A 55975-nucleotide genomic window follows, 5' to 3' on the forward strand; every position below is an offset into this window, starting at 1 on the left:
GGTCACCACCGGAACGGAAGCCACCACCGGAGGGACGGTCACCACCCGAGCGGAAGCCACCACGGTCGCCGCCACCGCGGTTGTCGTCGCGACGGAAGCCGCCACGGTCACCGCCGCGGTCGCCACCACGGTCGTCGCGACGGTTGTCACGGCGCTCGTAGTTGCCACGCTCGTCACGGCTCTGGAACGCGGGGCGCTCCTCGACCGCCGGCACGGCCGCGACGGCAGCCGCGACCTCGGCCTCGGCCTCGGCCGCGACCTCGGCGACAGCGGCCGCCACGCCGTCGGCGTCCTCGCCGCGCTCACGCGCGGAGCGGGCGACCAGGCGGTCGGCCTCCTCGCGCAGCTCCACGGCACGGCGCGACAGGCGCTCCAGCTGCTTGGTGAGGTCGGCGACCTCGCGCTCGGCCTGCTTCGCCGCGTTGTTCGCGGAGTCGGCCTGAACCTGCGTCAGCGAACGGGCGCCGGTGATCTCGGCGACCTCGGGGTCGAACGCGCCGACGCCCTGGACGATGTGGCGCGAGGCGTCGACGCCCGCGTCCTCCATCAGACGGAAGATCTGGCGGCGCTGGTGCGGCAGGGCGAGGGAGACGACCACGCCCGACTTGCCGGCGCGGGCGGTGCGGCCCGAGCGGTGCAGGTAGTCCTTGTGGTCGCCGGCCGGGTCCACGTTCAGGACCAGGTCGATGCCGTCGACGTGGATGCCGCGGGCGGCGACGTCGGTCGCGACGAGCGCGTTGACGTAGCCGTCCTTGAAGTCGGCGAGGACGCGGGTACGGGCACCCTGCGTCATGCCGCCGTGCAGCGCGTCGGCCTTCACGCCGGACTCGATGAGCTGCTCGGCGATGCGGTCGGCGCCCAGCTGGGTGCGGACGAAGATGATCGTGCGGCCCTTGCGGGCGGCGATGGCGGCCGTGACCGGCGCCTTGTCCTTCGGCTTCACGACGAGGACGTGGTGCGTCATGGTCGTGACGTTGCCCTGCGCGCTGTCGACCTCGTGCGTGACGGGGTTGGTCAGGTAACGCTTGACCAGGGTGCCGATCTCGTTCTCCATGGTGGCGGAGAAGAGCATGCGCTGGCCGCCGCCGGGGATCTGGTCGAGCAGCTCGGTGACCTCGGGCAGGAAGCCCAGGTCCGCCATCTGGTCGGCCTCGTCGAGGACCGCGACCTCGACGTTCCCCAGGGAGCAGGCGCCGCGGTTGATGATGTCGCGCAGACGGCCGGGGGTGGCGACGAGGACGTCGACACCGCGCTCCAGGGCGAAGATCTGGTTGCTCATCGAGGTACCGCCGCAGACGACCTTCATCTTGAGGCCGAGCACGTCGCCGTAGGGCTGGAGAGCGTCCGCGACCTGCATCGCGAGCTCACGCGTCGGCGTCAGGATGATCGCGCGGGGCTTCTTCTTCTCGGTGTGGCCGCCGGCCAGCAGGGCCAGGGTCGGCAGACCGAAGGAGAGGGTCTTGCCGGAGCCGGTGCGGCCGCGGCCGAGGATGTCCTTGCCGGCCAGGGCGTCCGGGATGGTCGCGGCCTGGATCGGGAAGGGCGCGGTGACGCCGTTCTGGGCGAGCTTGCGCACGATGCCGTCCGGCAGACCGAGGTCGCCGAAGGTCAGGGTGGGCTCGGCGTCGGCGTCGTCGGCCGCGTCGTCGTCGAAGTCGGTGGTGGAGTCCTCGAAGGACCCGCCGGTCGTCACGTCGGCCTCGAGGGCCTCGATGATCTCGTCGGCGACTACGGCCTCGATGGCCTCGGTGACCGCGAGGGTCTCGGCGTCGACGATCTCGTTGGAGTCGTTCTCGGGCATGACGGAACGGTCAGAACTGGAAATGGACATGCGAAATGCGAAACCTTCCGGAGTCTCGGCACGCGCCCAAACTCCGTGAATCGCAAATCGACCGCCTCAATGCGGTCAGCCACGGCTAGGGAGAGTACGCGCCACGCGGCGCTCTTCGGATTCGGCGCCGGGCAATGGGATCAAACGATCTATAACCATACGCACCCTCCCCGGGGTCTGGCAAGTCGCCCCCCGAAGAAGGCTCTGACCAGCACAAACACCGGCCGAGGGGTCGGACCCTCCAGGGCCTTCACCCCGAAGCCGCCGCCACCGGAGGCCCCTATGGGGCGCCCGGAGCTCCACTCGGATCCGCCTGCGAGGGCACAGGACTCGGTGTGGGTTCCGTCACGGGCGGCGGCGAGACGGGCGGCTGCGGGGTCGGCGGCTGCGGGGTCGGGGAGGCCTGCTGTCCGCCGCCCGGGCCGCCCGCCCCGCCCGCGCCGCCGGAACCCGGACCGGAGTCGCCCGAGGGCTGCTGGCCGCCCTGACCGCCCGCGCCGCCGCCCGGCCCCGCCGAAGGCGAGGGAGCCCCCGGCACGCCGGCCGGCGCCCCCGGGCTGGGAGAGGCCCCGGTCGCGCCGGAGGCCTTCCCCGGCTCTCCCGTCTTGCCGTCCTGCCCTCCCGCACCGTCCTTCGCGCCGTGGGAGCCGGCGTGCGTCCCGGTGCCCTTGCCGGACGAGGAACCGCCGCCGGACTTGCCGCCCTGGAGGCCCGCCGGGGAGGAGGGCCCGGGCTGCGCGCCGTCCTCGCCGACGCTCATGCAGCCCGCCGTCGCCGTCACCGCCAGCGCGGCGAGGGCCAGCCCGAGGGGGCGCAGCGGGCGGTGGAGTCGGAGGGAAGCGGTCAACTGGCGCACGGGGCACCTCCGGAACACAGGCAAGAGTCCGCGGTGAGCGGGTCAATGTGCCCAACTCCCCCTACCCCGTAAGAGACACGCTCCAGCGGGGAGAAGGGCACGGGGGCCGCCCGGCGAACGGACGGCGCGCCGTGGCCGTCAGGCGAACAGCTGGCGCGCCACCTGGAAACCGAGCGTGACCCCGCCCAGCCCGACCAGCACCGACCCCGCCGCGTTCGCCACCGCGAGGAACCCCCAGCCCCGCTCGGCCAGTCGCAGCGTCTCGTAGGAGAACGTCGAGTACGTGCTCAGCGCCCCGCACAGGCCCGTTCCGAGCAGCAGGCTCAGCCGCGAGGAGGCAGCACCGTCCAGTACGGCACCCGTCAGCGCACCCAGCAGCAGGCAGGCGGCCGCGTTCACCACGAAGGTCCCCCACGGGAAGACCGAGTCGTGCCGGGCCTGCACCGCCCGGTCGCCCAGGTAGCGCAGCGGCGCCCCCACGGCCGCACCCAGGATCACCACCAGCCAGTTCACCGGCTCGCGCCCCGTACCCCGGGCCGGCCGTCGCCCACCGCGCGCCGGGTCACCGTGGCCGCCGCCCACACCGCGCCCAGCGCGCCGGCCACCGTGAGCCCGGCGTACGCCAGGGCGGTCCCGGCCTCGCCGGCGTCGAGCAAACGCGCGAAGTCCACGGCGTAGGTGGAGAAGGTGGTGAATCCGCCGAGCACCCCGACCCCCACGAAGGGCCGGACGAGGGGACGGGCGGAGCGGCCGCCCTCACTGATCAGCACCATGAGCACGCCGATGAGCGCGCAGCCCGACACGTTGACCCAGAAGGTCCCCCAGGGGAAGGCCCCGGGCGCGGCCGGCCACAGCAGGGCGACCCCGTACCGCGCCGACGCTCCCGCGGCGCCGCCGGCCGCCACGGCCGCGAGCACCCGGCGCCGCGGCTCGGCGCGCTGCGCCGGGACGTGGAGGTCGACGTCCGGATCGATGGCTTCGACGGCCTCGCCACCCTCCAACGGCCGGGTCATCCGCGCCATCCTGCACATGTCGCCACCCGGCCATTCTCGCGCGCCGTGTCCCGGCCCGCCGCGATCGGCCCGGCACACGGGAGAATGGCGGTGTGCTGGAGATGACGCGTGACGCGTTCGAAGAGCTGGTGGCCGAAGCCCTGGACTCGATCCCCGAGGACCTGACCCGGGTCATGGACAACGTGGCCGTGTTCGTGGAGGACGAGCCCGCCTCCGACGACCCGGATCTGCTCGGCCTCTACGAGGGGACCCCGCTCACGGAGCGGGGCGAGTGGTACGCCGGGGTGCTGCCCGACCGGATCTCGGTCTACATGGGTCCGACCCTGCGGATGTGCGGGAGCCCGGAGGAGGTGGTCCACGAGGTCGCCGTGACCGTGGTCCACGAGATCGCCCACCACTTCGGCATCGACGACGAGCGGCTGCACGCGCTCGGCTGGGGCTGACCCGCTGGGCCACAGCGGGCCACACCGGGCCGTGCCGTGCCGGGCCGTGCCGGGTCCGGGCGCCCCCTCCCGGACCTGCGGACCCGCCCGCGGAAACCGTTTTGGCGATCGCCGCCGCCATCCCATATGCTTCTCACGTCCCCGACGCGCTGGAAAGTGCCCGGCGGGCCTTTAGCCCTCATCGTCTAGTGGCCCAGGACGCCGCCCTTTCAAGGCGGTAGCACGGGTTCGAATCCCGTTGGGGGTACGCATTACCTTGTGCGAGACTTGTGCTCGCACATTGCAAGGACCTGTGGAGCAGTTGGTTAGCTCGCCACCCTGTCAAGGTGGAGGTCGCGGGTTCAAGTCCCGTCAGGTTCGCTGAAGCCGGAAACGGTTTCGTGGCTGGGTAGCTCAGTTGGTACGAGCGATCGCCTGAAAAGCGATAGGTCGCCGGTTCGACCCCGGCCCCAGCCACCAGAAAGAGAAGGCCCCGTCCCTTGGACGGGGCCTTCTCTCGTCACTCCCGTCCGCCGCCTGCCGCCCCTTCCTCGGCGCGCTCTTCCGAGGGCAGCCCGCAGGGCCCCTGCGCGGCGGCCGCGCGCGCCCTGCGGCGCCACTGCCCCAGGCCCGCGCCCGTCGCAGCCACGGCGACCAGCCCGAGCAGCACCCCGTCGGGGACCGCGTCGGCCACGGTCTGCACCCGCTGCTCCACGGCGAACGAGTCGTCCACGTCCAGCAGCCCGGGCAGCGCGCTCGCCCCGTCGTAGATCAGGAACAGCGCGCCGAGCACGATGAAGAACAGGCCCGAGGCGAGCGAGGTCGTGTGCAGTTCGAAGCGGCCGACCGAGAAGGCCCGGCCGCGCAGCCAGCGCCGGCGGCCCAGGTCGAAGCGCTCCCAGAGCAGGGCCAGCACGAACAGCGGCACCGCCATGCCCAGCGCGTACACCGCCAGCAGCAGGCCCCCGTAGACCGGGCTGCCGCTGACCGCCGCCACGGTCAGGACGCTGCCGAGGATGGGCCCGGCGCAGAAACCGGCAAGACCGTAGACCGCGCCCAGCGCGTACACCGACAGGGCCGTGGTCGGCCGGATCCGCCCCGACAGCTCCGAGATCCGCTGCGAGGCGAAGCCGAGGCCCAGGATCTGGGCCAGCCCGAGCGCGATGATCAGCCAGCCGCCGAAGAGCACGAGCCCGTCGCGGTTGCCGTGGAAGAACCGCCCGGCGTACGAACCGGCCGCGCCCAGCGGTACGAGGGTGCTCGCGAGGCCCGCGTAGAAGATCCCGGTGCGCGCCAGGAGGCGGGAGGAGGAGTCGATGGAGTAGGCGAAGAAGGCGGGGAGGAGCAGGGCGCTGCACGGGCTGAGCAGCGCGAGGAGGCCGCCCAGCAGGGCGGCCAGGTATCCGATGTCGGTCACTTCGCGGCCTGCGCCTGCGTCTTCGCCTTGGCGATGGCGGCGGAGAAGGCGTCGAGGGGCTGGGCACCGGCGATGGGCTGCCCGTTGACCAGGAAGGACGGGGTGGAGGTGACGCCGATGCGGTAGCCCTCCTCCTGGTCCTTGCGCAGGGCGGCTCCGGCCTGCTCCCCGGCCAGGTCCTTCTTGAAGCGCTCCAGGTCCGGGACCCCGGCCTGCTGCGCCAGCTCGACGAGGCGGTCCTCGCCGAACCCCTTCTCCTTGGAGCCCTCGGCGTAGGCGGCCGCGTGGAACTGCGCGAAGCGGTCCTGCTGCCCGGCGGCCCAGGCCGCCTTGGCGGCGGTCTCGGAGTCGGCGCCGAAGATCGGGAAGTTGCGCCACTCGATGCGCAGGGTGCCGTCCTCCACGTACTTCTTCACCAGCTCGGGCTCGGTGTCGCGGGCGAACTTGCCGCAGTAGCCGCACTTGAAGTCGGAGTACTCGATCAGGACGACGGGGGCGTCGGCGCGTCCGACGGCGAGCTTGTCGCCGGACTCGCGGCGGGCCAGCGCCCTGAGCTGTGCGGCGGGGCCGTCGGCGGACCCGGCCTCGGGCGCGGACGAGGCGGAGGACCGGGCGGGCGAGTCCTCGGGGGCGGTGGCCTGCCAGGAGACGATGCCGAGGGTGACGGCGGCGAGGGCGACACCGGCGCAGATCAGCAGGGGCTTGCGGGAGGTACGGGACGGGGAAGCGGGCATGGGGGTGCTCCAGAGCTGTGCGGGGCGGGACGGGCGGACCGGGCGGATGCGACCGGTCCTCCTAGACCCGCATCACCGACAGCTCCAGCGGGGAGGGCGCCGACTGGCCGGGCCCGTGCGTCAGGACCCGTACGGGTGCCTCGCGCGGCCGGCCCTGCACGGCGGGCGGCGACCCGGCGGGCGGGGCCTGCGCCTGGTCGGGCCCGGACCGCGCGGGCAGCGACGGCACGCCGTCGCGGTCCGGGGACCCGGGGGCGCAGGCGGGCCCGGGGGACCCGGCGGCCGACGCGAAAGCCGCGGGGTGCGGCTCCGCGGTGGCCGCGTCGTGTCCCGGACCGGCGACCGGGACGGGCGTCGCCGACGCGGGCATCGCCGACGCGGGGGACGCGGGCATCGCCGACGCGGAAGACCCGGGCGTCGCCGACGCGGAACCGGCCGCGAAGGTCCCGACCAGCAGGGCCCAGCCCAGCAGCACCGCGAACACGCACCGGAGGCGGCGGGGGCGGGGCATCGTGGGCAGCCTCTCACTCGTGGACGCGGGGGAGTCGGGGGGACTCAGGAGGAGTCGTCCCGAAATGGTACGGGTCCACCCCACAAATGCGTTCGCCACCCGGCGCCTACGGGTGAGATCCTCGACCAGGTATGTCTACTTCCTTCGCCGCCCTGCAGACGCTTCTCGGTGAGATCTCCCTCCGTGACGCGCACCGCCTCGGCCGCCGCCTCGAAGGCGCCCGCCGCATCCGCAAGCCCGAGGCCAAGCAGGCCGTGCTCGACGAGATCGCCGCGGAGGCCGAAAAGGCCGCCGCGCGACTGGCCGGGCGCGCCTCGCGGAGGCCGGAGGTCACGTATCCCGAGAACCTTCCCGTCAGCCAGAAGAAGGACGAGATCGCCGAGGCGATACGCGACCACCAGGTCGTGATCGTCGCGGGCGAGACCGGATCCGGCAAGACCACGCAGATCCCCAAGATCTGCATGGAGCTGGGCCGTGGCGTCCGGGGCATGATCGGGCACACCCAGCCCCGCCGGATCGCGGCCCGCACCGTCGCGGAGCGCATCGCGGAGGAGCTGAAGTCCGAGATCGGGCAGACCGTCGGCTGGAAGGTCCGGTTCACCGACCAGGTGGACCAGGACGCGACCTTCGTCAAACTGATGACGGACGGCATCCTGCTCGCCGAGATCCAGACGGACCGCGAACTGCGCGCGTACGACACGATCATCATCGACGAGGCCCACGAGCGGTCCCTGAACATCGACTTCCTGCTCGGGTACCTGGCCACGCTGCTGCCCAAGCGCCCCGACCTCAAGGTGATCATCACCTCGGCGACGATCGACCCCCAGCGCTTCTCCCGGCACTTCGGCGAGGCCCCGGTCGTCGAGGTCAGCGGCCGGACGTATCCGGTGGAGGTGCGTTACCGGCCGCTCCTCGAGGAGGATTCCGAGGACAGCGACCGCGACCAGATCACGGCGATCTGCGAGGCCGTGGACGAGCTGCAGTCGGAGGGGCCGGGCGACATCCTGGTCTTCCTCTCCGGCGAGCGCGAGATCCGTGACACGGCGGACGCGCTCATCAAGCGGAACCTGCGCTCCACCGAGGTGCTCCCCCTCTACGCCCGCCTCTCGCACGCCGAACAGCACCGCGTCTTCCAGCAGCACACCGGCCGCCGGATCGTCCTGGCCACGAACGTCGCCGAGACCTCGCTGACCGTGCCGGGCATCAAGTACGTGATCGATCCGGGCACGGCCCGCATCTCCCGCTACAGCCACCGCACCAAGGTCCAGCGGCTGCCCATCGAGCGGATCTCACAGGCCAGCGCCAACCAGCGCAAGGGCCGCTGCGGCCGTACCTCGGACGGCATCTGCATCCGGCTGTACTCGGAGGACGACTTCCTGACCCGTCCCGAGTTCACGGACGCCGAGATCCTGCGCACGAACCTCGCCTCCGTCATCCTCCAGATGACCGCGGCCGGCCTCGGCGAGATCGAGAAGTTCCCCTTCATCGACCCGCCGGACCACCGCAACATCCGCGACGGCGTGCAGCTGCTGCAGGAGCTCGGGGCCCTGGACCCGGCCGAGAAGGACCACAAGAAGCGGCTGACCCCGATGGGCCGCCAGCTCTCCCAGCTCCCCGTGGACCCGCGGCTGGCCCGCATGGTGGTGGAGGCGGACAAGAACAACTGTGTCCGCGAGGTCATGGTGATCGCGGCGGCCCTGTCCATCCAGGATCCGCGCGAGCGGCCCTCGGACAAGCAGACCCAGGCCGACCAGAACCACGCCCGGTTCAAGGACGAGACGAGCGACTTCCTCTCGTTCCTGAACATGTGGCGCTACGTCCGCGAGCAGCAGAAGGAGCGCGGCTCCTCGTCCTTCCGCCGGATGTGCAAGCAGGAGTACCTGAACTTCCTGCGGATCCGCGAGTGGCAGGACATCTATTCGCAATTGCGTACGGTCGCCAAGACCATGGGCATCCACGTCAACGAGGCCGACGCCCCGGAGACCAGCGTGCACATCTCGCTGCTGGCCGGTCTGCTGTCGCACATCGGGCTCAAGGACACGGACAAGAACGAGTACCTGGGGGCCCGGTCCGCCAAGTTCGCGATCTTCCCCGGTTCGGCGCTCTTCAAGAAGCAGCCGAAGTTCCTGATGTCCGCGGAGCTGGTGGAGACCTCGCGGCTGTGGGCCCGGGTCAACGCCAAGGTGGAGCCGGAGTGGGTGGAGCCGCTCGCCCAGCACCTGATCAAGCGCACGTACAGCGAGCCGCACTGGGAGAAGGACCAGGCGGCCGTCATGGCCTTCGAGAAGGTCACGCTCTACGGCGTGCCGATCGTCGCGCAGCGGAAGATCAACTACGGCCGGATCGACGCCGAGGTCTCTCGCGATCTGTTCATCCGCAACGCCCTCGTCGAGGGCGACTGGCGGACCCACCACAAGTTCTACGCCGACAACCGCAAGCTCCTCACCGAGGTGGAGGAGCTGGAGAACCGGGCCCGGCGCCGCGACATCGTGGTCGACGACGAGACGCTCTTCGACTTCTACGACCAGCGGATCCCCGAACACGTCGTGTCGGGGGCGCACTTCGACTCGTGGTGGAAGCACAAGAAGCGGGACGAGCCCGAGCTGCTCGACTTCGAGCGCGAGATGCTGCTGACGGAGAAGGCGGCCGGGGTCACCAAGGCCGACTATCCGGACTCCTGGCACCAGGGGCAGCTGAAGTTCCGGGTGACCTACCAGTTCGAGCCGGGCGCGGATGCGGACGGCGTGACCGTCCACATCCCGCTCCACGTGCTGAACCAGGTCACGGAGGAGGGCTTCGACTGGCAGATCCCGGGCCTGCGGGAGGAGGTCGTCACGGAGCTGATCCGCTCGCTGCCGAAGCCCATCCGCCGGCACTACGTGCCCGCGCCGAACTTCGCGACCCGCTTCCTGGCCACGGCGCACCCGCTGCGGGAGCCCCTGCACGTGACGCTGGCCCGCGAGCTGCACCGGATGGTCGGGGTGCCGGTCACGGCCGAGGACTTCGACCTCACCCGCATCCCCGATCATCTGAAGATCACCTTCCGGATCGTCGACGAGCGCCGCAGGAACCTCGCCGAGGCCAAGGACCTGGAGGCCCTGCGGCTGCAGCTCAAGCCCAAGGCCCGCCAGGCCCTCTCCCAGGCGGCCGCGGCCACGGCCGAGCGGGCGGGCGGGGAGTCGGTGGAGAAGACCGGCCTGACGGACTGGACGATCGGCACGCTGGCCAGGGTCTTCGAGACCCGGCGGGCCGGCCAGCCGGTGAAGGCGTACCCGGCGCTGGTGGACGAGGGCGCGAGCGTGTCCGTACGCCTCTTCGACACCGAGGCCGAGCAGCAGCAGGCGATGTGGCTGGGCACCCGTCGGCTGATCTCGCTCAACATCCCGGTGAACCCGGCGAAGTTCGCCTCGGACCACCTCAGCAACCAGCAGAAGCTGGCCCTGTCGCGCAATCCGCACGGCTCCATCCAGGCGCTGTTCGACGACTGCGCGACCGCGGCGACCGACAAGCTGATGGCGGACCACGGCGGCCCGGCCTGGGACGAGGCGGGCTTCCGCAAGCTCTACGAGGCCGTGCGGGCCGACCTGGTGGACACGACCGTACGGACGATCACGCAGGTGCAGCAGGTCCTGGCGGCCTGGCAGGCCTGCGAGCGCCGGCTGAAGGCCACGAACAGCCTGGCCGTCATGGCGAACGTCCAGGACGTGAAGACCCAGCTGGCGGCCCTCGTGCCGGCCGGCTTCGTCACCCTGGCCGGACTGCGCCGGCTGCCGGACCTGATGCGCTACCTGGTGGCGGCGGACCGGCGCCTCCAGCAGATGCCCACGGGCGTCCAGCGCGACACCACGCGCATGGAGAAGGTCCACGAGATGCGGGACGAGTACCTGTGGCTGCTGGAGCAGTTGCCGAAGGGCCGGCCCGTCCCGGAGGCCGTCACCGAGATCCGCTGGATGCTGGAGGAACTGCGGGTCAGCTACTTCGCCCACGCCCTCGGAACGGCGTATCCGGTCTCCGACAAACGCATCGTGAAGGCCGTGGACGCGGCGGCTCCGGGACCCGCCCGGTGACCGGGTTTTACTGCACCCCCTGAGCTGCGGTACAGTCTGATTCGTAGCCGCCCAGCGGCCGCAAATCAAGGACCTGTGGAGCAGTTGGTTAGCTCGCCACCCTGTCAAGGTGGAGGTCGCGGGTTCAAGTCCCGTCAGGTTCGCAACACCGGTAGGGCCCGCATCCCAGGGATGCGGGCCCTACCGCGTTTCCCGGGCCGCCGGAGATCCGGCTCCCGCCCCGCCGCGCCGGCTCCCCCCCGGCCCCGCCCCGCCGCGCCGGCTCCTCCCGGCCCCGCCCCGCCGCGCCGGCTCCTCCCGGCCCCGCCGCACCGGCTCCCCGCGCCCCCGGGGCCCCGCGAGCCCTCCCGGCCCGTCACGCGGCCCCCACGGCCCCTCCAGGGCCCCTGGGCGCCGCCACGGGGTCCGGACGGTGCGTCCGGGACCGGCTGCGGTCCTGTGGCACCCGGTGACGGCCCGCAGGCCCGCGCACCCCCCCGTTCGGCCGACGCGCTCCGCGCGGGACGTCCCTTTACGGGGTAGATGGCCGGATGTACAAGAGTGATCAACTGTGACGGGAGTCACCTGACGCGTTTTTGAGACGCACCCTTTTATCGCACCCCTACGCCTGCTCGATTTTATATGTGCAATTGCACCCTCCCCCCAGAGTCCCGCGCACCCGTTCGACAGGAACCCGCTCAGGGCATAAAAAAGATCGCGCTGGACCCGGCGGAGTCCAGCGCGATCGACGACCGGTGAACCTGTTGGGGCAGGTCCGGTCGCGTGAAGCTATGTGGGGCTCATCGGATTGGGGGACCCGATAAACGTCCGGCATTCAGTTGTGCTGCGGAACCTCAGGCCTCGCTGCGCTGCTGCGGAATTCCCGCAAGCAGTGCGCGAACCTCAGCCTCGCGGTAACGGCGGTGTCCACCCAGGGTGCGGATGGACGTGAGCTTGCCAGCCTTGGCCCAGCGGGTGACCGTCTTCGGGTCCACGCGGAACATCGTGGCAACCTCAGCCGGGGTCAGCAGCGGCTCGGCATCAGGGGTGCGAGCGGTCATGAGCGGCCTCCTCGGGAGAACCGAACCATCTCGGTTCTTTCCTCTAAATTCTGCACCTTGGCCCGCGTTGCCCGAAATGGACATACGCGGGCCGAGTCGGTTATAGGACGAACGGCTTGTCCTCGGCACTACAACTACACCATCCGTCCAGCCTCGACGGCCAAACCGATGGAATTGCCCTCCGAGGTGTTCATCAGCGGCGGAAGCCGATGGACCGTCCCATAACGGACAGTCACCCCACTGTGACGATCAGTCACAGAGCGATCAGGAGTCGTCAGACCCCCCGTAGAGCGCAATGCCGAGCAATCCGCCCTTAGTTGGACGGAAGGAACCCTCCCCGGACTCCTTGTCCTATTTTGGCACGAGGGTAGGGGAAGGGCGCAAGGGTGTAGATAGTGCGGTCCGTCACCCTTGGGCCAATGGCCCGTATCAGGACGTAGGTCCCGGAACAAAGACCCAAAAGAGGGCATCCCGACCCTGACCTGCCCGTACTCCTCCGGGGTCGGCCGATCGGCCGATGGACATCCGGGCCGCCGCCCGCCAACCCTCCGGATCCGCCGCTCGCGTCAATTCGCGAAGAGCCGCTCCCGGACGGCCCGCCACCGCTCCGCCAGGACCGCGTACGTCTGCGCCGCCCCGTCCATGTCCCCGGCCCGCAGGGCCGCGATCCCCGCCGCCAGGTCCCGGGCCGAGTGGTCGGCCGCCAGCCCGTCCGCCGGGAGCGCGTGCGGCAGCCCGCCGTAGTCCAGCTCCACCATCGAGCGCGGGTGGAACTCCTCCAGCCAGCTCCCGACCTCCACCAGGCCCTCGACGAGCATCCCGTACCCCTCCGCCTCGCGCAGGGTCCGCAGCCCCCGCGCGAGGCGGCGCCGGGCCTGCACCATCGGCGTCCGGTAGCGCAGCCGCTCACCGGGGACGTACTCCCGCTCCTCGTCGGCCACCAGTACGAACCAGCGCAGCGGCACCTGCCACACCCCGGTGCGGATCCACGGCCGCGCGTCGGGATTGCTCCTGCGCCACGCCTCGTACTCATCGGCCGCCCGCCGGCGCGTCACCGCGGGCAGGACGGCGTCGAGCACCGCCGGCGGGAACTCCGCCGACAGCTCCTGGAGCGCGAGCCAGCCGCGCAGCCGCGTCCGCCACGGGCAGACCAGCAGCATCCCGTCCACGTCGGCGGTGAACGCGTCCGCGCTCTCGCGCGCCGGCACCCCGACCACCGGCACCCTGACCAAGTCCACCAGCGACCGGCGCAGTTCGTCCTGGGCGGTCGCGCCGCCACCGCGCCGGGCGTAGTCGGCCCAGTGCGTCCGCTCGGGCTCGGGGAAGGCCGTCAGCGGCTCGTAGACGCGCAGGTACGAGGCGTAGGGGACGGCGGACGCCGAGCGGGCGGAGGGCAGCCGGGGATCGGGGAATTCGCTCACGCTCTCGTACTCCCCCGCGGCGCGCGCCGGTACTCCGGCGCGGGCGCGCGGACCGTGCGCCGGACCCGCCCGTACCCCGGAAGTGTTCCGATCCCCGGACCGGGAGGATGGCCGGGCCCCGCAGGTCTTACGCTGCTCCCAGCGCGCCCTCCCCCACCCGCAGGGCGGGCGTCTTTCCCGCCGCATCTCTTATGGGAGTCACCACCGTGACCGAAATGAACGACGGCGTCCTGCACACCCTGTTCCGCACGGAACAGGGCGGCCACGAGCAAGTCGTGCTGTGCCAGGACCGAGCCACCGGCCTCAAGGCCGTCATCGCGATCCACTCCACCGCTCTGGGCCCGGCCCTCGGCGGCACGCGCTTCCACGCGTACGCCTCGGACGGCGAGGCCGTCCTCGACGCGCTGAACCTCGCGCGCGGCATGTCGTACAAGAACGCGCTCGCCGGGCTCGACCTCGGCGGCGGCAAGGCCGTGATCATCGGCGACCCCGACGTCCTGAAGTCCGAGGAACTGCTGCTGGCCTACGGCCGGTTCGTGGAGTCCCTCGGCGGCCGCTACGTCACGGCCTGCGACGTCGGCACCTACGTGGCGGACATGGACGTCGTGGCCCGCGAGACCCGCTGGGCGACCGGCCGGTCCCCCGAGAACGGCGGCGCCGGCGACTCCTCGGTCCTCACCGCCTTCGGCGTCTTCCAGGGCATGCGCGCCAGCGCCCAGCACATGTGGGGCGACCCGACCCTGCGCGACCGCAAGGTCGCCGTCGCGGGCGTCGGCAAGGTGGGCCACCACCTGGTCCAGCACCTGCTGGAGGACGGCGCGGAGGTCGTGATCACGGACGTCCGCGAGGAGTCCGTACGGCTCGTGCTCGAGAAGTACAGCGAGGGCGCGTACGCGGGCCGGGTGACGGCCGTCGCCGACACCGAGGCGCTGATCCGCGTCACGGGCCTGGACATCTACGCCCCCTGCGCGCTGGGCGGGGCCCTGAACGACGCCTCGGTGCCGGCCCTGACCGCGAAGGTCGTCTGCGGCGCGGCGAACAACCAGCTCGCGCACCCGGGCGTCGAGAAGGACCTCGCGGACCGCGGGATCCTCTACGCGCCGGACTACGTGGTCAACGCGGGCGGGGTCATCCAGGTCGCCGACGAGCTGCGCGGCTTCGACTTCGACCGCTGCAAGGCGAAGGCCGCGAAGATCTTCGACACCACGCTGGAGATCTTCACACGTGCGAAGGCCGACGGCATTCCGCCGGCCGCCGCCGCCGACCGGATCGCCGAGCAGCGCATGGCCGACGCCCGCCCGGCCGGCACGGTCTGATCCGCCCGGGCCCCTCAGGGGGCCCGTGGGCGGCCCGCCGGGGCGCGGCGAGACGGAACTCACTGCGCTTCGGCGGGTCGCCCGCCAGGAAAGAGCTAAAATCGCAGCTGACCAGCGAGGACGGGGCGCTTCGCTGGTACTGCACCGGGGCGCGTCATGCGGGCGGCGTACCGTAGGGCCGCGGAAGCAGGTACCGTTAAACCCCTACGGACGGTCTCTCCACGGAGAGCCCGCTCCGAACCATGAACGCGTGTCAGACTCTGGGGCCGTCGAGCCCCGTCACCGAGGGGGTCGAGCCATGGGGCGCGGCCGGGCAAAGGCCAAGCAGACGAAGGTCGCCCGCCAGCTGAAGTACAGCAGCGGCGGGACTGACTTGTCGCGTCTGGCCAATGAGCTGGGCGCATCGCCGACTGATCCGCCGCTGCCTGTCAGCGTGCCGGTCGAAGTCGATGACGATGACGATCAAGATGACGACGACCCGTACGCCAAGTACGCGGCTCTCTACAACGACGATGACGACGAGGACGAGGACGAAGAGTCCGGTTCCTCTGCGCATCGTCGCGGCGCTTGACGCTTTCACGGTGTCTGCACGCCAGGTCTAAAACACCGGAACCCGGTCCAGGGCATCGCCCCGGGCCGGGTTTCCGTGCTGCTCGCAAGCGGCTCCGCTGATCAGCTCGCGTAGTCGCCGGTCAGGGTCGCGCCCTCGGCGTGGTCGCCGCGGTCGAGGATCTCTCCCGCGACCCAGGCGTCGACACCCCGGTCGGCCAGGGCGGTCAGGGCCACGTCCACCGACTCCTGCGGAACCACGGCCATCATGCCGACGCCCATGTTCAGGGTCTTCTCCAGCTCCAGGCGCTCCACCTGCCCGGCCTGTCCGACCAGGTCGAAGATGGCACCGGGGGCCCAGGTCGAGCGGTCGACCGTGGCGTGCAGGTGGTCCGGGATCACACGGGCGAGGTTGGCCGCGAGGCCGCCGCCGGTGATGTGGGAGTACGCGTGGACCTCGGCGGTGCGGGTGAGGGCCATGCAGTCCAGCGAGTAGATCTTGGTGGGCTCCAGCAGCTCCTCGCCGAGGGTCCGGCCGAGTTCCTCCACGTGGCCCTCGAGGGACATCCCGGCCCGGTCGAAGAGGACGTGGCGGACCAGCGAGTACCCGTTCGAGTGAAGACCGGAGGACGCCATGGCGATCACGGCGTCGCCCGTACGGATGCGATCGGCGCCCAGCAGCCGGTCGAACTCGACGACGCCGGTGCCGGCGCCCGCCACGTCGAAGTCGTCGGGGCCGAGCAGGCCCGGGTGCTCGGCGGTCTCGCCGCCCACCAGGGCGCAGCCGGCGAGGACACAGCCCTCGGCGATGCCCTTGACGATGGCCGCGACCCGCTCGGGGTGCACCTTGCCGACGCAGATGTAGTCGGTCATGAAGAGCGGTTCGGCGCCGCAGACGACGATGTCGTCCATGACCATCGCGACCAGGTCGTGGCCGATGGTGTCGTAGACGCCCATGCGGCGGGCGATGTCCACCTTGGTGCCGACGCCGTCGGTGGCGGAGGCGAGCAGGGGGCGCTCGTAGCGCTTGAGGGCGGAGGCGTCGAAGAGGCCGGCGAACCCGCCGAGGCCGCCGAGGACCTCGGGGCGCTGCGTCTTCTTCACCCACTCCTTCATCAGCTCTACGGCGCGGTCTCCGGCGTCGATGTCGACGCCCGCGGCTGCGTAGCTGGCACCGGTGGTCTTCTCTGTCATGACAGGAGAGAGCTTTCGTGTCGTTGCTGCGTGTGGTGCGGGGCCCTGGGAGAAGCTTCAAAGGCAGGACCCCGCGCAGGTGGAGCAGGGTGGTCGGGCTCGTCGGCCCTACGGGGCGTCGTGCCCCACGGGGCCGGGAGCCCCACGATGCCGCGGGCCCCCGCCGGGCCGCGCGCCCACGGGGTTGCGGTCCCCGGGGTCGCGGCTCTGCGGGAGTCGGCCTACGGGCGCCGGAGCGCGTCGGCGGCGTCGGTACCGCCGGCCAGCTCGGTTTCCAGAAGCTGCTTGCCCAGGAGCTGCGGGTCGGGCAGCTCCATGGGGTACTCGCCGTCGAAGCAGGCCCGGCAGAGGTTGGGCTTCTGGATGGTGGTCGCCTCGATCATCGCGTCGAGCGAGATGTAGGAGAGCGAGTCCGCACCCATGGAGGTGGCGATCTCGTCGACCGTCATGCCGTTGGCGATCAGCTCGGCCCGGGTGGCGAAGTCGATGCCGAAGAAGCACGGCCACTTCACCGGCGGCGAGGAGATCCGGATGTGGACCTCCGCCGCGCCGGCCTCGCGGAGCATCTTGACCAGGGCCCGCTGGGTGTTGCCGCGGACGATCGAGTCGTCGACGACCACCAGGCGCTTGCCCCGGATGACTTCCTTGAGGGGGTTGAGCTTGAGGCGGATGCCGAGCTGGCGGATCGTCTGCGAGGGCTGGATGAAGGTCCGGCCCACGTAGGCGTTCTTGACCAGGCCGACGCCGTACGGGATTCCGCTGGCCTCGGCGTAGCCGACGGCGGCGGGCGTGCCCGATTCCGGTGTCGATATCACCAGGTCGGCGTCCGCCGGGGCTTCCTTCGCCAGGCGACGGCCCATCTCGACGCGCGAGAGGTAGACGTTCCGGCCGGCGATGTCGGTGTCCGGGCGCGCCAGGTAGACGTACTCGAAGACACAGCCCTTGGGCTTCGCTTCCGCGAAGCGAGAGGTCCGCAGACCGTTCTCGTCGATCGCGATGAGCTCGCCCGGCTCGACCTCGCGGACGAAGCTGGCGCCGCAGATGTCGAGGGCCGCGGTCTCGCTCGCGACCACCCAGCCGCGCTCGAGGCGGCCGAGGACCAGCGGGCGGATGCCCTGCGGGTCCCGAGCGGTGTAGAGCGTTCCCTCGTCCATGAAGACGAGCGAGAAGGCGCCCTTCACCAGCGGGAGGACCTTGGTGGCCGACTCCTCGATGGTCAGGGGCTTGCCGTCGTCGTCCGTCTGGCCGGCGAGCAGGGCCGTGACCAGGTCGGTGTCGTTGGTGGCCGCCACCTGGGTGGCACGGCCGTCCTGACGCGGGAGGTCGGCGACCATCTCGGCGAGCTCGGCGGTGTTCACCAAGTTGCCGTTGTGGCCCAGGGCAATGGAGCCGTGGGCGGTCGCGCGGAAGGTGGGCTGAGCGTTCTCCCAGACGGAGGCTCCGGTGGTCGAATAGCGGGCGTGACCGACCGCGATATGACCCTGGAGCGAGCCGAGAGAGGTTTCGTCGAAGACTTGGGAAACGAGTCCCATGTCCTTGAAGACGAGGATCTGGGAACCGTTGCTCACAGCGATGCCCGCGGACTCTTGTCCGCGGTGCTGTAGTGCATACAGTCCGAAGTAGGTGAGCTTGGCGACCTCTTCACCCGGAGCCCAGACACCGAAGACGCCGCAAGCGTCCTGGGGGCCTTTTTCGCCGGGGAGCAGGTCGTGGTTGAGTCGTCCATCACCACGGGGCACGCCTCCGAGTGTAGGCGAGATCGACCACTGGTCCGAATTGGGGACGCCCGGGAAATGTCACAGCACGCAGGGTGACCGCGCGCTCCGGTCTCGGTATGCGAATGCCCTTCCCGACAGCGGGTTCCGCATCCCATTCCGGCGTGTGGTGATGACGGTGACCGCACGGAGCCCGCAGCTGGGGATGCGGCGGAAGGCCGAGCGGGGACCGCGCGTGCGCACCGCCCGGCGCGGGTCATTCCACCGCGGTGGCCGCGGCGGCGGTGAGGCCCTTGCCGCCGGCCGCCGTCAGGCCGAGCGCGTCGCCGTTGATCTTCCAGCGGAGCGGGCCGCTGCCGAACAGTCCGGTCAGCGTCCGCTCCAGGTCGCCCACCGCGCCCTCGCACGCCATCCGGGTGGTGGTGAGCGGTCCGAAGGTGAGCGAGTCCCCCTCGACGGTGGCCCGGGCGTTGAAGCGGTTGCAGCCGAGGCTGCCGCTGGCGGACCCGTCGGCCGCGACGGTGAAGCGCGCCTTGCCCCGCGCCGCGGCCGGAAGGGAGCTCGCGGTGCCCCCGTCGAGCAGGGAGTCCACGGTCCAGCTCGTGTCGACGAGCGGCGCGTCCGGGGTACGGGGCCTCGTGCTCATGCTGATCGTGTCCCCTCCGGCCGTCTTCAGCGTGACGTCCTGCGGCTCCTCCCGGACGGTCAGACGCCCCTGGAAGAGCTGGGCGAAGGCCGTCTCGAAGGGCAGGTCGGCGCAGGCCGTGTCGGTGACGTCCCCGGGCTTCACGGTCAGCGTGGAGCCGGTGTCGAAGACGACCGCGGCGGTGAAGCCGTTGCAGCCGTAGTTGCCGGTGGCCCGGCCCTCGTGGCCCGTGCGGGCAGGCGCGAAGGTCACCTGGGCGGCGGCGGGGGCGGCCAGCGTCTTCCCGTCCACGGTCAGGCTCCGGACCGACCAGGGTCCGGCGAGGGCGCGGCCGGGATCCGTGCCGCCGGCGCCGTCGCCGCAGGCGGTGGCGGTGGCGGACAGCGCGAGTACGGCGACCAGGGCGGCGGGGACGAGCGGCAGCGTACGCATGCCGGTGGGACGCGGCCCGCGCCGCGGCGGTTCCGCAGGGCCGGCACGTCGACCCGGTCGGCGCCGGTGGGCCAGGGTCGGCCCTGACCGGGCCCGTCAGCTCAGCAGCTCATCAGCTCATCAGCGGGAGCAGCGCCGAGAGGTCGGCGCGCTCGCCGCTGGCCCGGACGCGGGCCTCGTCCAGCGCGGCGGCCCAGCCCGTACGGCCCGTCGCGAGCCGGAGCCAGGTCACCGGGTCGGTCTCCACCACATTCGGCGGGGTGCCGCGGGTGTGCCGGGGACCCTCGATGCACTGGACCACGGCGAACGGCGGGACGCGCACCTCCACCGAACCGCCCGGAGCCTTGAGCGCGAGGGCGTCGGCGAGCAGCCGGGTGCAGGCCGCCAGGGCCTGGCGGTCGATCGGGATGTCCAGCCCGGTGGCGCGGCGCAGGTCCTCGGTGTGGACGACCAGTTCGACGGTCCGGGTGACCAGGAAGTCCGCCAGGGTCATGGCCCCGATCCACAGGTCCATCACCCGGCCGCCGGGGTGCGTCTCGAGCGCCTCGGCCATGCGGGCGCCGGCCCCGTCGTAGAGCTCGGGCAGCGGGGCGCCCCCGAGGGTCTCCTTGGCCGCCTCGGCGATCTTCCCGGCGAGGGAGGCGGTCGCGAAGGGCCACTCGGCGGCGGTCAGCTCGGCGACGGCGGCGGGCGGCCGGGCGAGGCCGCCGGCCAGCGAGTCGGCGATCCACGCGACGTGCGCGGCGAGTTCGGCGACGGACCACTCCCCGACCGCGCTCGGGCGGGCCAGCTGCTCGGCGTCCAACTCCCTCACGGCGTCCCGGACGTGCCCGAACTGGGTGAGGACGGCCGCACGCGTCCGGGCGTGGTCGTAGGTGCGCGGCTTCTTCTTGGCGGGCGGCATGGGCCGACCCTATCCCTGCCCGGGGAGCCGGACACCGGTGCAGCCGCGGCGGGCCGCCGTCTCCTGGACGTAGGCCGTGAACACCTCGTCGAGGCGGGCACCGCGTACCCGGTCGTACGGGTAGGGCACCGTCGTGCCGAGGGCGGCGAGGCGGCCCTGGGGCGCAGTTCGCCGGCGCTCCCGGGGTTCACGCCCGCGTCGAGGTGCTCCTTCTACTGCCGCGTCAGGCAACTTTTGCCCGTCGAGGAGCGGCGTCCGGTGCGTGCTCTCGGCGCGGGAAGCTTCGCGGGCAGCTCACGACGCTACCCGCAGGCACCGCGTACAACGGCCGAGCCCCCGCCCGGATCCGGACGGGGGCTCATGGCCGCAGACAGGGCGTCGATCAGGCGAGCAGCGCCGGGATCGTTCCCTCGTGGGCGGTGCGGAGTTCGGTCAGGGGGAGGGTGAACTCGCCCTGGACCTCGATGGCGTCGCCGTCCACCACGCCGATCCGGGTGGCCGGCAGGCCCCGGGCGCCGCACATGTCGGTGAAGCGGAGCTCCTCGCTGCGCGGGACGGCCACGACGGCCCGGCCCGCGGACTCGGAGAACAGGAAGGTGAAGGCGTCCAGCGCCTCGGGCACCACGATCCGCGCACCGTTGCCGCCGCGCAGGCAGGACTCGGTGAGCGCCTGGATCACGCCGCCGTCGGACAGGTCGTGCGCGGCGTCGATCATGCCGTCGCGCGAGGCCGAGATCAGGATCTCGCCGAGCAGCTTCTCGCGGCCCAGGTCCACCTTGGGCGGCATGCCGCCCAGGTGCTGGTGGACGACCTCGGACCAGGCGGAGCCGCCGAACTCCTCGGCGGTGTCGCCGAGCAGGTACAGCAGCTGGCCGGCCTCCGCGAACGCCATCGGCGTACGGCGGTTGACGTCGTCGATCACGCCGAGGACCGCCACGACCGGGGTCGGGTGGATCGCGGTGTCACCGGTCTGGTTGTAGAGGGAGACGTTGCCGCCGGTCACCGGGGTGCCCAGTTCGAAGCAGCCGTCGGCGAGACCACGGGTGGCCTCGGCGAACTGCCACATGACGTCCGGGTCCTCGGGGGAGCCGAAGTTCAGGCAGTCGGAGATGGCGAGGGGCTTCGCACCGGTCGCGGCGACGTTGCGGTAGGCCTCGGCCAGCGCCAGCTGCGCACCCGTGTAGGGGTCGAGCTTCGCGAAGCGGCCGTTGCCGTCGGTGGCCATGGCGACGCCGAGGTTGGTCTCCTCGTCGATGCGGACCATGCCGGCGTCCTCGGGCTGCGAGAGCACCGTGTTGCCCTGCACGAAGCGGTCGTACTGGTCGGTGATCCAGGACTTCGACGCCTGGTTCGGCGACGAGACCAGGGCCAGGACCTGCGCACGCAGTTCCTCGGAGGTCTGCGGGCGCGGCAGCTTGCCGGCGTCGTCGGCCTGGAGCGCGTCCTGCCAGGAGGGCCGCGCGAAGGGACGGTGGTAGGTCGGGCCCTCGTGGGCGACGGTGCCCGGGGGCACGTCCACGATCAGCTCGCCGTGCCAGTAGATCTCGAGCTGCTCGCCCTCGGTCACCTCACCGATGACGGTGGCGATGACGTCCCACTTCTCGCAGATCTCCATGAAGCGGTCGACGTGCTGCGGCTCGACGATCGCGCACATGCGCTCCTGCGACTCGCTCATGAGGATTTCCTCGGGCGAGAGGGTCGCGTCGCGCAGCGGGACGGTGTCCAGCTCGACGCGCATGCCGCCGGAACCGGCGGAGGCCAGCTCGCTCGTGGCGCAGGAGAGCCCGGCGCCGCCGAGGTCCTGGATGCCGGCGACCAGCTTCTCCTTGAAGATCTCCAGGGTGCACTCGATGAGGAGCTTCTCCTGGAAGGGGTCGCCGACCTGGACGGCGGGACGCTTGGTGGGCTTGGTGTCGTCGAAGGTCTCGGACGCGAGGACCGAGACGCCGCCGATGCCGTCGCCGCCGGTCCGGGCGCCGTAGAGGATGACCTTGTTGCCGGGGCCGGAGGCCTTGGCGAGGTGGATGTCCTCGTGCTTCATGACGCCGATGCAGCCGGCGTTGACGAGCGGGTTGCCCTGGTAGCAGGCGTCGAAGACGACCTCGCCGCCGATGTTGGGCAGGCCGAGGCAGTTGCCGTAGCCGCCGATGCCGGCGACGACGCCCGGCAGGACGCGCTTGGTGTCGGGGTGGTCGGCCGCGCCGAAGCGCAGCGGGTCGACGACGGCGACGGGGCGGGCGCCCATGGCGAGGATGTCGCGGACGATGCCGCCGATGCCGGTGGCCGCGCCCTGGTAGGGCTCGATGTACGAGGGGTGGTTGTGCGACTCGACCTTGAAGGTGACCGCGTAGCCCTGGCCGACGTCGACGACGCCGGCGTTCTCGCCGATGCCGACGAGCATGGCGTCGTTCGGCGGGACCTTCTCGCCGAACTGCTTCAGGTGGACCTTGCTGCTCTTGTACGAGCAGTGCTCGGACCACATGACGGAGTACATGGCGAGCTCGGCGCCCGTGGGGCGGCGGCCGAGGATCTCCCGGATCCGGGCGTACTCGTCCTCCTTGAGGCCGAGTTCCTTCCAGGGCTGGGAGGCGTCCGGGGTGTCGGTGGCGTTCTTGACGGTGTCGAGGCTCATGCGCTGACCAGCTTCTTCAGGACCGAGGTGAAGAACGGGAGGCCGTCGGTGCGGCCTGTCCCGATCAGCGGCTCGACCGCGTGCTCGGGGTGCGGCATGAGGCCGACGACGTTGCCCGCGGCGTTGGTGATGCCGGCGATGTCGCGCAGCGAGCCGTTCGGGTTGACGTCCAGGTAGCGGAAGGCCACGCGGCCCTCGGCCTCCAGTTCGTCCAGCACCCGCTCGTCGGCCACGTAGCGGCCGTCCATGTTCTTGAGCGGTACGGAGATCTCCTGGCCGGCGGTGTAGTCGCCGGTCCACGCGGTCTCCGCGTGCTCGACCCGCAGCTTCTGCTCGCGGCAGACGAAGTGCAGGTCGTTGTTCCGGAGCATCGCCCCCGGCAGCAGGTGGGCCTCGGTGAGGATCTGGAAGCCGTTGCAGATGCCGAGGACGGGCATGCCGCCCTTGGCCTGCTCGATGACGGTCTCCATCACCGGCGAGAAGCGGGAGATGGCCCCGGCGCGCAGGTAGTCCCCGTAGGAGAAGCCGCCCGCGAGGACGACCGCGTCGACCTGGTGCAGGTCCTTGTCGCGGTGCCAGAGCGAGACCGGCTCGGCGCCCGCGAGGCGGACGGCGCGCAGCGAGTCACGGTCGTCGAGCGTTCCGGGGAACGTGACGACTCCGATGCGAGTGGTCACCGTCAGGCCTCGACCTTCACGGTGAAGTCTTCGATGACGGTGTTGGCGAGGAAGGTTTCGGCCATCTTGTGGATGCGGTCGAGGGCGGCCTGGTCGACCGGTCCCTCCACCTCCAGTTCGAAGCGCTTCCCCTGGCGGACGTCGGCGATTCCTTCGAACCCCAGGCGCGGCAGTGCACGCTGCACCGCCTGGCCCTGAGGGTCGAGGATCTCCGGCTTGAGCATGACGTCGACTACGACGCGTGCCACTGGCACTCCCGTGTGGTGGTTGGTGCGAAGGCGGTTCCCTCAGCGTACCCGGCCAAAATTTCTACGCGGGTAGATATCCTTCGCGCGTGATCGCCGAGCGGATTCGGCTTCACCAACGCTTCGCAAAATCCACCGGAAAACCACGCGCCCGGGATTGCGTCGGGACACGCGGAGAGAATTAACTGGGCTTCGCAATGCAATGAGAATCGGGGTACAAAGGATTCCTCCGATGCGGCGGCATTTTCTGCTGCGCGGCGGAGACAGAAATCTACATTGCTCCGAAACATCCACACAGGCGACACCACCGCTCCATCGCAGCACGTCAGCGGGGACCGGGGTCGCGCGAAGGGACCGATATCCGTGGCACAGCGCGTAGTAGTCACGATCTCCGACGACATCGATGGCGGAGAAGCATCGGAAACGGTCGTCTTCGGGCTGGACGGTAAGTCGTACGAGATCGACCTCAATGTGGCCAACGCAAAGAAACTGCGGAAGGGCCTCGCCCCGTTCGTGGCGGCCGGCCGCCGGCAGGCGCGTTCCGGGAAGGCCTTCAAGCACACCGCCATCGCTCCCGACCCGGCGGTGGTCCGGGCCTGGGCCCGTTCACACCAGCTCGACGTCCCGCCGCGGGGCCGGATCCCGAAGAAGGTCTACGAGGAGTACAACGCGGCTCACTGAGAGCCGATTTGCCATCCACCCCCACCGGTCCGCTAGTGTGTGGATCACGCCAAGGGCGCGGCCGCAAGCCGAACCCGAAGGTCGTGCGGGTGTAGTTCAGTAGTAGAACATCCCCCTTCCAGGGGGAAGGCGCAGTGTGCGATCCCTGTCACCCGCTCTGCATCGCTTTACGGACCACGGTCGTGGATCAGGTAGAGTGATGCACGCATCGCACGGCAGTTTGTTGTGTCGCGTGTGCGGACGTAGCTCAGTTGGTAGAGCACCACCTTGCCAAGGTGGATGTCGCGCGTTCGAGTCGCGTCGTCCGCTCAGAGTATGAAGGCCCCGATCATTGATCGGGGCCTTTGTCGTATGCGCGGATAGCCGGTCGATCCGCCTTCGGATGTCCCGGCGCCCGGATGTCCCGATGTGCGGCAGATGTACGGCAGATCTACGGCAGCCGATGACATGTGTCATGTCCCCTCCGGCCGCACGGCCGCGAGACTGTGCCCATGAAACTCAGCGGGTGGTGGAAGAACCGCAGCAGCGCGGGGAAGGTCGAGCTGTACACGCGCTGGTCGTTCCACTTCTTCGTGGCCATCGAGATCTTCTCCATCGGTCTGGTCGCCCTGGCCTCCATGGCCGAAAAGACCTCCCCTGTGGTCGGGCTCACCCTCTTCCTCACCGTGTGCGCGCACTCCGTGCTCGTCGGTTTCCTCTCCTCCCGGGCCGTCGACTGGATCGTGGGCCGGCGCGAGCGCCCCGTACGGCTCGCGCTCGTCACCACCGCCCTGACCGCCGCCGCGGTGATCGCGGTCTTCGCCGTGCGCGCGAGCGGCCACACCGGCGACCCGTCGGGGCCCGTGACCCTCGTCACGGGGATGACCTGCTTCACCGGCGGCACGCTCACCCTGTGCCTGCGCCGGGTCCGGCACATGCGCTACCTGGCCCCGGCCGCCGCGGTCTTCGTCGGGCTGGCCGCGCTCGCCTTCGGGACATCGGCCGGCGAGTCCGCCGGTACCGCGGTCGCGGTGCTGCTCTCCTGTCTCTTCCTCTGCGCGGCCTGTGGATTCTCCGGATGGCTGCTCAACACCGTCTACGAGCTGGACCGGACCCGCGAGCTCCAGGCGCAGCTCGCGGTGGCCGAGGAGCGGCTGCGCTTCGGCCGGGACCTGCACGACGTGATGGGCCGCAACCTCGCGGTGATCGCCCTCAAGAGCGAGCTGGCGGTCCAGCTGGCCCGGCGCGAACGCCCGGAGGCCGTGGACCAGATGGTCGAGGTGCAACGGATCGCCCGGGAATCCCAGAAGGAGGTCCGCGACGTGGTCCGCGGCTACCGGGAGGCGGATCTCGCGGTGGAACTGGAGGGTGCGCGCGGGGTGCTGCACGCGGCGGGGATGGACTGCGAGGTCGAGTTCGAGCAGGGCCGCGAGCTGCCCGCCGAAGCCCAGTCGGCGCTCGGCTGGGTGGTGCGCGAGGCCACGACGAACGTGCTGCGGCACGGCGACGCCCGGACCTGCGTGATCCGGCTGACGGCGGCGCCCTCGGGTGCGCTGACGCTCGTGGTGGAGAACGACGGGGCCCCCAAGGCCCCGGCGGGGCCGCCCGGCTCGGGCCTCGCCGGCCTGCGCGAACGGCTCGCCGTGCTCGACGGCACGCTGGAGGCCGGCCCGGTCGACGGCGGCCGATTCCGGCTGCGGGCCGAGATCCCCGGCCCGGCGGGGCCGATCCGAGGACTGGAGACGCGCGCATGAATCCCGTACGGGTACTGCTGGCCGACGACGAGCACCTGATCCGGGGCGCGCTGGCCGCGCTGCTGGGACTGGAGGACGACCTGCTGGTCGTCGCCGAGGCGGCCTCGGGGCCGGAGGCGCTCGCGATGGCGCGGGCCCACCGGCCGGACGTCGCCGTCCTGGACCTCCAGATGCCGGGGGCGGACGGTGTGAGCGTCGCCACGGCCCTGCGCGCCGAGCTCCCCGACTGCAAGACCATGATCGTGACCAGTCACGGGCGCCCGGGACACCTGAAGCGGGCCCTCGCGGCGGGCGTACGGGCCTTCGCGCCGAAGACGGTGTCGGCTCAGCGGCTGGCCGAACTGATCCGGACCGTGCACGCCGGAGGCCGTTACGTGGACCCGGAGTTGGCGGCCGACGCGATCAGCGCGGGGGATTCGCCGCTGACCGCCCGGGAGGCGGAGGTGCTCGAGCTGGCGGGGGACGGGGCGCCCATCGCGGAGATCGCCGAGCGGGCCTCGCTGTCGCCCGGAACGGTACGGAACTACCTGTCCTCGGCGGCGTCGAAGCTGGGCGCCGAGAACCGCCACACGGCGGTGCGTCTCGCACGGGCGAGAGGTTGGGTATAGTAGTTCTCGCGCTACAGCGCATGCGGACATAGCTCAGTTGGTAGAGCACCACCTTGCCAAGGTGGATGTCGCGCGTTCGAGTCGCGTTGTCCGCTCTGTAGTGAAGAAGCCCCCCGGTCCTCGGACCGGGGGGCTTCTCTCGTTCACGGGCTCGCACCGGGCCCGCCGGTGCCCGGGCTCCCGGCGGAGCTGTGCGGGGGCCCCGCGGACGGGGCCCCCACACGTCACCGCTCGGCCTCAGGCCCAGTTCAGGCCGGTGAGCCTCTCGTAGGCCTCGACGTACTTGGCCCGCGTCCGCTCCACGACCTCCTGCGGGAGGGGCGGCGGCGGGAGTTCGCCCTTCGCGTCCCAGCCGGAGGCCGGGGAGGACAGCCAGTCGCGGACGTACTGCTTGTCGAAGGACGGCTGGCTCCGGCCCGGCTCCCACAGGTCGGCGGGCCAGAAGCGCGAGGAGTCCGGGGTCAGCACCTCGTCGGCGGCGACCAGGGTGCCGTCCTGGTCGAAACCGAACTCGAACTTCGTGTCCGCCAGGATGATCCCGCGGTCGCAGGCGATGTCCCGGGCCCGGGAGTACACGGCGAGGGTGGTCCGGCGCAGCAGCGCCGCCGTCTCGGCGCCCTCGGTGCGGGCGACCTCCTCGTAGGAGACGTTCTCGTCGTGCTCCCCGACCTCGGCCTTGGCGGCGGGGGTGAAGATCGCGGCGGGCAGCTCGGAGCCGTCGACGAGGCCCTCGGGCAGGGCCAGGCCGCAGACCGTACGGGTCTGCCGGTACTCGGCGAGGCCGGACCCGGTGAGGTAGCCGCGGGCCACGCACTCGACGGGGACCATGGCGAGGTTCCGGCAGACCAGCGCGCGGCCCGCCCAGTCGGCGGGGGCGCCGGCGGGCAGCTCGGTGCTGACGACGTGGTTCGGGACGAGGTCCGCGAGCTGGTCGAACCACCACAGGGAGAGCTGGGTCAGGATCCGGCCCTTGTCCGGGATCTCGGTGGGCAGCACCCAGTCGGCGGCGGAGATGCGGTCGCTGGCGACCATGACGAGGTTGCCGTCCTCGTCGCGGTAGAGGTCGCGGACCTTGCCGGTGTGGAGGTGGACGAGGCCGGGCACCTGGACCGGCTCGGGCTTTTCGACGAATCCGGGCACGGAGTCTCCCTGTGGTTCTGTACGAGCGCGGTCCCATTCTCCCGCACCTGCCCGCGCGCGGGGACAACGGGTCCGGGCAGCCCTCCGCCGGCCCCCCGGCCGGTCCCGGCCGCCCCCCCGGTCAGTCCCGCTTGCAGATCCGGTCGAGGAGATTGGCCGTCGCCCGCTGGACCCGTCCGTCCACATGGCCGGGGCGGTCCAGGGCCGGGGACCAGGCGAAGGTTCCGGAGGCGAAGACGAGCGCGCCGCTGGGCGACCGGTAGAGCGAGGTCTCCTGGTGGCGGCGGTGGCCTTCGCCGTCCTCGTACGGGGAATGGGCGAGCAGGATCCGGCTCTGGTGCTCGGGGAGCTGCGTGCGGGGGAAGTACCGGTCCGCCTCGCCCGCGACCAGGCCGGGAAGTTCGTCGTTCTCGCAGGCGCCGGTGGAGTCCCACAGCCAGTGCGTGGCGTTGCGCACGACCAGGGGCGCGGGTTCCGGGACCCGCCCCGCGTACTGGATGCCGAGCAGCTGCTGCTCCGGGCGGTCGACCTCGCGCCACAGGCTGGGACGGCCGGGGCCCCGGCGTTTACGGCAGGTGAGGAGCCGGTCGTCGACGCCGGACGGCGAGGGGGAGAGCTCGACCTGCCAGTACATGGTGTTGGCGGAGAGGAAGACGAGCGAGGTGCCGTGGTCCCGGGCCCGTTCGACGGTGCGGCGCATGGGGGCGGACCAGTACTCGTCGTGGCCGGGGAAGACCAGGCCGCGGTAGCGGGTGGGGTCGACGCGGCCGGCGTGCAGGTCGCGGGCGTCGGCGTAGGCCAGGTCGTAGCCGTAGCGCTCGGCCCAGCGGATGAAGTCGTAGGCATGGCCGACGTGCAGGGGCAGGCCGGCGCCGGCGTAGGGCCGGTCGAAGGAGACGGTGATCGCGGCGTCGCGCTCGCCGAGCAGCCGGCCCTCCTCGTCCCAGGCGTGGTAGAGGCTGGCCCCGGTGTGCCCGTCCTCGGGGTAGAGGTTGTAGGCCTGCCAGGTGATGTCCGGGAGCAGCAGCAGCAGGTCCGCCGGGTGGTCGTCGCGCACCGTGAACGGGATGTGCGAGCGGTATCCGTCGGCGGTCGTCAGCACGGCCACGTACGCCCCGACGCTCCAGTAGGAGGGGACCTGGAGCCGCCAGGACTGCCACCAGTGGTGACAGGAGACGGTGCGGTCCGCCGTGAGGGGCGCGGGCTGGACGATGCCGGAGAGCCGGGGGCTCGTGGTGATCTTGGAGGCGCCGTCGCCTCCGTAGTGGCCGATGCGGTACACGTCGACGGAGAACTGCTGCGGCGGGTCCACGGTGATGTGGAAGTCGATGGCCTCGCCCGGCGCGACGGCCCCGGTGGAGGTGAAGCCCTTGATCTGCCGGTGCACGTCATCGGCGGTCCGGGGGCCGCCGTTGCTCCGCGCCCGGGGGACCTGTCCGGCGGCGAGGGCCGGGTCGACGTACCAGGGGACGACCTGGCCGTGGTCGTCGTAGTAGAGCTCGCTGCCCCGGAGCCACGGCAGGGGGCCCTGTCCGAAGGGATCGGTCACCGCGTGCGCGAGCGCACCTGACTCCCAGCGCCGGATCTGCTCCGTACCCATACCGCTCCCCTCCCTGGCTCCCCCGAACGCCGCGACCGGTCCCAGCACATCACATAACGCACGCGGCCCGTCACCCTTCGTCGCTAAAAGTTCAGCTGGGGGCCACACTTCGTCCGTAGCGCTTTCCGGTCCTGCCCTTCGGCGGGATCCGGGGCGCGGGGCCTAGACCAGCCGCACCGGCTTCTCGGGGCGGACCCCGGTCTCGGCGAGCCAGTCCCGCAGCGGCCCGGAGTCGCCGTCCTCGACGAGCGAGAGGACCCGCGGCGCGAGGTCCGCCCGGCGCGCTCCGCCGACCAGCAGCACGGGGCCGTCCAGCCAGTCCAGCCCGGGCGCGGCCCCGGCGAAGTCCACCGCGGCGCAGCACACCAGCGCCAGCACGTGGTCCGCGAGCAGGTCCCGGCCGCTGCGCGGAGCTTCCAGCGGGAAGAGCGGCACCGCGGTCGCGCCGCGCGCGGGCCCGGCCGGTACGGCCTCCCGCGCGAGGTCGCCGCTCAGCCGCCCGGCCAGCGTGTCGGCGTTCGCCGCGGTGTCGTCCGGGGTCCCGGCGGCGGATGCGGGCGGGGCCGAGAGGTAGGCGAGCACCCGTTCCACCGTGGAGGCGGCGGGCGCGGACAGCGCGTCCAGCGCGGCCAGCAGCCGGGCCGCCTCCGTACGCCACTTGCGGTCGACGACCTCCTCCGGGTACGCCGCCCAGTCCACCGGGGACCAGTCCGGCCCGGCCTCGGCGGGGCCGCCGTGGAACAGCCGCGCGGCCAGCAGCGAGGCGGCCTCGTCCACCACCCCCGGCTGCTCCAGCAGATCGCACGCCGGGCGCTCGCCCAGCCGCGAGGTGAACCCGTCGGCCAGCCGGTCGCGCCGGGACAGCTCGGTCAGCGCGGAGACCACGCCCGCGTCGAGGCGGGCCGGCCAGCGGCCCATCCGCCAGGCGGGCAGCGCGACGCGGGTCAGCAGCCGGTCCCAGCCGGCGTACGCCAGCCCGACCTGCTCCTGGGCGACGATGCGCAGCGCGTAGTCCACGCCCTGTGCGCGTTCGGAAGCGGCGGCGGCGACCCCGCGCTCCATCTCGGCGGCGTCGACCCGGCACAGCCGCAGCAGCACCCGGGCCGGGGCCCCGATCCAGCCGAGGAAGCGACGGTTGCCCACGTCCGCGGCGGCGTCGAGGCCGCGGACGAATCCGCGGGCATCGGCTATGTCGGGGTGCGCGGACGGTCCCGTACCGGCGACGACGGGCGCGAGGACGGCGCGGAGTTCCGCGACGCGCATCCACCACAGGAACGGCGAACCGATCACCAGGACGGGCGCGGCGCCGGGCTCCGACTCCGGAGCGGGCCGCGCGATCGGGCCGCCCGGTCCGGCGGCCCCGCCCGGTATGCGCCCGCGGGCACGGCGGTGGGCCGCGTGGGTGCGGTCCTCCAGCCAGCTGTCGCAGTCGGGCGTCAGGGCTATCGCGGAGGGCGCGGGAACGTCCATCCGGTCCGCCAGGTCCCGCACGAGCCGGTAGAGATCGGGGGCGGACGCCTCCGACAGCGGCACGGTCGGGGTCACGGCCGGGGTCGCCCGCAGGACGACGGCGGCGAACGTCCCGCCGACGAGGAGGACGACCGCGGCGACCAGGCACACGGTGAGGGTCACCGCCGGCCAGGGGTCGCCGAGGAGCCGGCCCGTCATCCGGGCGGCCACCAGCACCACCGCGAGGGCGGCGGGCAGCAGCCCGACGGCCAGGGCCCTGCTGCGCACGCGCAGCACTGCCAAGGCGCGGGAACGTGCGGACGGTGTGCCCGCTTCGGCGATCGAACTTGTTCCGGACACGGCCGGACCTCACCCCCTCTGCCCTGCGGCGGCGTTGCTCACTCCCCCACTGTGACACCCGCCCCTGACATCGCAATGCCGGTGGGCCAAGTGCCCCAACGAGCGCCGGAATGCATGCGCCGCACCATAGTTGGGGCGCGCCCGGCCGTCAGGCGGACCGAGGGACGATCACCCGATGGAATGGCTTTGGGTAAAGGTGGGTGCGTTCGAACGCGACGGGGTGCACTCGCACGCGGATACGCCCGCGGGCCCGGCCGCACCAGGTGCGTACCGGACCCGCGTCCGTGAGATCCCGCCGGTCGGCGGCGCTCAGGCGCCTTCGGCGGCCTTGGCCGCGATGTCCGTGCGGTGCTGCGAGCCGTCGAGCCTGATCCGCTCGACGGCCTTGTACGCCTTCGTCCGGGCCTGCGCCAGGTCGGAACCGGTGGCCGTCACCGACAGCACGCGGCCGCCCGCGCTGACGACCGCGTCGCCCTCGCGCCGGGTCCCGGCGTGCAGCACGTACGCGTCGGGGGCGTCATGCTCGGCCACCTCGGCCAGGCCCTCGATGGGGTCCCCGGTGCGCGGGGTCTCCGGGTAGTTGTGGGAGGCGATGACGACGGTGACGGCCGCGTCGTCGCGCCAGCTGAGCGGGGGCTCGTCGTGCAGGGTCCCGTTGGCGGAGTTCAGCAGCACGCTCGCGAGCGGCGTGCGCAGCCGGGCCAGGACCACCTGGGTCTCCGGGTCGCCGAAGCGGGCGTTGAACTCGATGACCCGCACGCCGCGCGAGGTGATCGCGAGGCCCGCGTAGAGCAGCCCGGAGAAGGGGGTGCCGCGGCGGCGCAGTTCGTCCACGGTCGGCTGCAGGACGGATCCCATGACCTCGTCGACGAGCTTCGGGTCGGCCCAGGGGAGCGGGGAGTACGCACCCATGCCGCCGGTGTTGGGGCCCTCGTCGCCGTCGAGCGCGCGCTTGAAGTCCTGCGCGGGCTGGAGCGGCAGCACGGTGACGCCGTCGGTGATGGCGAAGAGGGAGACCTCGGGGCCGTCGAGGAACTCCTCGATGACGACGCGGTCGCAGCGCAGCGCGTGGGCGCGGGCGGCGGCCAGGTCGTCGGTGACCACGACGCCCTTGCCGGCGGCGAGGCCGTCGTCCTTGACCACGTACGGGGCGCCGAAGGCGTCGAGGGCCGCGTCCACCTCTTCCGGGGTGGTGCACACGTGGCTGCGGGCCGTCGGGACGCCGGCCGCGGCCATCACGTCCTTGGCGAAGGCCTTGGAGCCCTCCAGCCGCGCCGCTTCACCGGACGGGCCGAAGACGGGGATGCCGGCCGCGCGGACGACGTCGGCGACGCCGGCGACGAGCGGGGCCTCCGGGCCGACGACGACCAGGTCGGCGCGGAGCTCGGTGGCGAGGCGGGCGACGGCTTCACCGTCGAGGGCGTCGACCGGGCGGAGCTCGGCCACCTCGGCGATGCCGGCGTTGCCTGGTGCGCAGTACAGCGCGTTGACGTCGGGATCGAGGGACAGAGAGCGGCACAGGGCATGTTCGCGGGCGCCGCCGCCGATGACGAGGACCTTCACGGCATGAAGGGTAGCCCGCGCTCCGGATTCCCTTTCGTGCGGGCCGCCAAGTCGGACCCCTTATTCGTTCGTGTATTCCTCCACAACCGTGGCTCCGAGCTCGCGCACGATCAGGTCGTGTCCGGTCAGCGCGGAGTCGACGAGGTCGGGATCGTCGTCCTCCGGTACGTCGTCCTCGGGCGCGACGGGCGGGGGTCCCTGCTGCGCGGGGGGCTGCTGCGGCGCGGGCTGCTGGTACGAGGCCTGCTGCTGCGGGGGCTGCGCCTGCGGGGGGGCTGCCGGAGCCTGCTGGACCGGCGCCGGGTGGTAGGCGGGCGCGGGCGGAGCGCCGTAGGACGAGGCGGAGACGGGTCCCGCGGGCGGGCCGCCGCCACCGATGACGGCCTCGATCTTCCAGTTGACCTGGAACTGCTCGGCGAGGACCGCCTTGAGCACCTCCTCGCTGCCGCTGCTCGCGAAGTTGTCGCGGGCGCCTGCGTTCGGGAAGCCGAGCTGGAGGGTGGCGCCGTCGAAGCCGGCGACCTGGGCGTTCTGGCTGAGCAGGATCCAGGTGAAGCGGCGGCGGTTCTTGACGGCTTCGAGGACGGACGGCCACATCGCCTGGATCTGCCCGGCGCCGGCGGCCATGCCGGGCGCCGGGCCGGAGGCGGCCGGGGCGGGTGCCGCCCCGTGGGCGGGGGCCGGGGCCGCCGGGGCGGCCGCCGGGGAACCGGGAGCGGCGGCGCTGGGCCAGGCACCGGCGGCGGGGGCCGCGGGGGCCGGCGCGGCGGGCCGGGCCGCGGGGGCCGCGGCTCCGGGCCAGGCACCGGGGGCGGCTGCGGCGGGAGCCGCGGGAGGAGTGGCGGGGGCCCCGCCACCGGGCTGCGCGGCTCCGGGCCAGGCACCGGGCGCGGCGGCCGGGGGCGCCGCCGGGGCCGGAGCCGGGGCGTGCGCCGCGGGGGCCTGGGGGGCGGGGGCCGCGGGGGCCTGGGCGGGCGGCTGCTGGTGGGCCGCGGGAGCCGGGGCCTGAGCGGGAGCCCGTACGGCCGCGGGGGCCATGGGGTGCGCCTCCGGACCCGGTACGTAGCCCATGGCGGGAGCCTGGGCGAAGGAGGCGGCGGCGGCCGCGCCGCCGCGCTCCAGCCGGTCGAGCCGCGCCTGGAAGGAGCGCTCGTCGTCGAAGGCGGCGGGCAGCAGCACGCGGGCGCAGATCAGCTCCAGCTGGAGCCGGGGCGAGGTCGCGCCGCGCATCTCGGTGAGCCCCGTGTTGACCAGGTCGGCGGCCCGGGACAGCTCGGCGGCCCCGAAGACGGAGGCCTGGGCCTGCATGCGCTCGACGACGTCGGCCGGGGCGTCGATGAGCCCCTTCTCGCCGGCGTCGGGCACGGCGGCCAGGATCACCAGGTCGCGCAGCCGCTCGAGCAGGTCGGCGACGAAGCGGCGCGGGTCGTTGCCGCCCTCGACCACCCGGTCGACGATCTCGAACGCGGCGGCCCCGTCCCCGGAGGCGAAGGCGTCCACGACGGCGTCCAGCAGGGTCCCGTCGGTGTAGCCGAGGAGCGAGGTGGCCATGGCGTACGTCACACCCTGGTCGGCGGCGCCGGCCAGCAGCTGGTCCATGACGGACATGGAGTCCCGGACGGATCCGGCGCCGGCGCGCACGACGAGCGGCAGCACACCGTCCTCGACGTGGGCCCCTTCGCGGCCGCAGACCTCGCCGAGGTAGTCGCGCAGGGTGCCGGGGGGCACGAGCCGGAAGGGGTAGTGGTGCGTCCGGGACCGGATGGTCCCGATGACCTTCTCGGGCTCGGTCGTGGCGAAGATGAACTTGAGGTGCTCCGGCGGCTCCTCGACCACCTTCAGCAGGGCGTTGAAGCCCGCCGAGGTGACCATGTGGGCCTCGTCGATGATGTAGATCTTGTACCGGCTGGAGGCGGGCCCGAAGAAGGCCTTCTCGCGCAGGTCACGGGCGTCGTCCACACCACCGTGCGAGGCCGCGTCGATCTCGATGACGTCGATGGACCCCGGGCCGTTGCGCGCGAGGTCCTTGCAGGACTGGCACTCCCCGCAGGGGGTGGGCGTGGGGCCTTGCTCACAGTTGAGGCACCGCGCCAGGATCCGCGCGCTGGTGGTCTTGCCACAGCCTCGCGGACCACTGAACAGGTACGCGTGATTGACCCGGTTGTTCCGCAGGGCCTGCATCAGCGGGGCAGTGACATGCTCCTGCCCGATGACCTCGGCGAACGACTCGGGGCGGTAGCGGCGGTACAGCGCAAGGGACGACACGTCTACGAGGTTATCCGGGCGCACCGACAAAGGCGGCCCGCGTGCCCGCCCCGGAACGCAAAGCGCCCCCCACGCACCCACCAGAGCCCACTTACCCTTGCTGCCTTCCGGCCCTGGGGGAGTTGGGTGAGATAGCGCCACGTGAGGGGCTGGCCCCACCCTAGCGGATGGAAGGCCCCGGAATCGAGCCGGGCCCCGGGAACGTCCTCCCCTGATCCCCTCCGTCCCTCCGCGGAGCACCGCCCGACGATCACGTTCGCGAGCACCCCTCAGCGTCTTGTATTGTTTGCCCCGGAGGATTCGCCTAGTGGCCTAGGGCGCACGCTTGGAAAGCGTGTTGGGGGCAACCCCTCACGAGTTCGAATCTCGTATCCTCCGCCATTGCTCTCACCGGGCAATACGTTGAAGAGCCCCACCGCTTGCGGTGGGGCTCTTTGCGTTGCCCCGTCTCAGGACCGCTGTCAGCGGTCCGGCGCTTCGTCGTGTGCTCTGGGTGCAGACGGCGTGTGCGACGCCCGTGAGATGCGCTCCCCCGGGGAGGAACCGCCCCCGTTCGTCACCCCCGGCCCCGGTGTGTGCACCATGCTTGGCTCTGCGCCGGGGCCGTTCCGGTGCCGCTGCCCGGTCCGACGAGGTGCCCCATGAAGTCCCGATCAACGCTGGCAGGCTGGCTGGGTTCGCTCGACGCTCCGCGCCTGGCACGCGTACTCGCCACGCGGAAGGACGCGGCGGCGGCTCCGGAACCGCGCACGGTGGGGGAGCTGGCGGACCGCCTCCAGCGCCCGGGGTCGGTGGCACTCGCCCTGCCGCCCCTCACGCTGCCGTGCCTGCAAGTGGCCGAGGCGCTGGCGGCGCGGGGAGGACCGGCGTCGCGCGATGACCTGGCGAAGCTGCTGGGAGCAGCGGACGGCGAAGCCGCCCGCGCTCTGGACTTCACCCTGGAGGCGCTGGCCGATCACGCCCTGGTGTGGCCGGATGCCGCAGGAGCGCTCCGCATGGCCTCTCCCCTGCGGCAGGCGTGGGAGGCACCTCTGGGGCTGGACGCGCCTCTGGAGAAACTCCTGGCAGGCGCGGCCTCCGAAGAGCTGCGCGCCATGCTGGTGACACTCGGCATCAAGCCGCCGGGCACCAAGCAGCAGCGGCTGGCGGCCCTCGTGGAACACCACAGTGACCCGGGAGCCGTCACCGAAGTGGTGGCACAGGCACCCGCGGTCACCCGGAAGCTGCTCGCGCGCCGGGCGGACTCCACGGCGGGGCAGCGGCAGTCCATCCTGTCCGGGTCGTCCGGACCCGAGCTCGAACCCGGCGCGCGGTGGGCCCTCGACCGGGGACTGCTGATCGTGGACCGCCACCGCTACGGCCCCGCGCGCATGCCCGTCGAAGTCGCGCTGGCACTGCGCGGGCCGGGCTGGCACGCCCCGTTCGATCCCGTTCCGCCTTCCGCGCAGTGGGTGGCGATCGGCTCCGCCGAGGTGGAGCGGGAGGCGGCAGCTGCGGCCACGGCGTTCGCCGCCCAGGCCGCGTCGGTCCTCTCCGCCTGTTCCGCGTCTGCGCCGGCCAGGCTCAAAGCCGGCGGGATCGGCGCCCGGGAACTGGCTCGGATCGGCAAGGCCTCCCAGGCCGACGACGCCGTCGTACGCCTCACACTGGAGACCGCGTACGCGGCCGGACTGCTGGGCCGGGAACACGACCGCGTGGTACCCACCGAGGTGTACGACGCCTGGGCGGAACAGGAGCCCGCCGAACGGCTCGCCGTCCTGCTCCGGGCATGGCACCACCTGACTCTCACCCCCACCCCGGCGCGCGACGAGGACAACAAGGCACTCCCGGCCCTCGCGGGAGCACCTCCCTGCGGCGGCTGCCTGCAAGCCCGGCACGGGCTGCTCCACGCGGCGGCCCAGCTCCCGGCGGGACACGGCGCGACCACCGGATCGGACCTGGGGGCCCTGGTGGCCTGGTACCGCCCGCTCGCCGACTCGTCACCTCAGGACGCAACACCGTTCGCCGCTCTGATCCGCGAGGCCGAGCTGCTCGGCGTACTCGCCCGCGGCGCGCTTTCTCCCCTCGGTACCGCCCTGCTGGAAGACGGCGCGGCAGGTCTGGCCGCCGCGTGCGGGCGGCTCCTGCCCACGGCTGCCCGAACGGCCCGGATCGGCGCCGACCTCACCGCGATCGTCACCGGCACGCCGTCCGCCCCACTCGCCTCGCTGCTGGATTCCGTCGCCGACCGCGAGACCAGCGGGACGGCCTCGGTGTGGCGGTTCAGTACCGGCAGCGTCCGCCGGGCCCTGGATGCGGGGCATTCGCCTGACGGCCTCGCAGCCGACCTGGCCGCCGTCGCTTCCGGGCCGCTGCCCCAGCCCCTGTCGTATCTCATCGCCGACACCGCCCGCGGTCACGGCCGCGTGCGCATCGCCCCGGCCGTCTGCGTCATCCACGGCGCGGAGCCGGCGCTCCTCACCGAGCTCGCCGCCCACCGCAAGCTGGCCGAACTCGGCCTGCGGCAGCTCGCTCCCACCGTGCTGGTGAGCCGCAGCACGCTGGAGACGACCCTCGCCGCGCTCCGGGCCGAGGGTTACGCACCCGTCGGCGAGAGCGCCGACGGAACCGTACGCATCGAGAAGGAACGACCGCGCAGGGCAGCCGCCCGCGTACCGACACCGCGGCGGGCCGGCGCAGGCGCCGGTCGCCGCAGCGCGGTACGCGACACCACGAGGACACCGGCCGCCGCCGACCCGAACGCCCTGGCCATCCGGCTGCTCAGCGCCCCTCCGGCCGAGCCGGAGCCCGACCCGTTCGGCAGCGGGGTCCCCTTCGGCACCGACACCGAGGAGATCGTCGCCGGGTGGGCGAAACGCCTGCCGTACAGCGACGTCCGCCAGCTCGCCCACGCCGTCGACGCCGGTCAGGCCATCACCGTCGAGTACGTCGCCACCTCCGGCAAGCGGACCGTGCGCACACTCAGCCGCCTCGCGCTCGACCCGCCCTACCTGGAAGCCTGGTGCCACCTGCGAGAAGACGAACGCGTCTTCACCCTCTCCCGCATCCACGGCGTCATGCCGGTGTGACCGTCCGAGGGCCGCACGCAGCCGAGCGGCGGTCGCGGTTCCGGTGGTGCGATCCTGGCGTGCACGGCGGGATTCACACGCCGTCGGTCCAGTACTCCTGAAGGCGGGCCACGGCATCCTCCTTGGTCAGCTCGGCGACCGCCGCCTCCGCGAGGCCGACACGGCGGATCAGCAGATGGACCAGGTCCGCGGGGAGCGATTCCTTCGGCGCGGACGGGGCCCCGCGGTCAGGGAGCCGCCCCTCGGTCACGCAGTCCCAGAACTCGCTCTCGGCGACGACCAGCTGATCGCGCAGGATGTGGCTCCACATCGCGGCGCCGTAGACCGTCCGGTCCACCGGGTGGGAGATCCGGGTCCGCAGGATCCGTCCGTCGTACAGGGTCAGCTCATAGGTGACGTGATGCGTGCCGGTGCGGCCACGGGCGTCCCGTACGCGTTCCCAGCCCTCGACGACACAGAACCGGTCATGGCGTTCACGGTCCGGCTGCGGCCGGCTCACCGGTGCGCCCCCACCAGCCAGTCAGCCAGCTCACGGTCGTCGCTCAGCGCGATCAGCTGCACCAGGCCCCAGTTGTCCTGATGGTTGGGCGCCAGCCGAAGCCGCTCCTGCCAGTCGTCGGCGTACTCCCGCAGGGCGTCGACCATCTCGCCGACGGCCTCGTCGAAGCTGGACCCGTCGGCCGCGACCGGAAGTCCGGGGATGAAGATCGACCATCCGCCCTCTTCCGCGACCACCTCCGCCTTGGACGGACAGACCGTGGACAGATACCGGCGCAGGCGCGCGACGTCCACGACCGCGGCGCACCCGGCAGCCCGCCGCACGGTGGCGACCCGCCCCTCGCCGGCGGCATCGAGAAGTTCTTTCAGGTGCGTGCGCGCCTCGGTGTAGTTCTCGTAGTGCACCGCTGACATGAGCGACCTCCCTCAGGGCTCCGGACCACCAGAGTGCGCCCCCCTCGCATGTACGTCAAGTACGTCGAGTACTTCACGGACGTGCCACGTACGTGACGTACGGGCGTGCCGCGAGCAGCCGGGGAGGAGGGTGGCCGCCAGGAGGCCGTGGGGGTAGCTTCCGGCAGGGCACACTCGCACGCGTGCACAACGTCCGAGCCGACGTCAGGCGGGGTACTCCATGAGCCGGACCGTGATCGATCCCGCCGTCGGCGACGACGGCGAGGGCGCCGAAGCAGTCGGACCCGGCGCCGGGGTGCTCCTGGTGCCGGGGCGGGGGCAGCGGACCACCACCGCCGGGCTGCTCGCCGGGGCGGCCGCGCGCCGGGGGATGGAGGTACGGGGCCTCGGCGGCGGGGCCGGGGACCTGGCCGGGCGGGCCGTGCACTGGTGCGGCGGGCCCGTGGCGGGGGCCCGGGTGGCCGGGCCGCTCGGGATCGGGCTGCTGGAGCCGCCGGACGACTGGCTGGCCGGGCTGCCCGGATGGGCCACCGGGCGCCGCGTCCGGCTGACCTGCCTGGCGGAGGCCCGGGCGGCGCTGCGCGGGCCGGCCTTCGTGAAGCCGCCGCGCGAGAAGTCCTTCCCCGCCGCCGTGTACGCGGACGGCGCCGCCCTGCCCCCGCTGCCGGCGGACACGCCGGTGCTGGTCTCCGAGGTGGTGGAGTTCGCCGTCGAGTACCGGCTGTTCCTGCTGGACGGGGAGATCGCCGCCGCGAGCCGCTACGCCGTCCACGGCCGCCTCGACCCGGCCCCGCTGGACGAGGATCCCCGGGCCGCGGACGTACGGGCCTTCGCGGCCCGGCTGCTGGCGGAGGCGGGCGGGGGCCTGCCCGGCGCGGTCACCGTCGACGTCGGAATCATCGGCGGCGCCGGGGGGAGCGGGAACGGCCGGCCGGCGGTGGTGGAGGCCAACATGGCCTGGTTCTCGAACTGTTACGCCGCCGACCCGGAGCGCGTCCTGGACGTCGTGCTCCGCGCGGCCGGCCCCCGGGAGCGGGTCGCCGACCGCGATCTGCCCTTCCTGCGGGGCCTGCGGTAGTGCCGCGTCAGGGCGCGTCTGCCGGGTCCGGCGGCCGCCGGGACCCGGATCCCGCGCCCTCGGCGTCCTGTCCGTGCGGAATCAGGGCCACGGGGGCGCGGGCGCGGTGGGCGACCGCGTGGTCCGTGGGGCCGAGGCCGTGCAGGGGGCGGTGGTGGCGGCGGCCGACGACCAGGAGGTCGGCGGTCGCGGACTCGTCGACCAGGACGTCCGCGGCGTCGCCGGGACGGCTCACGCAGGTGGTCGGCACCGCCGGGTGGCGCGCGGAGGCCTCGGCGACCGCGGCCTCGAGCGACGCCTGCCCCGCCGCTTCCCCCGCGTGCACGGCGCGCAGCGGCAGGCCGTGCACGGCCGCCCACGCGTAGGCGAATTCGAGGACGAGGCCGTAGTCACCGTCGGGGTCCACGCCGACGACCACACCCTGGCCGCGGTGCGGGTGCTCGTCGGTCTCGCGGACCAGGACGACGGGGATCCCGGTGCGTCCGGCGACGGTCAGAGCCGTGGAGCCGAGCAGCGGGACCACGTGGTGGTGGTGCCCGCTCGCTCCGACGACGAGCAGCTGGGCGCCGGCCGCGGCGCGCGGGAGCTCGCTGCCGGGTCCGCCCTCGACCGTGACCGTCTCGACGATCAGCCCGGGGTGGGCGGACCGGAGTCCATCGGCGACGGTCGCGAGCAGCGCCATGGAGGCCGTCACGCTCTCGCCGAGCACGGGCTCGAACTCGGGGGAGATCGGCTGGATCTTCGGCCAGGCCTGGCCGACGTTGAGGAGGCGCAGGGGCACCCCCGCCGACCGCGCTTCGCGGGCGGCCCAGCGGGCGGCGGCGAGGCTGCGGGGGGATCCGTCGAACCCGACGAGGAAAGGGAGGGACGGGGGAGATTGCGGGGACTGGGGAGACTGGAGGGACTCGGGGGACTGCGGAGACATCGCGGCACCTTTCTACCTGTGCCGCGGCCATGTCCCGGTCCTGTGGTGCCGCGGCCGTGTCCTGGTCGCTCCTACGACGCTACGCCTGCCGCCCGGCTGCCCGCGCGCCGTCCCCGGCGGAGTGCGCCCGACGCCTCGCATCCGCCGACGGGGACCACCCGCACGGTGGCCGCCGCTCCGGAAAAGAATCTCCGGACTTCCTGTCACACACGCGCGGCGGCGCGGGTCAGTGCGGTGAGGAACGAAAACACCGCCTTCCGAGGAGCATTCCATGAACATCGCCGCCACCGTCGTCGCCGTCCTCGCCGCCGCCATGTCGGGCTTCTCGGGCTACTCGCTCCTGAGCCGCGCCGCGTGGGTCGTGGAGGCCATGGAGGAGTACGGGGTCCCCCGGACCTGGTGGACCCCGCTCGGCGCCGCGAAGGCCGCCGGAGCGGTGGGCCTGCTGGTCGGGCTCTTCGTCCCCGTCATCGGCATCGCCGCCGGCGCCGGCCTCGTCCTCTACTACGCCGGGGCCGTGATCACCGTGATCCGCGCCCGCTCGTACAAGCACGTCCCGTTCCCGGTGATCTACATGGCCCCGGTCGTCGCGGCCTTCGCCGCCTAGGTCTGTTGCCCGGACCCGCGTACGACGGCCCCCGCGGGGCGGGCGCCGTATGACGGGCATCGCGGGGAGGGCGGGGCCACCGGGCCGGTGGCGCCGCCCTCCCCGCAGGCGCGCTACGCGAACTTCGGCATCTCGCCGACCGTCTTGGACAGGTCGATCACGGCGAAGGCCGCGCCCTGCGGGTCCGTGACCGCCGCGAAGCGGCCGAAGGGGCTGTCCACCGGGCCGAAGTGCAGCGTGCCGCCGTGCCCGGTCGCCTTCGCCACCGCGGCGTCGCAGTCCGGCACGGCGAAGTAGACCTGGACGTACGAGGGGATCTCCGGCGGGAAGTCGGTGCCCATGTTCATCCGGCCCAGCACCGGGTTGTCCGGGCCGCCCACGCTGAAGACTTTGTAGTCCATCCCGGCCGCCTCCGGGGAGTCGCCCATGTCCATCTGCTGGGTCCCGTACGGGAAGACCTTCGGCAGGAACGCGTCCACCTTGGACACGTCGCGCGAGAAGAGCTCCGCCCAGGCGTACGCGCCGGTCTCGCCGAGCTTCTCGAAGCCCTTGTGGTCGCCGGGCTGCCAGATGCCGAAGACCGCGCCGCTCGGCTCCTTGGCGATCGCCATCGTGCCGAACGAGCCGACCTGCATCGGCTCCATCAGCAGTTCGCCGCCGGCCGACTTGACCTTCTCGGCGGTGGCCGCCGCATCGGCCGAGGCGAAGTACAGACACCACTGCGAGGGCGCGTCCCCGCCCGGCATCGGCGGGACGACGGCCGCGACGGCCTTGCCGTCCGAATAGGCCTGCGTGTAGTTGCCGTACTCGCTGGTGGACTCGCCGAAGGTCCAGCCCAGTACGTCGGCGTAGAACGTCTTGGCGCCCTCCACATCGGTGAACATCGCGTCCACCCAGCAGGGGGCGCCTTCGGGGAACTCAGCCATGATCGATCGACTCCTGTGTCGTCTACGACGTGACCCGTCTCGTCCTCACGCTAGGGGCGGCCTCCGACAAGCGCGCGGGGAGCGCCGCCGCGCGGGACCCTGGGGGCATGGACAAGGACACAGGCGTCACGATCCGGCTGGCCCAGCAGCCCGAGGCCGACGCGCTGCTCGGCCGCAGCCCGCTCGCCGCGCTCGTCGGGATGCTGCTGGACCAGCAGGTACCGATGGAGTGGGCGTTCTCCGGCCCCTACACGATCGCGCGGCGGCTCGGCTCCGACGACCTCGACGCGCACGTGATCGCGGCCTACGACCCGGAGGCCTTCGCGGCACTGCTCTCCGAGAAGCCGGCCGTGCACCGCTACCCGGGGTCGATGGCGAAGCGGGTGCAGCAGCTGTGCGCGCACCTGGTGGAGCACTACGCGGGGGACGCGGCGCAGGTGTGGGCCGACGCGGACACGGGGGCCGAGCTGCTCGGGCGGCTGAAGGAGCTGCCGGGCTTCGGGGAGCAGAAGGCGCAGATCTTCCTGGCGCTCCTGGGCAAGCGGTTCGCCGTCCGGCCGACGGGCTGGCGGGAGGCGGCCGGCGGGTACGGGCCGGCGGACGTCTACCGGTCGGCGGCCGACATCACCGGCCCCGAATCGCTGGCGAAGGTACGGGCGCACAAGCAGGAGGCGAAGGCCGCGGCGAAGGCGGCCAAGACCGCCAAGGGCTAGTGGAGGAAGTGGAGTTGGCGGTTCGGGGCGGGCTCGCGCAGATACGCGAAAACGTCCCCGGGATTGTCAGACCCCCGCCGTAGACTCGTGATCATGACTGAGAACCTGACCCGCGCCGCCACTGCCGAATCCATCTCCGACGGCCCGGGCAGTGTGATCACGCTGCTGACGGACACCGCCGAACTCACCTGCAACACGGCCAGCTTCGAGGCCGGCGCGGCGGGCGCCCCGGTGCACTTCCACACCAAGGCGACCGAGTTCTTCCACGTCACGGACGGACGGCTCGACGTCCTCGTCGGCGACGAGATACACACCCTGGTCAAGGGCGACTTCATCGCCGTCCCGCCCGGCGTGAAGCACGCCTTCGCCCCGGCCTCCGACAGCACGGCCGAGGTCTTCGTCGGCTTCACCCCGGGCATGGGCCGCTTCGACTACTACCGGCTGCTCGGCCGGGTCCGGGCCGGCGAGGCGACCGTGCAGGACATCATCGACAGCCAGCCGGTCTACGACAACCACTACGCGGAGAGCGACACCTGGGCCGGTCGCCTGAAGCGCAGCGCCGAAGCGTAGACCTCGTCCGCGTCGAGCCTGCGCAGCTCCTCCGCCATCAGCTCGGCGCTGCTGCGGATCTTCAGGGCCACCTTGCGGTCCGGGCTGCCGGGCAGGAGCAGCGTGGCCAGGACCCCGTCCGGGCGGTCGACGCGAATCTCCCCGGACGTGGTCGTCAGCCGGACCCGGGTGATCACCGGACCCTCGGTGGCCACCCGGTCCACCGGCACGCCGAGCCGGTCCTCCAGCCACCGGGCGAGCAGCTCGGAGCTGGCGTTGCCGGGCTCGCTCTCGACGGCCGCGCCGGTCACCGGGAGCGGCTTCTGGTCCAGGGCGGCGGCCAGCAGCGACCGCCAGGGGGTCAGGCGGGTCCAGGCGAGGTCGGTGTCCCCGGGGGCGTAGGCCGCGGCGCGGGCATCGAGGGCCCCGACCGGGTCGGCGGCGGCCTCGGCGTCGGTGATCCTGCGCTGCGCGAGGGCGCCCAGGGGGTCCCGGGCGGGCGCGTCCGGAGCGTCGGCCGGCCACCAGGCGACGACGGGGGCGTCGGGCACCAGGAGCGGCAGCACGACGGATCCGGCGTGCTCGTTGAGCGTCCCGTGCAGGCGGAGCAGCACGATCTCCCCGGAACCGGCGTCGGTGCCGACGCGCAGCTCGGCGTCGAGGCGGTTCTGGCGGAGGCGCTGCGGGCCGCGGGCGGTGCGCTTGATCACCGCGATGATGCGGCAGGGGTGTTCGCGCGAGGCCTCTGAGGCGGCGCGGACGGCGTCGTAGGCGTTCTCCTCGTCGGTGGCGACGAGGAGGTTGAGCACGAGACCCATCGTGGGGCTGCCGACGGCCCTTCGGGCGTCGAGCAGAGCCTTGTTGACCTTGCTGGAGGTGGTGTCGGTGAGTTCGGTCCGCATGCTCCGAGTCTCGCAGCCGGTCGGCTTCGCCGATACCGGTGGCCGGGGGTCGCGCCGTGTCCGCTGCGCGGGGGCCTGACCGGCCGGCGGGGCTGAAATGCATCCCTCAGTGGCGGCGGCGGGTCGTGCCGAAGAGGGAGCGGGAGATCTCGCGGCCCACCTGGGTGCCGATGGAGCGGGCCAGGGAGCGGAAGAGGCCGCTGCCCACCACCTGTTCGGCGAGGGAGGGGTCCGGCTTCGGCGCGGTCCGGGCCGGGGCGCGCGCGCTCTTCGCCTCCTCGGCCGCGGCGGCCGCCGCTTCGGCTTGCGCCTCCGCCGCCGCCTGCTCCGCGCTGATCTTCTCGAACGCCGACTCCCGGTCGACCGGCTGCGCGTAGCGCGCGTAGAGGGGGGAGGAGGTGACCGCCCGGTCGAGCTCCGCCGCGTCGACCGGGCCCATCAGGGACTGCGGGGCCCGCAGCCGGGTCGCGGCCACCGGTGTCGGCGCGCCGCTCTCGCTCAGGACGGTGATCACCGCCTCGCCCGTCCCCAGCCCGGTGAGCAGTTCCTCGAGGTCGTACGCGGAGTGGGGGAAGGTCCTCACCGTCGCCTTCAGCGCCTTCGCGTCGTCCGGGGTGAAGGCGCGCAGCGCGTGCTGCACCCGGTTGCCGAGCTGGGCCAGGACGTCGGCCGGGACGTCCTTGGGGGTCTGCGTCACGAAGAAGACGCCGATGCCCTTGGAGCGGATGAGCCGCACGGTCTGGGTGACGGAGTCCAGGAAGGCCTTCGAGGCGCCGTTGAAGAGCAGGTGGGCCTCGTCGAAGAAGAAGACGAGCTTGGGCTTCTCCAGGTCGCCGACTTCCGGCAGGCCTGTGTAGAGGTCGGCCAGCAGCCACATCAGGAAGGTGGAGAAGAGCTGCGGTTTGTCCTGGACCGCCGGGAGTTCCAGCACGGAGACCAGTCCGCGCCCGTCGGCCGCCGTCCGGAGGAATTCGCCGGTGTCGAACTCGGGCTCGCCGAAGAATTCGGCGGCGCCCTGCTGCTCGAAGGCGGTCAGGGCCCGCAGGATCACCCCGGCGGTCACCGTGGACAGTCCGCCGATGCCCTTGAGTTCCGGCTTTCCCTGGTCGGAGACGAGGAACGCGGTGACCGCCCGCAGGTCCTTGAGGTCGATGAGCTCCAGGCCCTTGGTGTCGGCGTAGTGGAAGATCAGCCCGAGCGACTGTTCCTGCGTCTGGTTGAGCTCGAGCACCTTGGACATGAGGACGGGGCCGAAACTCGTCACGGTCGCCCGGAGCGGGATGCCGGGCCCGATCCCGCCCAGCGAGTAGAACGCGGCGGGGTGTCCGGTGGCCTGCCATTCCTGGGCCACCTCCTCGGCCCGTTGCTCGATCTTCCCGTTGACCGTGCCCGGTACGGAGATGCCCGAGACGTCGCCCTTGATGTCCGCGAGGAAGACCGGGACACCGTTCTCCGAGAGCTGCTCGGCGATGAGTTGCAGTGTCTTGGTCTTGCCCGTGCCGGTGGCCCCGGCGACCAGTCCGTGGCGGTTGAGCATCGACAGCGGGATGCGGATCTGGAGCTCCGGCCGGCACGTTCCGTCCCAGAGCAGGGCGCCCAGATCGAGCGTGGGTCCGGTCGAGACGTAGCCGGCCGCGATCTGGCGGGCCGGTGACAAGGGGTCGGTGGTCTCGCTCATTTATCGCTCCCGGATTAGTACTGTCTGCCACCTTTGCACCGTCATCGCAAGGCTGCGCCCGCAGGCACCGGCCCGGTAGGCTTTCCGTGTGATCTTCAAGCGCATCGGAAACAGGCGGCCGTACCCCGACCACGGCAGGGAAACCACCCGGCAGTGGGCGGATGTCGCCCCGCGCCCGGTCCGGCTCGACCAGCTGGTGACGACCAAGGGCCAGCTCGACCTCGAAACCCTGCTCGCCGAGGACTCGACCTTCTACGGGGACCTCTTCGCCCACGTCGTGAAGTGGCAGGGCGACCTGTACCTGGAGGACGGGCTGCACCGCGCCGTCCGCGCCGCGCTCCAGCAGCGCCAGGTCCTGCACGCGCGCGTCCTCGAACTGGGCTGAGGGCCGAAGCGAGGAACCGGGCCGGGGGCCGGACGGTGAGCCGGACCGCGAGCCGGACCGGGAGCCGGGCCCGCGCGCGCCCATCGGGTGCCGGATGCGTCCCGGTTGCGCCTTTCGGGTCGCTCTTGCCCTATCAACAGATGATTCAGTGGGCATCGGCAGCGGTCGGTATTACGCTGCGCTCATGAGCATGCTCACTCCCCCTGGCATGGGCGGAAAGTACCGCGTAACGGGAGCGGCTTACCCCCGCATGTCCCGCCCGCGACGCCGCCGCCGGATCGTCCTCCTCGTGCTCGGCTCCATCGTCGGGCTCGCCCTGATCGGGTACGGGGCGATGCAGCTCATCGACGTGTTCCGCGGCGACACGGGCAAACGCAACGCCGCCGCGGCCGCCAAGAACTGCGCCACCCCCGCCCCCAAGGCCGGCGCCGCGGCCGCCTCCGCCGCACCCCAGGTCGCGCTCCCCCAGCCGGGCCAGATCACGGTCAACGTCTACAACGCGACCCCGCGCGCGGGCCTCGCCAAGGCGGTCGGCGACGAGCTGAAGAAACGCGGCTTCGCCATCGGCAAGGTCGGCAACGCCCCCGCCGACTTCGACAAGAAGGTCCCGGACGCCGGGATACTGGTCGGCTCGCCGCAGACCGACAAGGCGGCCTTCTCCGTACTGGGCACCAACCTGGCCGGCGCCACGCACCAGACCGACACCCGCGAGAGCGCGGACATCGATCTGATCCTCGGCGACGCGTTCAAGGAGCTCACGACGAAGGAGGACGCGGACAAGGCGCTGGCCCTCCTGGCCAACCCCCAGCCCGCGCCTCCCAAGAAGTGCTGAACCGCGGCGCGTAGCGGCGGCGCGGGCTACTCGGCCGAGCCGTACATGCGGTCGCCCGCGTCGCCCAGGCCCGGCACGATGTAGCCGTGCTCGTTGAGCCGCTCGTCCACGGCGGCCGTCACCACCGTCACCGGCGTGCCCGCCAGCTCGCGCTCCATGACCTCGACGCCCTCGGGCGCGGCCAGCAGCACCACCGCGGTCACGTCGTCCGCGCCGCGCTTGATGAGTTCCTGGATCGCCGCGACCAGCGTGCCGCCGGTGGCCAGCATCGGGTCCACCACGTAGACCTGGCGCCCCGAGAGGTCCTCCGGCATGCGCGTCGCGTACGTGGACGCCTCCAGGGTGTCCTCGTTGCGGACCATGCCGAGGAAGCCCACCTCGGCGGTCGGCAGCAGCCGCACCATGCCGTCGAGCATGCCGAGGCCGGCGCGCAGGATCGGGACGACCAGCGGGCGCGGGTGGGAGAGCTTCACGCCGGTGGTCGGGCCGACCGGGGTGACGATGTCGGCCTGCTCCGTGCGCACGTCCCGGGTGGCCTCGTACGCGAGCAGGGTGACCAGCTCGTCGGCCAGGCGCCGGAAGGTGGCGGAGTCGGTGCGCTTGTCGCGCAGGGTGGTGAGTTTGTGCGCCACCAACGGGTGATCCACGACCTGCAAACGCACAACATCCTCCAAGACTCAGCTGCCGGGTTCCCGCCTGCGACCTGCGACCGCGCCACCCGTAAGAAAAGGGCGCGAACGCGCGACCCACACCCAAAAGGCTACGCGCTGTGCCCGCCCCTTCGTGCCCGAAGCGGCGGCCGCGCCGCCGACGGCCCGGAGATGCGACCCGCCCGGACCCCCAGCAGTCTGGGGAGATGACCGACCCCCGGGTGATCGCGGCCGTCGACGGATCCGAACACAGCCTCAGGGCGCTGGAGTGGGCGCGGGCCGCGGCAGTGCGCCACCGCACCGGGCTGCTCGTCGCCCACGTGCTGCCCGACAGCGCCCAGCTGTACGCGGCACGCCGTTCCTCGCTCCACGACGCCTCCGAGCCGCAGGAGTTCGCCGACCCCGTCGGTGACCGGATCCGCGCGCTCCTGGCCACGGGGCCCTCCATGCCCTCCGAAGTGGCCTACGAACCGATGGAGGGCTCGGTGCCCGAAGCGCTGCGGGCCGTCGGGGAGGGCGCCCGGATGCTGGTGATGGGCTCGCGCGGCCGGGGCGGCTTCGCCTCCCTGCTGCTCGGTTCGAACAGCCGCGCCGTGGCCACCAGCGCGGCGTGCCCGGTGGTCGTCGTCGCGCACGAGGCGCGCGCCGCCGGGGCCGCCGCACAGCCCTCGGCCGGCCGGATCGTGCTCGGGCTGCACACCGCGGAGACCCCCGACGACGTACTGGACTTCGCGTTCACCGAGGCCGCCGCGCGGGGGACGGCCGTCCAGGTGGTCTCCGCGTACAGCATCCCGCCGTCGCCGACGATGGTGATCGACAGCCCCTTCGCGGTGATCCCGCCCGAGGCGCTGGTGGGGGAGGACGACAACGCGGTGCCGGCCGAGCGGGAGATGCTGCGCTACCAGACGGAGCGGCTGGCCCCCTTCCGCGACCGGTACCCCGGCGTGCCCGTCGAGCAGGCGGCGGTACCGGGGGACGCGGCGGGCCGGCTGGTGGAGGCCTCGGCCTCGGCGGCGCTGGTCGTGGTGGGCCGCCACCACCCGCGCCGGCACATCCGGTCCCTGATGATCGGCTCGGTGGCGAACGCGGTGCTCCAGCACGCGCACGGGCCGGTGGCGGTGATTCCGACCCTGTCGGAATCCGACTGATACGCGACGGAAGGTGGCATCAAACCGCTGGTCCGAGGGAAGGTGGGGGGCGGGGGGCGGACCGGAGCGGACCATCCAGGGGCGGTGACCCATGCCCGAAGACGACCACGAGACACCGGAAAGCACGGCGCAGCGCAGAGCCCGGCGCGCGCAATTCCTCCGCGACCTGCACGAGGCCCGGGAACTGCGCGACCGCGTCCAGCCCAGACGCGCCCGTGCGGCCCGTATGCGCCAGCAGATGCGCATGCGCACCTTCCGCTGGTGACGGCCCCGGCGCGGTCCCGGATCCGGCCTCCGACCAGGCCGCGGGCGCCCCGCCGCGCGCCGCCGGACCGGGCCCCCGGAGCCCCCGTACAACACGCGCGGCCAGCGCCACGGCGCGGAAGACCTCTCGCAAAGCCTTCGTTTCTGCCACGATGCCGATTGGGCGGGGTACGAAACGGTGAGCAGGACGGCCGTTCCACTCCCCCTCCACCTCCGGCCGGGGGGACCTCCAACCGGCACGCCTATGACCAGTGGGAGAGTCACGGTGTATTTCGCCGCACTGCTCGCGCGCACCGAAGACGGGTGGGAAGCGAGCGACATGGAACTCGACAACGTCGAGTCCCTGAGTGATCTGATCGATCTCGCCCGTTCCGCCGCTGTCGACGACGACACGGTGGTTGCCCTCATCGAACAGGAGGACGCCTGGTTCGGGGTCGTCCGCGTGGACGGCGAGGAAGACCCGCGCTACTACGTGTCCAACGCCTCCACCGCCTCCCGCAGCTCCTACGGCTCGATGCTGACCGACGAGCTGCTCGGCAAGGACGAGGAGGACGTCGAACTCGACGAACTCGACCTCGACGGCACCGAAGACGGCGAGGACGAAGCCATCGCCTCGTACGCGGACGAAGACACCGAGGAGGAAGAAGACGAAGACGCGGACGACGAACCCCGCGCCGGGGCCGAACCGGTGCCCTCCGGCCCGCTCGGCGACCCCCGGCTGCTCGACGACCTCGGGGTGAGCCACCGGCAACTCATGACGCTGGAGGGGGACGCCCTCTCGGAGATCGCCGATTCGCTCGGCGCCACCGAGGTGCTGGAGGCCGTCCGCTAGTGATCACCGCGCACGCACCCGATCCCGTACGGGACCAGTGGCGGGACTCCATGCGCCTGGCGCTCGAGGAGGCCGCACGGGCGGTGCCGGCCGGCGACGTGCCGGTCGGCGCCGTCGTGCTCGGCCCGGACGGGGATCTCCTCTCCACCGGGTACAACGAGCGCGAGGCGACCGGCGACCCGACGGCGCACGCCGAGGTCCTGGCGCTGCGCCGGGCGGCCGCCGCGCTCGGGGAATGGCGGCTCCCGGGGTGCACCCTCGTGGTGACCCTGGAGCCGTGCGTGATGTGCGCGGGCGCGCTCGTGCAGGCGCGGGTGGCCCGGGTCGTCTACGGGGCCGCCGACGAGAAGGCGGGCGCGGCCGGGTCCCTGTGGGACCTCGTGCGGGACCGCCGGCTCAACCACCGGCCCGAAGTGGTCGGGGGCGTCCTCGCGGGGGAGTGCGCCCGGCAGCTCAAGGACTTCTTCCGCGATCTCTGACCCCGGGCGCGACACGGGCGGGGCCGCGGGGATCCTCGTCCGAGGGTATGGATTTCAGAGCACGGCCCACCTTGGGCTAAGCTCTCTCTCGGTAGCGTGTCCGAGCGGCCGAAGGAGCACGCCTCGAAAGCGTGTGATGGTGCAAGCTATCCGTGGGTTCAAATCCCACCGCTACCGCTCTTGAACCGCCCCTGACCCGTTCCGACGGGTCAGGGGCGGTTTTGCTGTCCCGGCCGGTGAAGGCGTCGAGGTGACTCAACCGCCGAACACGAGGGGGACGCAGGCCGCCGCGACGGCCCGCGACAGTTCCCCGGCGACCACGGCCACGGCCGGCGAGCACCGGGCCCGCGGCGCCGGCGCGCAGCCCATCGCCGGCCCCAGCCGGGCCGCGCCGAGCATGGTGGCCAGCACCCGCGCCGCGGCGCCCTCCGGAGCGCGCTGCGGGTCCTCGGCCGCGGCGGCCGCACGGACCAGGGCCGCCAGCCGGGCCGCCTCGCGCGCGTCGCTCGGCAGGTGGCCGACCACCGGGAAGAGGCCGAACCGGCTGCTGCGCACCCGCGTCATCCGGCCGGCCTCCAGCAACTGGGCGCGTACCGCGCTCAGCGCCCCGTCCGCCCCGCGTTCCAGCCAGGCCCGTGCGCCGAGCGCCCGGTCGGCGAGCACCATCCGCTCGAGCAGCGCGTCCCCGACCGGGTCGGCCGCGGCCGCGTAGTCCCGTACGAGCACCTCGTCCGGCCGCACCTCGACCCGGCCGGTCCGCTCCAGGTCCAGCAGTACGGCGGCGGCCAGCGCGTATCCGAGCTCGCGGTGCCGGCGCCGGACGACCACCTGGTCGAGGGAGCCGGCCACGGCGAGCAGCAGCGTCTCGTGCAGGGGCGGACCTCCGCCGGACGGGCGCCGCAAGGTCAGCTGCCCTGCTCGAGGGGGAAGCCCTGCCTCTTCCAGTACTCGATGCCGCCCAGCATCTCCTTCACGCGCAGGCCGTGGGCGGCGAGCTTGGCCGCGCCCTTGGTCCCGGCGTTGCAGCCGGGTCCCCAGCCGTACGTGACGTAGACCTGCCCGGGATCGAGGGCCGCCACGTCCTCGGGGGTCATGTCGTGGTGCGAGAGGTTGCGGGCGCCGGCGACGTGCTCGGCGCGGTAGGACTCGGGCTTGCGGACGTCGAGGACGACGAAGCCGCCGTGGCCCGCCCGCAGGTCGTGGTGGACGTCGTAGGCGTCCGTCTCGCAGCGCAGCTTGGTGCGGTAGAAGTACTCCACGGCCTCGGCCGGGTCGGCCGCGGGGACGCCGAGCACCTTGTGGTCCTCGTCGGACAGCTCGGCGAACAGACCGGTCTTCGTTTCTTCGTGGCTCATGAGGTCACGACACCTTTCCCATGACGGAGTTGAGTGAAGCAGTGGGCGCCGGGGCGGCGGTGGACTCCGGGAGCCAGAGGTCCTCCGGCGAGAGGGCGGACACGTCGTACTTGCCGAGCGCGCTGATCAGCAGCTGCAGTTCGAGGCGGAGCGCCTCGACCAGGCGCACCAGGCCCTCCTGCGGGTCCTCGGCGACCGCCAGCAGTGCGGCGCGGCCGAGCCCGACCGCTTCCGCCCCCAGCGCGAGGCACTTCAGGGCGCGCCCGCCCTCCCACATCCGCCCGGAGGCCAGCAGCCCGCGCTGCGCACCGCCCGCCGCGCGGATCCGGGCCAGGCATTCGCCGAGCCCCAGTCCGACCTGTGAGAGGAAGACGCGCGGCGCCCAGCCGGTGCCGCCCTCGGCGCCGTCGACGCTCACCGCGTCGGCGCCGGCCCGCAGGGCCACGTCGACGGCCCGGGCGATGTCGCGGCCCGGGGGCAGCTTCACCCAGACGCGGCAGCGCGGGTAGTTGTTGCGCATCAGCCGGATCTGCTGGGTGAGGATCTCCTCGGTGAAGGTCCCCGGGGTGGCGCAGCGCACGACCTGGTCGCTGTCGGAGCCGTAGGTGTCGGTGATCTGGAAGCGGTCGGACAGCGATCCGGCGGCCGCCCGGTCCACGAGGGTGATCCCGCCCAGGCCGGGCTTGGCGCCCTGTCCCACCTTCAGCTCGAAGGCCAGCCGGCCCGATTCGAGGAGCGGGGCCACCGTCGGGTCGCTGTAGACCATGTTCCAGACCTCGGCGTCCGCGTCCTGCGTGGACTGCTGGACGACGATTCCCCCCGAGGTGCCGCCCGCCTCCAGGTATCCGGAGATGCGGGCCAGCAGGGAGCCGGGGCGGCTCTCGCCGCCGCGGCCGTAGCCGTTGACCGGGACGACGTTCTCGCCGATCACCATAGGGATGCCGAGCCGGCCGGCCTGCCGGCCGAGGTCCTCGCCCAGGGTGGACGAGGCGACCTGGGTGGAGCCGAAGGCGGAGACGTACAGCGGCACGGGGGAGAAGAAGCCGCCGATCGAGGTGGCCAGGACGACATCGCTGGGCAGCGGTTCCTCGCCCAGGTCGAAGAGCTTCTCCAGGCGCTGCGGGACGAACACGGGCGGCACGATCCGCATCCGGTCGAGCGGGTCGCCGCCGGCGGGGCCGCCGGGCTCCGCGCCGAGCAGTGCCCGTCCGTACGAGCCCGGTTCGGGGAAGACGGCCGCCGCGCCGCGGCGCGCCCTGTCGCGTATCGCCTCTTCCTCGTATCCCGGGGCGCCCAGGGGGTGCGCGGTCATGCCGAGACCACCCCGGGGATCTTCGGGAAGGAGCAGGCCTGCCACACGGCGTCGAGGCCGGCCACGCAGCGGGTGAGCCGCTCCAGGCCGATGCCGAAGCCGGCGCTGGCGGGCAGGCCCTCGCGGGCGATGTCCAGGTACCAGCGGTACTTGGCCGGGTTCTCGCCGGTCTCGCGCATCCGGGTGATCAGCCGCGTGTACTCGTACTCGCGCTCGCTGCCGCTGATGACCTCGCCGAACCCGCCCGGCAGGATCAGGTCGAAGTTGTGCAGGACACCGGGGTCGGTGGTGCTCTCGCGGTCGTAGAAGCCGCGGGAGCCCTTGGGGTAGTCGACGACGAAGAAGGCGCCCAGGCTCTTGCGGGAGAGGAGCTCCTCGCCCTCCCAGTCGAGCTCCGCGTCGGTGCTCTGGCCGTGGCCCAGGACGTGCAGCCGCTCGACGGCCTCCCGGTGCGTGATCCGGCCGAAGTCCGTCTCCGCGATCGCCCTGAGGGCGTCGACGTCCCGTCCCAGTACGGCCAGTTCCTCGCCCATGTCGGCGATGCAGGCGGCGACGACGTGGCGCACGAGCCGCTCGGCGAGCGCCGTCACGTCGTCGCGGGTGGCTCCGGCGACCTCCACGTCGATCTGGTGGAACTCGGCGAGGTGGCGGTGGGTGGTGGCCGTCTCCAGCGGCTCCATGCGGACGTTGGGGGCCACGTTGAAGATCTTGTCGAAGGCCAGCAGCGAGGCCTGCTTGTAGAGGATGCCGCTGGTCATGAGCTTGTAGGTGTGCCCGTAGAAGTCGATGTCCACCTGCTTGGCGCCACGGCCGCCCGGGTCGGTCACCGCGCCGATGGTCGGCGGCAGCAGCTCCATGAAGCCCTCGGCGCCCAGCAGTTCGCGGGCGGCGGCCAGGATCCGCTGCTGGATGCGCAGGGTGGCCCGGGTGGCGGGCGAGCGCAGGTGCTGCAGCGGCGCCGGCGGGACGAAGGCGTCCTGGACGGCGTCCGGCAGTGCCTGGACGGGCGAGACGGGTGCGATGGTCATGGCTGCTTCCCCAAAAGGTCGGAGGGCGTCGAAAAAGAGCGTGAAAGGTGTGTACGAAGAGCGGGCCGCGGCGCGGGTCAGCCGTACAGCCAGTCGTGGAGCATGCGGTGCCCGAGCGAGTCGGCCGGTCCCAGGGAGTGCCCGTCCGCGAGGCGGGCGCGGAGTTCGTCCCGGGTGAACCAGCGGGCGTCGAGCAGTTCGCGCCGGTCGACGCGGATCACTTCGGAGGTGGCGCGGGCCCGGAAGCCCACCATCAGGCCGGCCGGGAAGGGCCAGCCCTGGGAGCCCTCGTACGAGAGCGGCACGACCGGTAGGCCGGCCTCCTCGAAGATCTCGCGCTCCACGGCTCCCTCCAGGCTCTCGCCGATCTCGGCGAAACCAGCCAGCAGGGAAAAGGAGTTCTCGGGTGCGCCGCGATGGCGGGCGAGCAGGCAGCGGGCCGGGTCGCCCGGTGCCTGGACGAGAACGATCACTGCGGGTTCGATGCGGGGGAAGTGCTGCACACCGCAGTCGGCGGAGCCGCAGAGACGGACGTGTCCGCCGTGCGCGCTCGCCGTGGCGGAGCCGCACACCCCGCAGTAGCGCTGGCGCCGGTGCCAGTGGAGCAGGCCCCTGGCGCAGGCGAGCAGTGCGGCGTCGGCGGCGGTCAGCCCGGCGAACAGGTCGCGGACGTCGGCCGTGGCGGCCGCGCCGGCGAGTCCGAGCGCCTCCTGCTCGCCGAGGTCCGACAGGTCGGCGGCGAACACCCCGCGGGGTCGGGCTTCCGGCCCGCCGGGGCCGTTCCCGTCCCCGGGCCGTCCGTCGGTACCGAGCAGCACGAGCTGTCCGGCGGCCGCCACGGTGGCGGCGGCCGCCGCTCCGCGCAGCCTGAGGGGAGCGCCGGTGGCGGCGTCGAGCAGGCAGCGGCCGTTCCACAGAGGAACGAAGTCCGCGTCCGGGGACGCCATCGTGGCGGCCACCCAGGCCGGGTCCTCGCGGTGCCCGCCCGCCCGGTCCAGGGCTACCCGTACATAGGCCGGAGCCGCCTCTCGGGACGCAAGGGATTCCATGGACGCGTTCGCTCCAGCCTTCGGGGTCGCTTCGGTCGAAGGGGGCCGGACCGTGGCCGCCTGATCCGAGACTGGCCCCGCGCCGGGCCCTCCCGCAAGAACGGCCGCACCTCGTGATCACGCCAGTCACAAGAACGACAGCGCGGCCGGGACGGACGCCCGGGCGCCCGGGGCGCGGGGTGGGCCCGGCGTGGGGGCGTCCTTCTTACGCCAGACGCAATCACGAAGTCCTCCCGCCCTTGTAGCCACGATTCCCGCACGT

51 protein-coding genes, 9 tRNA genes and 1 other RNA gene are annotated in these 55975 nt (G+C 72.5%); 27 read left to right on the forward strand and 34 right to left on the reverse strand.

The window, feature by feature from the left end; genetic code table 11:
* From ABZY44_RS09570 to ABZY44_RS09585, 4 genes are all read right to left on the reverse strand, one after another.
* A partial coding sequence (locus ABZY44_RS09570) for a DEAD/DEAH box helicase (RefSeq protein WP_356651685.1) occupies window positions 1-1831 on the reverse strand: 1831 nt, incomplete at its 3' end.
* A 280-nt stretch (window positions 1832-2111) separates the two neighbouring features.
* The gene (locus ABZY44_RS09575; protein ID WP_356651687.1) at window positions 2112-2687 is read right to left on the reverse strand and encodes a hypothetical protein; all 576 of its coding nucleotides are present in this window, start codon (window positions 2685-2687) and stop codon (window positions 2112-2114) included.
* 138 nt (window positions 2688-2825) lie between these two features.
* Window positions 2826-3200 carry a CrcB family protein gene (locus ABZY44_RS09580; protein ID WP_356651689.1) on the reverse strand — a complete coding sequence of 125 codons (375 nt, stop codon included), beginning with the start codon at window positions 3198-3200 and terminating at the stop codon, window positions 2826-2828.
* Complete coding sequence (locus ABZY44_RS09585) at window positions 3197-3700, reverse strand: CrcB family protein (RefSeq protein WP_356651691.1); 504 nt, start codon at window positions 3698-3700, stop codon at window positions 3197-3199. Before ABZY44_RS09585 ends, ABZY44_RS09580 begins: the two co-directional genes overlap by 4 nt.
* Before the next feature lie 92 nt (window positions 3701-3792).
* Here ABZY44_RS09585 and ABZY44_RS09590 point away from each other — a divergent pair, with 92 nt between their 5' ends.
* The 4 genes from ABZY44_RS09590 to ABZY44_RS09605 all read left to right on the forward strand — a co-directional run bounded on the left by ABZY44_RS09590 (window position 3793) and on the right by ABZY44_RS09605 (window position 4602).
* On the forward strand, window positions 3793-4143 hold the full coding sequence (locus tag ABZY44_RS09590) for a metallopeptidase family protein (protein WP_356651693.1): 351 nt from the start codon (window positions 3793-3795) through the stop codon (window positions 4141-4143).
* 174 nt (window positions 4144-4317) lie between these two features.
* Window positions 4318-4390: transfer RNA gene (locus ABZY44_RS09595), tRNA-Glu, on the forward strand.
* 39 nt (window positions 4391-4429) lie between these two features.
* Window positions 4430-4503, forward strand: a tRNA-Asp gene (locus ABZY44_RS09600).
* A 22-nt stretch (window positions 4504-4525) separates the two neighbouring features.
* Window positions 4526-4602, forward strand: a tRNA-Phe gene (locus tag ABZY44_RS09605).
* Between the two features lie 40 nt (window positions 4603-4642).
* Here ABZY44_RS09605 and ABZY44_RS09610 read toward each other — a convergent pair.
* The 3 genes from ABZY44_RS09610 to ABZY44_RS09620 form a co-directional block, all read right to left on the reverse strand.
* Window positions 4643-5539: a cytochrome c biogenesis CcdA family protein gene (locus ABZY44_RS09610; protein WP_356651695.1), complete on the reverse strand. Its 897-nt coding sequence runs from the start codon at window positions 5537-5539 to the stop codon at window positions 4643-4645.
* Window positions 5536-6273 (reverse strand): thioredoxin domain-containing protein, encoded by a 738-nt coding sequence (locus ABZY44_RS09615; protein ID WP_356651697.1) that lies wholly within the window; start codon window positions 6271-6273, stop codon window positions 5536-5538. The genes ABZY44_RS09610 and ABZY44_RS09615 overlap by 4 nt, the downstream gene beginning before the upstream one ends.
* Before the next feature lie 61 nt (window positions 6274-6334).
* Window positions 6335-6784, reverse strand: a complete 450-nt coding sequence (locus tag ABZY44_RS09620) for a hypothetical protein (protein WP_356651699.1) — start codon at window positions 6782-6784, stop codon at window positions 6335-6337.
* Window positions 6785-6915: 131 nt separating this feature from the next.
* On the opposite strand from ABZY44_RS09620, the gene hrpA reads away from it, so the two are divergent.
* Window positions 6916-10851 carry an ATP-dependent RNA helicase HrpA gene (hrpA, locus tag ABZY44_RS09625; RefSeq protein WP_356651701.1) on the forward strand — a complete coding sequence of 1312 codons (3936 nt, stop codon included), beginning with the start codon at window positions 6916-6918 and terminating at the stop codon, window positions 10849-10851.
* Between the two features lie 69 nt (window positions 10852-10920).
* A tRNA-Asp gene (locus ABZY44_RS09630) sits at window positions 10921-10994 on the forward strand.
* Between the two features lie 690 nt (window positions 10995-11684).
* Here ABZY44_RS09630 and bldC read toward each other — a convergent pair.
* Both bldC and ABZY44_RS09640 read right to left on the reverse strand, forming a co-directional pair.
* Window positions 11685-11891, reverse strand: coding sequence for a developmental transcriptional regulator BldC (bldC, locus tag ABZY44_RS09635; RefSeq protein WP_003949541.1), 207 nt, complete (start codon window positions 11889-11891; stop codon window positions 11685-11687).
* A gap of 566 nt (window positions 11892-12457) precedes the next feature.
* Window positions 12458-13312, reverse strand: a complete 855-nt coding sequence (locus tag ABZY44_RS09640) for a hypothetical protein (protein WP_356651703.1) — start codon at window positions 13310-13312, stop codon at window positions 12458-12460.
* A 206-nt stretch (window positions 13313-13518) separates the two neighbouring features.
* Here ABZY44_RS09640 and ABZY44_RS09645 point away from each other — a divergent pair, with 206 nt between their 5' ends.
* Window positions 13519-14628: a Glu/Leu/Phe/Val dehydrogenase dimerization domain-containing protein gene (locus ABZY44_RS09645; protein ID WP_356651705.1), complete on the forward strand. Its 1110-nt coding sequence runs from the start codon at window positions 13519-13521 to the stop codon at window positions 14626-14628.
* Between the two features lie 298 nt (window positions 14629-14926).
* On the forward strand, window positions 14927-15199 hold the full coding sequence (locus tag ABZY44_RS09650) for a DUF3073 domain-containing protein (protein WP_356651707.1): 273 nt from the start codon (window positions 14927-14929) through the stop codon (window positions 15197-15199).
* 101 nt (window positions 15200-15300) lie between these two features.
* On the opposite strand, the gene purM is transcribed toward ABZY44_RS09650, so the two are convergent.
* From purM to purS, 7 genes are all read right to left on the reverse strand, one after another.
* Window positions 15301-16371, reverse strand: coding sequence for a phosphoribosylformylglycinamidine cyclo-ligase (gene purM / locus ABZY44_RS09655; protein ID WP_356651708.1), 1071 nt, complete (start codon window positions 16369-16371; stop codon window positions 15301-15303).
* Between the two features lie 221 nt (window positions 16372-16592).
* Complete coding sequence (gene purF / locus ABZY44_RS09660; RefSeq protein WP_356651710.1) at window positions 16593-18110, reverse strand: amidophosphoribosyltransferase; 1518 nt, start codon at window positions 18108-18110, stop codon at window positions 16593-16595.
* A gap of 232 nt (window positions 18111-18342) precedes the next feature.
* The gene (locus ABZY44_RS09665; RefSeq protein WP_356651712.1) at window positions 18343-19164 is read right to left on the reverse strand and encodes an META domain-containing protein; all 822 of its coding nucleotides are present in this window, start codon (window positions 19162-19164) and stop codon (window positions 18343-18345) included.
* Between the two features lie 112 nt (window positions 19165-19276).
* Window positions 19277-20068, reverse strand: coding sequence for a sterol carrier family protein (locus tag ABZY44_RS09670; protein WP_356651714.1), 792 nt, complete (start codon window positions 20066-20068; stop codon window positions 19277-19279).
* A gap of 382 nt (window positions 20069-20450) precedes the next feature.
* Entirely contained in the window at window positions 20451-22700 is a 2250-nt protein-coding gene (purL, locus tag ABZY44_RS09675; RefSeq protein WP_356651716.1) for a phosphoribosylformylglycinamidine synthase subunit PurL, read from the reverse strand.
* Complete coding sequence (gene purQ / locus ABZY44_RS09680; RefSeq protein WP_356651718.1) at window positions 22697-23377, reverse strand: phosphoribosylformylglycinamidine synthase subunit PurQ; 681 nt, start codon at window positions 23375-23377, stop codon at window positions 22697-22699. Before purQ ends, purL begins: the two co-directional genes overlap by 4 nt.
* A 2-nt stretch (window positions 23378-23379) precedes the next feature.
* On the reverse strand, window positions 23380-23631 hold the full coding sequence (purS, locus tag ABZY44_RS09685; protein WP_008740952.1) for a phosphoribosylformylglycinamidine synthase subunit PurS: 252 nt from the start codon (window positions 23629-23631) through the stop codon (window positions 23380-23382).
* Window positions 23632-23985: 354 nt separating this feature from the next.
* Between purS and ABZY44_RS09690 the strand changes: the two genes are divergently transcribed.
* From ABZY44_RS09690 to ABZY44_RS09715, 6 genes are all read left to right on the forward strand, one after another.
* Window positions 23986-24303, forward strand: a complete 318-nt coding sequence (locus tag ABZY44_RS09690) for an Lsr2 family protein (RefSeq protein ID WP_356651720.1) — start codon at window positions 23986-23988, stop codon at window positions 24301-24303.
* A gap of 85 nt (window positions 24304-24388) precedes the next feature.
* Window positions 24389-24460 (forward strand) — tRNA-Gly (locus ABZY44_RS09695).
* 79 nt (window positions 24461-24539) lie between these two features.
* Window positions 24540-24612 (forward strand) — tRNA-Gly (locus ABZY44_RS09700).
* 182 nt (window positions 24613-24794) lie between these two features.
* Window positions 24795-26036 carry a histidine kinase gene (locus ABZY44_RS09705; RefSeq protein ID WP_356651722.1) on the forward strand — a complete coding sequence of 414 codons (1242 nt, stop codon included), beginning with the start codon at window positions 24795-24797 and terminating at the stop codon, window positions 26034-26036.
* The gene (locus ABZY44_RS09710) at window positions 26033-26644 is read left to right on the forward strand and encodes a response regulator transcription factor (protein WP_356651724.1); all 612 of its coding nucleotides are present in this window, start codon (window positions 26033-26035) and stop codon (window positions 26642-26644) included. The genes ABZY44_RS09705 and ABZY44_RS09710 overlap by 4 nt, the downstream gene beginning before the upstream one ends.
* Before the next feature lie 22 nt (window positions 26645-26666).
* Window positions 26667-26739: transfer RNA gene (locus ABZY44_RS09715), tRNA-Gly, on the forward strand.
* A gap of 142 nt (window positions 26740-26881) precedes the next feature.
* On the opposite strand, the gene ABZY44_RS09720 is transcribed toward ABZY44_RS09715, so the two are convergent.
* From ABZY44_RS09720 to ffs, 6 genes are all read right to left on the reverse strand, one after another.
* Window positions 26882-27784: a phosphoribosylaminoimidazolesuccinocarboxamide synthase gene (locus tag ABZY44_RS09720; protein ID WP_356651726.1), complete on the reverse strand. Its 903-nt coding sequence runs from the start codon at window positions 27782-27784 to the stop codon at window positions 26882-26884.
* 121 nt (window positions 27785-27905) lie between these two features.
* A complete protein-coding gene (locus ABZY44_RS09725) occupies window positions 27906-29384 on the reverse strand; it encodes a N,N-dimethylformamidase beta subunit family domain-containing protein (RefSeq protein ID WP_356651728.1) in 1479 nt (492 codons plus the stop codon).
* Between the two features lie 162 nt (window positions 29385-29546).
* Window positions 29547-31193 (reverse strand): hypothetical protein, encoded by a 1647-nt coding sequence (locus tag ABZY44_RS09730; RefSeq protein ID WP_356651730.1) that lies wholly within the window; start codon window positions 31191-31193, stop codon window positions 29547-29549.
* A gap of 309 nt (window positions 31194-31502) precedes the next feature.
* Complete coding sequence (purD, locus tag ABZY44_RS09735) at window positions 31503-32756, reverse strand: phosphoribosylamine--glycine ligase (RefSeq protein ID WP_356651732.1); 1254 nt, start codon at window positions 32754-32756, stop codon at window positions 31503-31505.
* Window positions 32757-32816: 60 nt separating this feature from the next.
* Window positions 32817-35021 (reverse strand): DNA polymerase III subunit gamma and tau, encoded by a 2205-nt coding sequence (locus tag ABZY44_RS09740; protein WP_356651734.1) that lies wholly within the window; start codon window positions 35019-35021, stop codon window positions 32817-32819.
* 55 nt (window positions 35022-35076) lie between these two features.
* Window positions 35077-35175, reverse strand: an RNA gene (ffs, locus tag ABZY44_RS09745) — signal recognition particle sRNA small type.
* Window positions 35176-35314: 139 nt separating this feature from the next.
* Here ffs and ABZY44_RS09750 point away from each other — a divergent pair.
* Together ABZY44_RS09750 and ABZY44_RS09755 are read left to right on the forward strand one after the other, a co-directional pair.
* A tRNA-Ser gene (locus ABZY44_RS09750) sits at window positions 35315-35402 on the forward strand.
* A 260-nt stretch (window positions 35403-35662) separates the two neighbouring features.
* On the forward strand, window positions 35663-38089 hold the full coding sequence (locus ABZY44_RS09755; RefSeq protein WP_356651736.1) for a helicase C-terminal domain-containing protein: 2427 nt from the start codon (window positions 35663-35665) through the stop codon (window positions 38087-38089).
* 73 nt (window positions 38090-38162) lie between these two features.
* Here ABZY44_RS09755 and ABZY44_RS09760 read toward each other — a convergent pair whose 3' ends face one another.
* Both ABZY44_RS09760 and ABZY44_RS09765 read right to left on the reverse strand, forming a co-directional pair.
* Window positions 38163-38588, reverse strand: coding sequence for a cytotoxic translational repressor of toxin-antitoxin stability system (locus ABZY44_RS09760; RefSeq protein ID WP_356651738.1), 426 nt, complete (start codon window positions 38586-38588; stop codon window positions 38163-38165).
* Entirely contained in the window at window positions 38585-39001 is a 417-nt protein-coding gene (locus ABZY44_RS09765) for a prevent-host-death protein (protein ID WP_356651740.1), read from the reverse strand. Before ABZY44_RS09765 ends, ABZY44_RS09760 begins: the two co-directional genes overlap by 4 nt.
* Window positions 39002-39371: 370 nt before the next feature.
* On the opposite strand from ABZY44_RS09765, the gene ABZY44_RS09770 reads away from it, so the two are divergent.
* A complete protein-coding gene (locus tag ABZY44_RS09770; protein ID WP_356651835.1) occupies window positions 39372-40079 on the forward strand; it encodes an ATP-grasp domain-containing protein in 708 nt (235 codons plus the stop codon).
* A 7-nt stretch (window positions 40080-40086) separates the two neighbouring features.
* Here ABZY44_RS09770 and ABZY44_RS09775 read toward each other — a convergent pair whose 3' ends face one another.
* Entirely contained in the window at window positions 40087-41004 is a 918-nt protein-coding gene (locus ABZY44_RS09775; RefSeq protein WP_356651742.1) for a universal stress protein, read from the reverse strand.
* Window positions 41005-41275: 271 nt separating this feature from the next.
* Between ABZY44_RS09775 and ABZY44_RS09780 the strand changes: the two genes are divergently transcribed.
* Window positions 41276-41611, forward strand: a complete 336-nt coding sequence (locus ABZY44_RS09780) for a DoxX family protein (protein ID WP_356651744.1) — start codon at window positions 41276-41278, stop codon at window positions 41609-41611.
* A 113-nt stretch (window positions 41612-41724) separates the two neighbouring features.
* Here ABZY44_RS09780 and ABZY44_RS09785 read toward each other — a convergent pair whose 3' ends face one another.
* Window positions 41725-42537, reverse strand: a complete 813-nt coding sequence (locus ABZY44_RS09785; protein WP_356651746.1) for a VOC family protein — start codon at window positions 42535-42537, stop codon at window positions 41725-41727.
* Between the two features lie 107 nt (window positions 42538-42644).
* Here ABZY44_RS09785 and ABZY44_RS09790 point away from each other — a divergent pair, with 107 nt between their 5' ends.
* Both ABZY44_RS09790 and ABZY44_RS09795 read left to right on the forward strand, forming a co-directional pair.
* Window positions 42645-43250: an HhH-GPD-type base excision DNA repair protein gene (locus ABZY44_RS09790; protein ID WP_356651748.1), complete on the forward strand. Its 606-nt coding sequence runs from the start codon at window positions 42645-42647 to the stop codon at window positions 43248-43250.
* Window positions 43251-43343: 93 nt separating this feature from the next.
* Window positions 43344-43820 carry a cupin domain-containing protein gene (locus tag ABZY44_RS09795; RefSeq protein ID WP_356651750.1) on the forward strand — a complete coding sequence of 159 codons (477 nt, stop codon included), beginning with the start codon at window positions 43344-43346 and terminating at the stop codon, window positions 43818-43820.
* Here ABZY44_RS09795 and opcA read toward each other — a convergent pair.
* The gene (gene opcA, locus ABZY44_RS09800; RefSeq protein ID WP_356651752.1) at window positions 43766-44701 is read right to left on the reverse strand and encodes a glucose-6-phosphate dehydrogenase assembly protein OpcA; all 936 of its coding nucleotides are present in this window, start codon (window positions 44699-44701) and stop codon (window positions 43766-43768) included. The two genes, ABZY44_RS09795 and opcA, sit on opposite strands and share 55 nt — an antisense overlap.
* Window positions 44702-44807: 106 nt before the next feature.
* Window positions 44808-46379 (reverse strand): helicase HerA-like domain-containing protein, encoded by a 1572-nt coding sequence (locus tag ABZY44_RS09805; protein WP_356651754.1) that lies wholly within the window; start codon window positions 46377-46379, stop codon window positions 44808-44810.
* 88 nt (window positions 46380-46467) lie between these two features.
* On the opposite strand from ABZY44_RS09805, the gene ABZY44_RS09810 reads away from it, so the two are divergent.
* The gene (locus ABZY44_RS09810) at window positions 46468-46764 is read left to right on the forward strand and encodes a type II toxin-antitoxin system VapB family antitoxin (RefSeq protein WP_112446725.1); all 297 of its coding nucleotides are present in this window, start codon (window positions 46468-46470) and stop codon (window positions 46762-46764) included.
* A 208-nt stretch (window positions 46765-46972) separates the two neighbouring features.
* The gene (locus ABZY44_RS09815) at window positions 46973-47596 is read left to right on the forward strand and encodes a LytR C-terminal domain-containing protein (protein ID WP_356651837.1); all 624 of its coding nucleotides are present in this window, start codon (window positions 46973-46975) and stop codon (window positions 47594-47596) included.
* A gap of 26 nt (window positions 47597-47622) precedes the next feature.
* Here the strand turns inward: ABZY44_RS09815 and upp are convergent, their stop codons facing one another.
* Window positions 47623-48258 (reverse strand): uracil phosphoribosyltransferase, encoded by a 636-nt coding sequence (gene upp, locus ABZY44_RS09820; protein ID WP_356651756.1) that lies wholly within the window; start codon window positions 48256-48258, stop codon window positions 47623-47625.
* Between the two features lie 194 nt (window positions 48259-48452).
* On the opposite strand from upp, the gene ABZY44_RS09825 reads away from it, so the two are divergent.
* The 5 genes from ABZY44_RS09825 (at window position 48453) to ABZY44_RS09845 (ending at window position 51146) form a co-directional block, all read left to right on the forward strand.
* Window positions 48453-49394 (forward strand): universal stress protein, encoded by a 942-nt coding sequence (locus ABZY44_RS09825; protein WP_356651758.1) that lies wholly within the window; start codon window positions 48453-48455, stop codon window positions 49392-49394.
* A gap of 91 nt (window positions 49395-49485) precedes the next feature.
* The gene (locus ABZY44_RS09830; protein WP_356651760.1) at window positions 49486-49659 is read left to right on the forward strand and encodes a hypothetical protein; all 174 of its coding nucleotides are present in this window, start codon (window positions 49486-49488) and stop codon (window positions 49657-49659) included.
* Window positions 49660-49923: 264 nt separating this feature from the next.
* Entirely contained in the window at window positions 49924-50490 is a 567-nt protein-coding gene (locus tag ABZY44_RS09835) for a hypothetical protein (RefSeq protein WP_356651762.1), read from the forward strand.
* Window positions 50491-50540: 50 nt separating this feature from the next.
* Window positions 50541-50969 carry a tRNA adenosine(34) deaminase TadA gene (gene tadA, locus ABZY44_RS09840; RefSeq protein WP_356651839.1) on the forward strand — a complete coding sequence of 143 codons (429 nt, stop codon included), beginning with the start codon at window positions 50541-50543 and terminating at the stop codon, window positions 50967-50969.
* Between the two features lie 90 nt (window positions 50970-51059).
* Window positions 51060-51146: transfer RNA gene (locus tag ABZY44_RS09845), tRNA-Ser, on the forward strand.
* Window positions 51147-51224: 78 nt separating this feature from the next.
* Here ABZY44_RS09845 and ABZY44_RS09850 read toward each other — a convergent pair.
* The 5 genes from ABZY44_RS09850 to nudC form a co-directional block, all read right to left on the reverse strand.
* The gene (locus ABZY44_RS09850; RefSeq protein ID WP_356651764.1) at window positions 51225-51872 is read right to left on the reverse strand and encodes a GPP34 family phosphoprotein; all 648 of its coding nucleotides are present in this window, start codon (window positions 51870-51872) and stop codon (window positions 51225-51227) included.
* 2 nt (window positions 51873-51874) lie between these two features.
* Window positions 51875-52324: a rhodanese-like domain-containing protein gene (locus ABZY44_RS09855; protein WP_356651766.1), complete on the reverse strand. Its 450-nt coding sequence runs from the start codon at window positions 52322-52324 to the stop codon at window positions 51875-51877.
* Between the two features lie 4 nt (window positions 52325-52328).
* Complete coding sequence (locus ABZY44_RS09860; RefSeq protein ID WP_356651768.1) at window positions 52329-53636, reverse strand: glutamate synthase-related protein; 1308 nt, start codon at window positions 53634-53636, stop codon at window positions 52329-52331.
* Window positions 53633-54664 carry an asparagine synthetase A gene (locus ABZY44_RS09865; protein WP_356651769.1) on the reverse strand — a complete coding sequence of 344 codons (1032 nt, stop codon included), beginning with the start codon at window positions 54662-54664 and terminating at the stop codon, window positions 53633-53635. The genes ABZY44_RS09860 and ABZY44_RS09865 overlap by 4 nt, the downstream gene beginning before the upstream one ends.
* Window positions 54665-54741: 77 nt before the next feature.
* Window positions 54742-55713 (reverse strand): NAD(+) diphosphatase, encoded by a 972-nt coding sequence (gene nudC, locus ABZY44_RS09870; RefSeq protein WP_356651771.1) that lies wholly within the window; start codon window positions 55711-55713, stop codon window positions 54742-54744.
* Between the last annotated feature and the right edge of the window lie 262 nt (window positions 55714-55975).

The organism is Streptomyces sp. NPDC006544, assembly GCF_040611715.1.
Lineage (GTDB): Bacteria > Actinomycetota > Actinomycetes > Streptomycetales > Streptomycetaceae > Streptomyces.

Bases quoted from the DNA above. Each gene is read 5' to 3' on its own strand.
- ABZY44_RS09705 (WP_356651722.1), top strand. From the start codon at position 24,795: ATGAAACTCAGCGGGTGGTGGAAGAACCGCAGCAGCGCGGGGAAGGTC.
- bldC (WP_003949541.1), bottom strand. From the start codon at position 11,891: ATGACCGCTCGCACCCCTGATGCCGAGCCGCTGCTGACCCCGGCTGAG.
- ABZY44_RS09620 (WP_356651699.1), bottom strand. From the start codon at position 6,784: ATGCCCCGCCCCCGCCGCCTCCGGTGCGTGTTCGCGGTGCTGCTGGGC.
- ABZY44_RS09650 (WP_356651707.1), top strand. From the start codon at position 14,927: ATGGGGCGCGGCCGGGCAAAGGCCAAGCAGACGAAGGTCGCCCGCCAG.
- ABZY44_RS09790 (WP_356651748.1), top strand. From the start codon at position 42,645: ATGGACAAGGACACAGGCGTCACGATCCGGCTGGCCCAGCAGCCCGAG.
- tadA (WP_356651839.1), top strand. From the start codon at position 50,541: ATGCGCCTGGCGCTCGAGGAGGCCGCACGGGCGGTGCCGGCCGGCGAC.
- nudC (WP_356651771.1), bottom strand. From the start codon at position 55,713: ATGGAATCCCTTGCGTCCCGAGAGGCGGCTCCGGCCTATGTACGGGTA.
- opcA (WP_356651752.1), bottom strand. From the start codon at position 44,701: ATGCGGACCGAACTCACCGACACCACCTCCAGCAAGGTCAACAAGGCT.
- ABZY44_RS09615 (WP_356651697.1), bottom strand. From the start codon at position 6,273: ATGCCCGCTTCCCCGTCCCGTACCTCCCGCAAGCCCCTGCTGATCTGC.
- ABZY44_RS09860 (WP_356651768.1), bottom strand. From the start codon at position 53,636: ATGACCGCGCACCCCCTGGGCGCCCCGGGATACGAGGAAGAGGCGATA.
- ABZY44_RS09865 (WP_356651769.1), bottom strand. From the start codon at position 54,664: ATGACCATCGCACCCGTCTCGCCCGTCCAGGCACTGCCGGACGCCGTC.
- ABZY44_RS09725 (WP_356651728.1), bottom strand. From the start codon at position 29,384: ATGGGTACGGAGCAGATCCGGCGCTGGGAGTCAGGTGCGCTCGCGCAC.
- hrpA (WP_356651701.1), top strand. From the start codon at position 6,916: ATGTCTACTTCCTTCGCCGCCCTGCAGACGCTTCTCGGTGAGATCTCC.
- ABZY44_RS09780 (WP_356651744.1), top strand. From the start codon at position 41,276: ATGAACATCGCCGCCACCGTCGTCGCCGTCCTCGCCGCCGCCATGTCG.
- ABZY44_RS09770 (WP_356651835.1), top strand. From the start codon at position 39,372: ATGGAGGTACGGGGCCTCGGCGGCGGGGCCGGGGACCTGGCCGGGCGG.
- ABZY44_RS09665 (WP_356651712.1), bottom strand. From the start codon at position 19,164: ATGCGTACGCTGCCGCTCGTCCCCGCCGCCCTGGTCGCCGTACTCGCG.
- purM (WP_356651708.1), bottom strand. From the start codon at position 16,371: ATGACAGAGAAGACCACCGGTGCCAGCTACGCAGCCGCGGGCGTCGAC.
- ABZY44_RS09825 (WP_356651758.1), top strand. From the start codon at position 48,453: ATGACCGACCCCCGGGTGATCGCGGCCGTCGACGGATCCGAACACAGC.
- ABZY44_RS09805 (WP_356651754.1), bottom strand. From the start codon at position 46,379: ATGAGCGAGACCACCGACCCCTTGTCACCGGCCCGCCAGATCGCGGCC.
- ABZY44_RS09795 (WP_356651750.1), top strand. From the start codon at position 43,344: ATGACTGAGAACCTGACCCGCGCCGCCACTGCCGAATCCATCTCCGAC.
- ABZY44_RS09855 (WP_356651766.1), bottom strand. From the start codon at position 52,324: ATGAGCCACGAAGAAACGAAGACCGGTCTGTTCGCCGAGCTGTCCGAC.
- purL (WP_356651716.1), bottom strand. From the start codon at position 22,700: ATGAGCCTCGACACCGTCAAGAACGCCACCGACACCCCGGACGCCTCC.
- ABZY44_RS09775 (WP_356651742.1), bottom strand. From the start codon at position 41,004: ATGTCTCCGCAGTCCCCCGAGTCCCTCCAGTCTCCCCAGTCCCCGCAA.
- ABZY44_RS09755 (WP_356651736.1), top strand. From the start codon at position 35,663: ATGAAGTCCCGATCAACGCTGGCAGGCTGGCTGGGTTCGCTCGACGCT.
- ABZY44_RS09830 (WP_356651760.1), top strand. From the start codon at position 49,486: ATGCCCGAAGACGACCACGAGACACCGGAAAGCACGGCGCAGCGCAGA.
- ABZY44_RS09765 (WP_356651740.1), bottom strand. From the start codon at position 39,001: ATGTCAGCGGTGCACTACGAGAACTACACCGAGGCGCGCACGCACCTG.
- ABZY44_RS09710 (WP_356651724.1), top strand. From the start codon at position 26,033: ATGAATCCCGTACGGGTACTGCTGGCCGACGACGAGCACCTGATCCGG.
- ABZY44_RS09585 (WP_356651691.1), bottom strand. From the start codon at position 3,700: ATGACCCGGCCGTTGGAGGGTGGCGAGGCCGTCGAAGCCATCGATCCG.
- ABZY44_RS09670 (WP_356651714.1), bottom strand. From the start codon at position 20,068: ATGCCGCCCGCCAAGAAGAAGCCGCGCACCTACGACCACGCCCGGACG.
- ABZY44_RS09815 (WP_356651837.1), top strand. From the start codon at position 46,973: ATGGGCGGAAAGTACCGCGTAACGGGAGCGGCTTACCCCCGCATGTCC.
- ABZY44_RS09785 (WP_356651746.1), bottom strand. From the start codon at position 42,537: ATGGCTGAGTTCCCCGAAGGCGCCCCCTGCTGGGTGGACGCGATGTTC.